Below are 57,671 nucleotides of genomic sequence, written 5' to 3' on the forward strand. Positions count from 1 at the left end.
CATCACCTGGGGCAGCCGCCCTGCTCATGGTCTCATCGACCGAACTCTGACCATCCTCGCCGTGAAGACCTCTTCAGGTGCTCTCGGTGTGCGTGACGCCAAGGATCAGGACCTGCGGGCAACGGTGCGGTCGCTGCAACGGCTCCTGACCGAGGCGCGGCCGGGATGGTTCAGCTGACGGGTGAGACGAGCCACCACTGTCGCGACACGCGTATCCGCCTCTGCGGCCGTACGAGCACACCTCTCGTTGCCCAGCCACCGAAGACTCGCTCGGCGATGGCTGCCGCGCCGGCGCTGACAGCGCTCGTCAAGGATGCCCCCCCCGTGGCGCTCGCCGCAGCCGCCGAGCGCCACGGTGGGCCTGGGAGCTTGCGGGACGAGTCACGGCGTAGGCGGGGCCGCCATTGTAATCGGCTGGCCACTTTTGCTCGTTGCTCTTGGGAAGAGCACTGTGACAGCATTCGATACGTGTTCGATAACGGGGATGACATAACAGAGCGACCTGCCCAGCGTTCAAAGATCGCCGACTTGGCCGACTGGCCTGCGAAACAGGCGCCGTCCGCACCGCGAGAGGTACCAGACCCAGCCCGTGCCGCGACGCCGGACGATGGTCTGGCGGCAGCGCGGCGTGAGTTTGCTGTGTTGCTGGGTGAGTTCCGGCGAACGGCGGTGCTGGTGCCGCTGGATGATGCCGGGGATCTGTGGTCGGCGGAGCAGAACGGCGTGCGCTGGATTTGTGCGTTCTCAGATGAGGAGGCATTGGCCCGTTTCGCGCTTGCTCGCGGTGAGGCCGGGCCGGAGTGGACATATCAGACCGTGCTGGGCGCCAGGTTGCTCGACGTGATGGTGCCGTTGCTGCCGGGGCCGGCTGGGGTGGCGCTGGATGCGGGCAGTACGGACGGAATGTTGTTCCCGCCGGTGGCGGGCATCGTGCCGGACGCGGTTGCGGTTGATCTCGGGGGGACGCAGTGAGCGGGGAGAACGCGGATCTTCAGGTGCCGCCCGAGGCGTTGGCGGAGATCGCGAAGGGGATCGATCTGGCGCATGCGGAGCTGAAGGAGCTCGGCATGATCGGCCAGGCATCGACGGGCCGGGGGTTCTCGGATCTTGCACTGTCGGGGCTGGAGTTGGGCCACGGCGGGCTGACGTCGGAGTTCGAGACGTTCTGCTACCGCTGGGAGTGGGGCGTGCGGGCCCTGACGCAGAAGGGGAACGGCTTCGCTCTCGGGGTGGGCTTGTCGGCGGGTTCATATGCGGAGCAGGAGCAGTACGTCAAGGACTCGATCAAAATCGGCGTGAACTCCCTGAACGGGAATCCTCATGCGTCCGAGGACGAGGTCAAGGGCATGAGCTGGGACACGATCAGCACTCAGTCCGCCTACGACAACCAGGACTACAGCCGCGAGTCGTGGGACGCGGCCCACGCCGAGGTCAAGCAGACGTGGAAGGACACCGCCTACGACGTGGAGGACGCCGCGCTCGACTCGATGGAGCGCAACGGGCTGATGGACCCGGAGGTGCGGGACGCTGCGGATGAGCGGCTGCGGGAGCAGCTGGATCCGTCGCAGGAGACGATCGATCAGGCTGAGCAGCCGCGGTGGGGGGAGAGTCGCTGATGGTGGACTGGGGGAAGTGGGGCGACGCCCTCTACGACGGTGCGGGCAATGTCGTCGACAAGGGCAAGGAGGTTGTCGGCGAGGGCATCGACAAGGGAACCGACATTGTCGGCTCGGGTCTGGAGAAGGTCGGTGCCGATGAGTGGGCGGATGCGGTCGAGGACTGGGGCGATGAGACCGCGTCCTCGCTGGGTGCGGCGGTCGGGGAGCAGCAGCTCGGTCAGACCGAGGAAGCGAACGAGCTGATCCATGGCAGGCCGGAGAAGATCAGTGCGGCGGTGAAGAATCTCCGGGATTTCCAGAAGGCGTTCGATCTCGTCGGCAGCGGGATGAAGAAGCTCGACTCCGGTCACTGGAAGGGTGAGGCCGCCGACGCGTTCCGGGCCAAGTTCCAGACGCTGCCCACCGACTGGTTGCGGGCGGCGGACGCGTTCGAGGACGCGGCCAAAGCTCTGGAGACCTTCGCGGGGGTGGTCACCAGCGCGCAGGGCAAGGCGGGTGAGGCGATCGCCCTCTACAAGGAGGGCAAGCAGGACTACGAAACTGCGGCGGCCGCTTTCAAGGAGAAGGCGGAGGCGTACAACGCGGTCCGTAACACCGACCATCCCCTCCCGCATCCGGGGAAGTTCACCGACCCGGGCACAGCCAAGCGCCAGCATGCCCAGGAGATGCTGCAGCACGCCCGGCGGGCACGCAACGACGCTGCCGAAGCCGCCAAGGGGGCGATCACGGCTGCGATGGCGCACGCTCCGAAGGAGCCCACCGGCCTGGACCGGGCCAAGCAGGAACTCATCGACTACGGGGTCGGCCAGGGCATGGAGCTGGCGCACTTCGGCGGTGGCGTGATCAAGGGCACCGCGGGGCTGGTGAACTTCGTCCGTTCGGTCAATCCCCAGGACCCATACAACCTGACGCACCCGGCCGAGTACTACAAGGGCGTCAACATGACGCTCGCCGGCCTCGTCTCCACCGCCGCCAACCCTGACCGCGCGCTCAAGAGCGCCTGGGACGCCGCCAAGGGAGACCCCTCCGAATTTTTCGGCCGACTCGTCCCCGAACTCTTCGGCACCAAGGGCGGCGGCCTGATCAAGGGCGGCCTACGGGCCGGGATGAAGGACCTCGCAGAACGCCGCAAGAGCCCGAACCGCCGAGACCACGAGAAGAACCCCGACTCCAACGGGCAGCAATGCAGCAAGGTCAAATGCGCCAACGACCCGATCGACGTCGCCACCGGGCGCATGCTGCTCCCGCAGACGGACATTGTGCTGCCGGGATCACTGCCCCTGGTCTTCGAGCGGGTCTTCGACTCCTCGCACCGCGCCGGCCGCTGGTTCGGCACCAGCTGGTCGAGCACCGTCGACCAGCGCCTGGAGATCGACGCGGAAGGCGTGGTCTTCGCCTGCAACGAGGGCAGTCTGCTCGCCTACCCGCACCCGGCGCCCCCGTCATGCCTACCCACGGCCGACGCTGGCCTCTGGACCGGGTGGCAGACGGTTATACCATCACCGACCCTGAAACCGGCCAGGTCAGGCACTTCGTCGACCAGCCCACCGGAGACCTGGCGCTCCTGGCCCAGATCGACGACCGCAACGGCCGATGGATCGCCTTCGAGCACGACGAGGCAGGTGCACCGACATCGATCGTGCACCACGGCGGCTACCACCTTAAACTCACCACACACGAAGGCAGGGTCACCGCCCTGCACATGGCAGGCGCCGCCCCCGACGGCACCGACCAGGAGATCCTCCGCTACGGGTACACCGACGGCCACCTCACCACCGTCACCAACTCTTCAGGCAAGCCCCTGCGTTTCGACTGCGACGAGCTGGGCCGCATCACCGCGTGGACGGACACCAATGGCAGCCGGTACGTGTACGTCTACGACGAGCATGACCGCTGCATCTACCAGACCGGCACCGACGGTCATCTGGAGGCCACCTTCACCTGGGACGACACCGATCCTGAGACCGGCCTGCGCATGACGTCCATGACAGATGGACGGGGCCACACGACCCGGTACGTGATCAACGAACGCGCCCAGGTCGTCGCCGAGATAAACGCCTTGGGAGCAGTCACCCGCTTCGAGCACGATCGCTTCCATCGGCTTGTGTCGGTCACAGACCCTCTCGGGCGCGTCACCCGCTCCGTATATGACGAGCATGGCCATTTGACCTCGGTGGTCCGCCCGGACGGGCGAGAGATGACTGCCGAGTTCAACGCCCTGGGTTTGATGGTGCGGGGCAAGGGCGTGGGCGGGAGGGTCACCCGGCAGACCTACGACGAGCGCGGCAACCGTACGTCGGTCATCGATGCCTCGGGCGCCTCGACGACCTACACGTACGACGAGGCGGGGAACCCGGTTGCCGTGACCGACGCACTCGGTCATCGCACAGCAGTGCGGTGCGATGCGGCCGGTCTGCCTGTTGAGATCACTGACCCTCTGGGTGCCATTACACGCTACGAGCGCGATGCCTACGGCCGCCCGGCGTCACTGGCCAACGCACTGGGGGCTGTAACTCGGTTCACCTGGTCCACGGAGGGAAGACTCGCTCGCCGTATCGGTGCCGACGGCAGCGAAGAGTCTTGGACGTACGACGGTGAAGGTAACTGCACGAGCCACACCGATGCCACGGGTGCCGTTTCCACCTTCGAGTACACCCACTTCGACCTCTTGAAAGCCCGCACCGGGCCGGACGGAGTGCGCTACGCATTCTCCTACGACGTTGCGCTCCGCCTCACACAGGTCCTCAATCCGGACGGAAGGTCCTGGGACTACGGCTACGACGCGGCAGGTGGTCTGATCTCGGAGACTGATTTCGACGACCGCGCACTCGCCTACGAACGCGATGCGGCAGGCCTTCTCATCGCCCGTACCGACGCCCTCGGGCAGATCATTCGCTTTCGACGGGACGACGTTGGCCGCACCATCTGCAAGGACGTCGCAGGGGCGCTCACCACCTTCGAATACGACGTCTTCGACCAGTTGGCCCGAGCGACCGGTCCGGACGGGTCCCTCAGCCGGCTCCGTGATCGGCACGGGCGGCTCACATCGGAGACCGTCAATGGCCGCACCATGTCATACGAGTACGACTCCCTCGGTCGGCGAATCGGCCGCCGCACACCAAACGGGGTGACCAGTGCCTGGTCCTACGATGCCGCAGGACGACGCGTCTCCCTCACCACTTCCGGCCGCACTCTTGCCTTCGAACACGACGCAACAGGTCAGGAGACAACCCGTCACATCGGCGACAGTCTCACTCTGGCCTACCAATACGACCCACTGGGACGCCTCACCACTCAGCACATCACCGGTCCGGGATCCCGCAGCATTCAACGCCGTGACTTCACCTACCGCGCGGATGGCCACCTCATAGGCCTCGCTGACCAACTGTCCGGCCATAAAAAGTTTGACCTCGACCAGGTTGGTCGCGTCACCGCCGTCCACGCCAAAAACTGGACCGAGCACTACAGCTACGACGCACTCGGAAACCAGACTGAGGCCTTCTGGCCGTCGTCACAGTCGAGCGAAGAAGCCGTCGGCACTCGTGTCTACACCGGCACAGCGATCACTCATGCCGGCACCATTCGCTACGAACACGATCAACTCGGCCGCATTACCCTCCGCCAGAAATCCCGCATCTCTAAAAAGCCGGAGACATGGCACTATGAATGGGATGCCGAGAATAGGCTCATCGCTGCGACAACTCCCGACGGAAGTCGATGGAAGTACTCGTACGACCCCCTGGGCCGCCGCACCGCGAAAGAACAACTGGACCCCGACGGAAACGCGGTAGAAGAGATCTCGTTCACCTGGGATGGAAACACCCTGTGTGAACAGACCACCACCGCCAAACGCCTACCTCGACAGGTCGTCCTGACCTGGGATTACGACGGATTTCGACCGCTGACGCAAACGGAAAGGGTTTACTCAGCGGCCGCACCTCAGGATGTGATCGATGAGCGTTTCTTCGCCATTGTCACAGATATTGTCGGAACTCCGACAGAACTTGTCGACGAGTCGGGCGCTCTCTCTTGGCGCACACGCAGCACACTATGGGGCATAACCGCCTGGTCCACAGACAGCACGACCTACACCCCGCTCCGCTTTCCCGGTCAGTACTTCGACCTTGAAACCGGCCTGCACTACAACTACTTCCGCGTCTACGATCCCGAAACGGCCAGGTACCTCACCACCGACCCCCTGGGGCTCGCGCCAGCACCCAACCCGTCAACCTACGTATCTGATCCGCGCACCTCCTCTGACCCTCTCGGCCTCTCACCCTGTCCACCGAAGGGTGAGGCGAGCAACCCATTCAAGAAGAGAGGGGACGCAGAGAAAGCAGCGTTCGAAGCTGCAGGGGTGCCCTATGGTGAGACACCCATCGCCGAATGGACGGTCACTGGAGACAAGAATCTGAAGCATGTTCCCGGGTATACATACGCGAAAGATGAAAGCCATTGGGGTAATTTCCGACAATTTGAAACACCGCAAGGGTCTCGCGTCGTCGTTGAACACATTTCCGATCCAGCTGGTACACATTTCCACGCAGGAAAACCAAAAATCGACGATACTCGCAGCCTGGTGAATTTCGGCTGGGACAACAGCAGAGTACAGCGCCCCGACGGAAAGTTCGGATACCCACAGGACATGGAGCGGTATGCAAAGATAAATAAGCCCGGAGGCGATCATCACTTCTTCTATGAAGAAAACTAGACAGCTCACCATCTGAAAAAAGTAGGAATAGAAATGCCTGAAGAAATCACCCGGGATTGGCGAGAAATTCTCCATGCCTGCTCCTTGACTGTATTGGAAGGGAAGCCCCCAGTTTCGGCCCCCATGCCCGTCACAGCCATTCATTACGTGACCGGGGTAGAGGTGGAGCCAAGCAGCAGCATCGAAATGGAAGGACCGGCTGCACTCGATGAGGTTGACCGCCGTTGGCAGACCGAGACTTCCGATCGACTTACCAATACAGAAGTCGGAGAATTTTTCATTTTGCCGCCAGGAGGTGGGGGCGCCACCATCGGATGGGTTCGAGTGAGAGGCGCCACGAATATTCCTCTTCCATCCCGTATCGCAGCAGTAACCGGGTCGCCAGAATTTCTGAGCCTGTCAGCGGACGGAAACTACCTGTGCGCGGTGACCGAGGAAGACGACGAATACTGGATCGTCGTTCGCCAACTGGCGGATTAAGCTCTTGTCCTGCGGCCTGGCTATCGACGCGCCGACCGGGACGCACTGCGGCGGGAGAAGGCCGGGCTGGAGGAGCGGCTGGCCGAGGCCGAGGAGGATCTTACGGCGGCTCGATCCAGCCTGCGGCGCATGATTCGGACGGAGAACGCCTGACCGTCCCCAGCCTCCACCGATCCGGTTTGGCTGGTTGCCGCAATGCTGGCCGTCACCACGCGCCCAGCCAGGGCAAGCAAGGCGGTCTGACCAGGGCTGACGCCCGCGTCATCCTCACTCTGGCCCCGACCCCGCCCCAAGGCCGCGAAGCTCACCCTCACCCAGTTGCGGAGCGCCCTCAAACGCAGTGGCCGCCTCCGCGGCTGCGACGCGGAAGCCGAGCGGCTGCGGGCCGTCTTCCGCGCCGAGTACGCCCACCAGCTCCCCTGCGTCCAGAATGCCTTCGGCCACCAGCTCCTGGCCCTGCTCAAGCAGCTGGACGCCACCTGCCAGGCCGCGGACGATCTCGCGGAGGCGGCCACAGCCGCCTTTCACCAGCACGCCAACAGCGAGATCCTGCTCAGCTTCCCCGGCCTGGGGCCCATACTCGGTGCCCGTGTGCTCGCAGAGCTGGGCGACGACCGGGCACGGTTCGCCGACGCCCGGGCGCTGAAGTCGTACGCCGGATCCGCACCCATCACCCGGGCCTCCGGCAAGAAGCGCTTCGTCGGCCGCCGGTTCGTCAAGAACAACCGCCTGATTAACGCCGGCTTCCTCTGGGCCTTCGCCGCCCTCACCGCCTCACCGGGAGCGAACGCGCACTACCGACGCCGACGCGAGCACGGAGACTGGCATGCCGCCGCACAACGGCACCTGCTGAACCGCTTCCTCGGACAGCTCCACCACTGTCTCAAGACTCAGCAGCCTTTCGACGAACAGCAGGCCTTCGCACCGCTCCTTCCAGCGCCTGCATGACCCGCCAACCCGACCAACTTCCTCGACGAAAACAACGGCACTTCGACAGAGCCACGCTGTCGAGCGCGAACTCAATCAGACGGCGTGACCGGAGCCCGCAGCCCGAGCCACTGATCAGCGTCCCAGGCCCGGAACCTCTCCGCTTCGGTGAACCCCAGCTTTGTCGCGAGGCGCATCGAACGGACGTTGGCGGTCTGGGTGGCGAGCACGACCGGCTCACCCGGAAGGACGTCTTCGAGCCAGCCCAGTGCCGCCGCGCACGCCTCGGCCGCATACCCGAATCCCCACGCCTGCGGCAGGAACAGGTAGCCGAGATCGACTTTCCCCACGGCAGTGGGGCAAAGGTGCTCCGTTGCTCTCCTGAGCAGGATCTGGCCTATCATCGCCCCTTCGAGATCGACGACGAAACTCCCGGACTGCCGCCCGGGCACCTCGGGCATCTCGCCCTCAAGCTCGTCACGCGGGCGGGGGCCGCCGAGGTAGGTGTGCACCTCCGGCGAGGCGTGCAGCTCGATGAACGCCGCACGGTCCCTGGCCTCGGGCTCACGCAGCACGAGCCTCTCGGTCTTGATCGGTGCAGGCGGCCACGCAACGGGTCCGAGATCATTCATGTTGGCCAGCCAATCAGCGGCCTCGGTAGCGATCAAGACTCGTGACCCCTCTTGACTTCTTATCCCCCTGAGATGTCTTTGAGGGCCCTGACGTGCGAGCCGTCGATCGCAGCGTCGTCCATCTCCAGCAGGCCCTCTTTACGCAGTTCCGCCAGGAGAACCTCATGCAGGCGGGACCACACTCCGGCCTCGGTCCAGTCCCGCAGACGCCGCCAGGCCGTCACCCCACTGCAGCCCACCAGCTCCGCGGGAACGTCCCGCCAGCTCACACCCTTGCGCAGCACGTACACGATGCCCCGCAGAGCAGCACGGTCATCAGTCGGCAACCGCCCGGGATACCGATGCCGTCAAGGTGGTCGAACCGGCAGCAGCGGGGCTATGCGTTCCCACAGGTCATCAGGCACAAGCTCAGCAGACACCCGCCAGATCCTGCCGACCCAGCATCCAACTGCCAAGCCACCACACCGATCTCATTCTGAAACGATCAGTAACGAGCTGGTGCGTTACTGCGTTGGACACATGGGTGCCTGACCGGGGGGTTTGTGTCAGTCGCTGGTGTTGCGGTCGGAGACGAGGCCGGCGATGGCCCGGTAGGTGGCGGGCAGGTTCTCTCGACGGTGGGTCCAGCGGACCAGTTGCTTCCAGCGTTTATGGTCGGCGAGGGCGTGCTCGACGGTGATGCGCTTTGAGGAGTGCCGGTGTCGGGCTCGTAGGCGGGCTTCGAGGACCTCGGGTGGGCTGATCTTGTTTCCCTTCCTGGGCGGTGTCACCGCTTGGCCGGGATGGTCGCGACGGAGTCCAAGGTAGCCGTCGTCCAGGAGGACTTCCACGTCGCGAAAGTGCTGGAAACAGGTACCGATGCCTTCGTTGCGTGCGGCGGTCGCGTCATGCATCCGCCCTGGTCGCAGGGCATCGGTCCAGAGCGTGCGGCCCTGATGGTCGGCGACGACGGTGGCCTTCATCGTGTTCTGCTTCTTTTTGCCCGAGATGAAAGCACGGCGTCCGCCGCGGCTGGCCGGTGGTCGGCGGACTTGAACCTCGGTGGCGTCCAGCCGCAGCTCGATGCCTTCGGCCTGGGCGTATGCGACACATCCGCCAGGGTCCGCAGCCGCAGGCCGGGCCGGTCTGGGACCGCGCATCCGCGCTCGGCCAGCAGCCCTCGTATCTCGCCGATCGCACGGGTAATGGTGGAGCGGTCAACGCCGAACAACAGCCCCAACGCCGCATGCGGCAAATCGTGCCGCATGTGAATCAGCGTGGCCAAGAGCCGTTCGACGAACACCAGCCGATGCCGGGCACCGGCTCCTGCCTCGCGCTTCCTGGCCCCGCCGCGAGCTTCGTGACGACGCCCCTCGACCACGGCGTGCCACGGGCCGGCCAACTCCTCTACCAGAAACTCGAGATGCCCCCGGGAGACCCCCGTGAACACCTGATGAGCGAGAACCGTCCGACTGACCATGATCGCCACAGTCGGATCATGCCATCCACCAGCAAGAACACCTCACCCGCAATCACGCACCAGCTCGTAAGGGCTGTCCCGCTTTCCTATAGCGAGCTCTACTGGGCAGCTTGGTAGGATTCGTGCGTTGGGTGGCTGGCGGATCTGCAGGCCCTTGGACTTCAGAGAGGGCCAAATGGCAGTGAATTTCGCGTACCAAAACGTGGGTATTCCGGATCTGTACCGCCGTGGCCTCCGTCCTGAAACGGCGCCTCTCGAGGTGCTGCTCGTGGACATCGAAGCCGACTTGGTCATCCGGGATGGCAGCCGGGTGGTGATGGCGGAGGGGCTGTTTCCGGTGGCTGAACTGGCGCGCGACCTCGTGGGTTGGCTGGGCCAGCTGGACGGCGACCGCGATGACTTCGAGTTCGACTCGATGTCTTACGCCGACGTGGGCGAGGTGCGGATCGTAGGGTCTGTCGAGGGATGGCGGGTCGGCTCTGTCTCCGAGCCAGGCTCGTGGACCTCGCCAGTTGGCTGGGATGTGCTCGTGTCGGAGATCGCGCAGTTCGTGACGGCAGTCCGCAAGGACGTGGTGGCGCTTGGCGTCGAGCCCGGCCTGATCCCCGATCTTTGACGCAAGCCCGGTAGGGCTCCGGCTAGTGGATGATCCTGCCATGTTGGGTGTGATCACTGCGTCGGAGCCGTCATGGATAGTGCCGTTCACGGAAATGAGCCCGCGCTGCTTCAGCAAGCTGGTATCCGCGTTGCGGCGTGAGGGTGCCGACGAAGTGCGGCGGGGACACCCCTGGAGTCTGCAGCTGTCGGATCGCATTCTGCTGGTAGCGACCTACTGGCGTACGAATCTGACCATGCGGCAGCTCGCTCCGCTCTTCGGCGTCTCCAAGTCCGCAGCCGGCCGCATCATCGACCATCTCGGCCCGCTGCTGGCCCTGCGGCCCCGACGCCGCTTCGCCAAGGACACCGTCCTGATCGTCGACGGCACCCTCGTGCCCACACGCGATCACACAGTTGCTGAGCAGTCGAAGAACTACCGGTACTCCACCAACCATCAGGTCGTCATCGATGCCGACAGCCGCCTGGTCGTCGTGGTCGGCCAGCCTTTGCCAGGCAACCGCAACGACTGCAAGGTGTGGGCGGAGTCCGGGCCAAAGCCGCTGTCGGCAACACCACTCAAAAAAGATCGGGGGCCGCAAGCGCCATATCGGCGTCGCCGCCCTCGGCCTCCTTCTCGCGGGCTGGGGCACCGCGCCCAACGTCTCCGACAGCGTCGGCGGGCTCCACCTGCTCTCGCGCATCGCCAAAGCCCACCCCAGAAGCACCAAGGGCTCCTCGGTCGAGGGTAGCGCGTGACGTGGTCCCACCGGGTCGGGCGAGGATCTCGGCGGCGACTGTGTGTTACTGAGGTTTTCGTGTTGTCGTCGGGTGGTGACGGTTCATGATCCCTGCGGTATGCCGATGGGGTGAGGTATTCGGAGGGTGGGGGCCTGACTGCTGAGCGTCGGGCGTTTCGTGAGGAGATCCGGCTTCAGGCCGGGCAGCGGTTCGCGGCGGGTGAGAAAACCTCGGTGATCGCGAAGGACTTGCGAGTGAGCGTGCGGTCGGTGGAACGCTGGCGCCGTGCCTGGCGCGAGGGCGGCATGGAGGGCCTGCGTTCCGCGGGTCCGGCGAACTCACCGATCATCACCGATGCCCAGTTCGCCGTGCTGGAGGAGGAACTCGGCAAAGGCCCGTCGGCGCACGGTTTCGAAGACGAACGCTGGACCCTGGTCCGGGTCCAGGTGGTGATCCGCCGTCGGCTGCGGGTGTGCCTGTCGGTGGCGACGGTGTGGCGGCTGCTGAAATGGCACGGTTGGTCCTGGCAGGCGCCCGCACGCAGAGCACTGGAGCGTGACGAGCACGCGGTGGAGTTGTGGAAGAGGGAGGTGTGGCCCCGGGTAAAAGGCTCGCGGCGGCCTCTGGGGCCTGGATCGTCTTCGAGGACGAGGCCGGCTTCTCGATGACGCCGCCCCGTGCCCGCACCTGGGGCCGGCGCGGACACACCCCCGTCATCCGCGTGCGTGGCAGGTCCCGCCGCCGGACCTCGGTCGCCGCGCTGTGTTGCTACAAGGCCGGCGAGAAGAGCCGTCTCATCCACCGGCCCCGCACGCACCTCCTGCTCAAGGGCGCCCGCAAGAGCTTCTCCTGGCAGGACTATCGCAACCTCCTGGTGCGGGCACACATCCAGCTCGATGGACCGATCGTGGTCGTCTGGGACAACCTCAAAACCCACCTGGCCGCGGGGCTGAAGCGGTACGAGGCCGAACACGACTGGCTTACCACCGTCCGGCTTCCGCCGTACGCACCCGACCTGAATCCCGTCGAGACTGTCTGGTCACTCGTGCGCAGAGCAATTGACCAACACCGCCTTCACCACACCCGACGACCTCGACCGCAAGCTCCGCAGCGAGCTACGCAGGATCCAACTCCGGCCCCGCCTCATCGACGCCTGTCTCACCGCCACAAAACTGGCCATCAACCCACCGACCCCACCTTGAAAAGCTCAGTACCGATGGCCCGCTCGGAGGTCAGCAGGCGAAATGCGCGCTCTTTTCGTGTGCAGGACCAACCCCGAAATCCGCACTTCAGTGAGCTCCATCCACGGCACCGCCCATGCCGGAACGGGCGCGGAGGTCCGGGCCGGGCCGCTCAGCACCACCGGCGGCATTCCCAGCAAACGCCCCTCCACCTGCCGGGCGACCAGCTCCACCGGGCCGCCCAGTACCATCCGGGACGCCCGCACACTAGTGGACGCTCCAGCGGTCTCACCAGGTAAGCGCAGGAGCGCCCCCTCCACCCAGACCCGCTCAGCACGGCAGTGCACCACCGCCTCGCCCCGATTGAACGCTCCCTCGATGCGCAGCCCCTCAAGCACCAGACGCCGGGCCACAAGCGATGCCCCCTCGCGCCCTGTGCTGCGCACCCTGGTCGGCCGCACTTTCAGCACGGCGCTCAGACAACGCAGCAAGCGACGGGAGGCGTCGATCGCACGCCCATCCGCCAAACCACCCTGCCGGACCTCTTCGTCGCAGACAGGACCCAGTACGGCATCTCGGGCGACCCGATCAGGGCTGGAAGCCGTAGGCTCCCTCTTCACCCCTGCGGAACTGTCCCCGGCAGCAATGCCCGTCCAGCACGGCGCCAAGGCCATGACCGCCCCAGCGGCCAAGGCCTGTTGCAGCGTCATCCGGCCGTGCCCGGGCGGGGGCGACGGGCCACGGCAAGGGAGCCAGCCGTCAGCCCCAGCAGCAGGCCCACACCCAAGCCGCCGAACGTAGCGGTGAACCATGACAGCAACGACACGGTCATGATCCACACACCGGTCGTGCGGCTGTGCTGCGGCCGCCGCAGCAACCGGATGGCCAGGGTGGCCCATCCTGCGGCAGTCAGTACCGGCAATACCCCCCAGGTCTGCTGCAGAGCCAGGAACGGCAGGTGCACCAGTGGCACCACCACGACGGTGGCAGCGGCCGCGAGGGCCAGCACCGCTGGGGTCCATGGCCGCGCCTGGCCAGAACCAGGGCGCCGATGGCCGGTCAGAAGCATTCGTCCCGCCCGACACGAACCGACAAGTGCATTCCGGTCAGCTGGAACATCCCGGCGGTCATCGAACTCGTCTGCTGCCGCAAGTTTCGAATGACCAGACCGGAGGCCTGTTGGCTGTACGTGCCGGCCGGCCCCCCGGCGCTCGGTACCCGACTGTCCGCAGCATCCCGCCCCAGCTCCAGATCACTGAACGTGATCTCCCCTCGCATCCGTTCGAGGTCAATCACCAGGTCGTCGATGCGCACAGGACTTTCCTCACCGGCTTCGACGCGCAGTGTCACCGCGCCCAACGGAGTGGGCGTGACCACGGACTGACACAGATCCCGCAAGGAAGCCGAACGGATCGCAGTGACAGCCACCGGTCGGCCCTTGCCCGCCCGGTCTGTGTCCATCGACGCGTACTGCACGAACCCCTCGCCCTCCAGCCGGCTCGCAGACACCTTGAACGCGGTACCGGACACCGCGAACGACACCGGCACACCGGCAGCCGCGCCTGCCCACGCCAAAGACATCGCGCAGACCACTCCGAGCGTCATGCAGCCTGCGAACCCGGTCCAGCTGTAGGCCCCCCGGGGAGCAGATGACCGAGAACGGCGGTGACGCGAGTGCACAAGGGCCCCTTTCGAGAGAACACAACCGACATTCGCTGAGACAAGGACCTCCGGGCCCCGCAACGGCCGCGTCGGAACCTGCCTCGACACGGTAGGCCCACAGTCACTGCGGCCTCACCGTGCTCCTGGACTGAGGTACCCGCCCACCTGCGCCCCTCCAGCCGTCCTGGCCCCTACCAGGGTCGAGACCAGCGGGTCACCCATCACCCACTCGTACACCGGGTGTAGTCGTGGCACCGATCGTCCAGGTCCTCGCAGCACCGTCCGAGCTCGGGTGTGTGCCGCGGTTCTCCGGCCGGTCAATGGTGGCTCGGCCAGCTGACTATCCGTAGGTGACCGGCTGGGCCGGAGCGGGCGACCGCAGGGAGTGTCAGGCGTGATCGTCCAGTCCGTCAGGCCGAATACAGTACGGCCCTCTGTCGGGCCCGCATCGAGGGGCGGCCCTCTACCAGCCGACCTTCACCACGTTGTAAGCCTGCTTGCAGTCGGCGTTGGTGGCCTGGTCCGCCAGCTTCTGCATGGATGTGGCCCAGACCTGCTTGGCGACCTTCTCCAGCTCCCGGGTCTCGGCGGGGATGTTGGGTGCGTACTTCTTGATGGTCGCGAGGGCGGACCGGGCGAACTTGTTGCACACCGGTCCGGCGGCGTTCCGGTAGCGGGTGTCCAGGTCGCCGGCCACGGCCTTGCCGTTCGTGGTGGCCCAGTTGTTCCAGGCCGAGCATGCCGACTCCGTGAACGCGGCCTGATCCGCTTCGTTCAGGTTGAGAACCTCGACCAGCACAGTGTTCTGGACCTTTTCCGGCACCGTGAAGTCCACGACCGGGAACTTGTCGAGCGTTTCGAGGAGCGCCGTCTGACAGGCGGGCGGCAGCTCGGCCGCCTGCGCGGAGGCGGGCATGGTCAGTGCGGAGGCGGACATGATTGCTGCGGAGAGAGCAACGCGCTGGACGATACGCGAGGAGATCATGGCGGGGGGCGCTCCTTAGGGGAAGGGCGATGTCTGGCCAGGCAGGAAAGGCTGGCCCGGCTACAGAACGATCAGGAACCCTCGGGGTCACGGCCGACGCGGAGGAGGAGCGAAAATGCTCATGCCGTTGCCTCCTTCTCCGGCCGGGCCTTCGGCAGCACCGCTCGAGTCGGTCAGGAAGCTCTGGTCAGAGCGAGGACGACGTTGTGGCCGCCGAAGCCGAAGGAATGGCTGACGGCAACTCGGATGTCCTGCTGACGTGGTCGTTCGGTGACACAGTCGATGTCGAACTCCAGTGCCGGAGCGTGCAGGTTAGCGATCGGTGGCACTGTGCGGTGCTCGACGGCTAGCACGGTCAGCGCCGCCTCGACGGCTCCTGCCGCGCCCAGGCTGTGGCCGAGCACACCCTTGGGCGCAGTGACGCTGGGGCGGTGGGCCAGCAGGCGGGTGATCAGCGCCGCCTCCCCGGCGTCGTTGAGCGAGGTGGAAGTGCCGTGCGCGTTGACGTGGTTGACCTCGTGTGTGGCCAGCCCCGCCTGTGCCAGCGCGGTGCGCAGGGCTGACTCGGCGCCGTTGGCTCCTGGGTCCGGAGCGGTGGGGTGGTGGGCGTCCGAGGTGCTGCCGCAGCCGACCAGCCGGGCGCGGGAGCGGGCGCCGCGGGCTGCGGCGTGCTCCTCGCGTTCCAGAACGAGGATGCCTGCGCCCTCCCCCAGGACGAAACCGTCCCGGTCGGCGGCGAAGGGCCGGGATGCCTCAGTGACCGCGTCGGTACGAGAGGACAGAGCGCCCAGGCGCCAGAAACCGGTGGTCACCAGGCGGCTGATCGCCGCTTCTGTGCCTCCGGCCACCGCGATGTCGCACTGGCCGGAGGCAAGAAGGTCGCGGGCCACGGCGATGGCGGTGGCGCCGGAGGCGCAGGCGGTGGCCGGGGCGAGGCTGGGGCCGTGGGCCTTGAGGTCGATGGAGACCTCGCCGGCCGCCATGTTCAGGAGGACCTGGGGGATGGTGAGCGCCGAGACCATGTCGGCGCCCATTTCCGCCAGGCGCCTGGCCTGTTCTTCGTGCACCGCGCTTGCTCCGAGTCCGCAACCGATGACGACTGCGACCCGGTCGGCGTTCCAGGTGCTGGGATCGAGGCCGGCGTCATGTACCGCCTCGCGGGCGGCCAGTACCGCGAGTTTCGTGTTCCTCGGCATCCGCCATGCGGCGCGTCCGATGCGTTGGTCCAGAGCGTCGGACGCGTCACGCACACGGCAGGAGAAGTCCACGGGCAGGCCGGTGAGCGCGGGGTCGGGGGTCGCGGTGCTCACGCCGTGACAGACCGCGCTCCAGGTGGATTCGACGTCTCCTCCGGCCGGGGTGATCAGGCCGAGACCGGTGACGGCGACGGGTGCTGTCATGAAGGCGCCACAGTCCTCGGGCCGGCCGCGCGCAGCGCGTCGAGGTGGATGACGACCTCGGCCACGGTCCTGCCGGGGGCGGTGTACTCGCTGCTGATCTTGACCGCGAGGCGTTCGTGCAGGATGAGCACCATCTCTGCCCGGGCCAAGGAGTCCAGGCCCAGTTGCTCCAGCGTGGCCTGCGGGTCAATGTCCTCATCCGGGACGCGGAAGGAGCTGATCAGGACGGAACGGACGGTGTCGTAGGTTTCGGGCACGGTGTGTCCTTGCAGTCGTCGGAGGTGGACAGGGCGGTCCGGGTGAGTTCCGCGATGCCGGCCTCAAATCCGATCGGCGGTTCGAAGGACAGATCGCGGCGCGCTGCGGTGAGGTCGAAGTAGTGCGGTTGCAACAGTTCCGCCACCAGGAAGCGGCTCAGTGCCAGAGTGCGCGAGCTGCGGACCATGCTCAGGTATGTGTCGCTGACAGCAGCCGCGGCTGTCGCCAGATGTGGAGGGACGGAGCACCAGGGGGCGTTGATGCCTGCGGCCCGCAGGAAGTGGTGGGCGATCTCGCGTAAGGGGCGTGGGTCGTCCTGGCTGATGAAGTAGGCACGGCCGCCGGCCCCGGGTGACCGCTGCAGGTGGTCCAGGGCGAGGAGGTGGGCGTGGGCGGCGGTGCGGAGATGGGTGGTGTCGACGAGATTGCTGCCGTCGCCGGGCATCAGCAGGCGGCCGGCCCGTACGGCGCGGGCGAGGGCGGGGGCGAAGTGGGGGTCGCCCGGGCCCCAGATGATGTGCGGACGCAGTGAGACCGTGGCCAGTTGCGGACTGTGGGCCGCGAGGACCAGGGCTTCGGCCGTGGCTTTGGCCTGCGGATAGGCGGCCAAGTGACCGGGAGGGAGAGGGAGGTCCTCGGAGACGCCCTCCAGGCCACCGGGCCGGAAGGCGACACTGGCGGTCGAGGTGTGGACGAGTGTGCTCACCTGGTGGGCACGGCACTGCGCGATGACGTTGCGGGTGCCGACGACGTTGGTGGCCCGGTAGAGCCGCATCGGGCCGCTGACCCCGGCCAGAGCGGCGTTGTGAATGACGGCGTCACACCCGGCGACCGCGCGGGAGACGGCGCTCGCATCGGCGAGATCACCCAGGTGCTGGGGGACTCCCAGATGTTCCAGAGCAGCGCTGGGGCGGCGGTTGAGGGAGGACGTGGCGATGCCACGTGCTGTCAGCTGGCGGCAGATCTCCAGCCCCAGAAATCCGCTTCCTCCGGTGACCAGCACCTTCATAGCGTCCTCCCGCGCAGGCGCTTGGCGGCCCAGCCGGCCAGCTGTGAACGGTCGATCTTGGAGTTGTGCCGGGGATCGGTGGGGAATCCGGGATGCAGGAGCATGACGTCGATGCGGTGCCCTTCCGGATGACCTTCCAGGGCGGTGCGTACGGCTGCCAGGGCTGCGGCACGGGAAGTCGAGGGCAGGGGCTCCACACACAGGACGGGCACTTGGCATACGGCTGTGCCGACGCCGACCAGAGCGGTGCGGCGAATGCCGGGAGCGGTGTCGGCCGCGGTCTCGATGTCCTCGGTGGTCATGGTGAAGCCGGTACCGGTGACCAGGTGGGCCTTTCTGCCGACGAACCACAGTCGGCCCTGCTCGTCGAGCCGGCCGAGATCTCCGGTGCGGTGCAGTACGCCCTCACTGATGACGCTTTTCGTGGCGGCGTCCGCGTCAGGACGGGCGTGGTAGGCGGGGCTGACGGTGGGGCCGCAGACCGCGATCTCGCCGAGTCCGGTGTGATCCGCGTCCAGGATTCGGGGATGGTTGCCGGGCAGTGGCTGGCCCAGACACGTACCGGCCTGCCCGGCGGGCGGCTGGATGTGTGCGGTCCGTAGGTCGTGGTCGTCGATCGCGGAGACGGGCAGGCATTCGGTGGCGCCGTAGACGCTGAGGATCTCGGCGGCGTCCGGCACGGCCTTACGCAGCGCTTCGGCGAGGTGGAGGCGTAGTGGGGCCCCGAAGGACAGGATCTGCCGGACCGAGGGCAGGGCGATGCCGTGGCGGACGCAGTGACCGGCGATCAGGGTGAGCACGGCGGGTGAGGCGATGATCTTGGTGACTCGGTGCCGCAGGATCGGCTCGACGAGTTCCTTCGGCGAAGTCCGTGCGGGGGACAGGTGGTTCACGGCCGGGGTGAGCGTCGTCAGGCCCAGGAGCGGGCCGAGCATTGTGACCGGAAGGAACCCGGCGAGAAGTACGTCTTCGGGCCGGGGATCCAGCAGCGTGGTCAGCGCGTCGAGCTGTCCCGCCAGGGTGGCGTAGCGGTATTCCGCGCCCTTGGGGCGTCCGGTGGAACCGGACGTGAAGGCGATGATGGCCAGCTCGTCACCGTCAGGGTCCTGCGGTTGCAGCGCCGGGAGACTGCCGTCTGGGGCCCTGGTCGCCAGGCGTCGGCCAGGAGCGAGCATGAGCCGGCCGGTGACCAGGGGGATGCGGACGTGGGGGCGGCCCCACCCCAGGACCTGCCGCCCGAGCTGAGCCAGCGGTTCGCCGATGAAGACGTCTGGTGCGATGTCCTGCAGACAGCGGCGCACCTCGGAGCGTGGCTCGATCAGTACGGGTACGGCACCGAGGGAGCACAGGGCGTAGACGACGGTGGTGAGGTCGTACGCGTCGCGAGTCATCACCACGGCCTTGTGGCCGGGCCGGACACCGGCCTGGTGCAGGGCTTGGACGAGACTGTGGCACGCCTTCACCAGGTGGCCGCGGCTGGTCGTCCGGGAGGTCCCCTTGTGGCAGCGGATGAGCGCGGGGGCGTCGGGCTGGTCGGCCAGGCGGGCGATGACGCCTGGAGCGGTCACGGTCATCGGGTTCCTTGCAGAAAGTCACGGATGCGGTCACCGAGTTCGTCTGCGGCGTCTTCCATCACGAAATGTCCGGCCTCGGGGAACCGATGGACAGCTGCGTGGGGACAGCGCCGGGCCCACTCCTCCAGCAGCGCGGGGGTGAACACCGGATCGCGCATGCCCCAGCCGATGAGCATGGGCAGTGCGGTCGGACCGGGGTCGTTGCCGGCAGGTTCGAGCAGCTGCCATACGGGATCGGTGTTGTCACGCGGGATGGCGCGGACGGCGTCGGTGACCGCTCGTCGCTCGGCACGCCGGGCGACGGGCCGGAGGTAGGCGCGGCGCTCCGCCGGACGCAGTGGCTGGTGCACTCCTGCGTGCACAGCGGTGCGCGCGAAGCCGTTGGTGAGGTGCACGACGTCGGCCACCAGTGGATGGTCGCGGATCCAGCGCAGGTAGAAGGGCAGCCGGAAGTTGCTGGGCCAGGGGAAGGCCACGGTGTTGCACATGACCAGACGGGCCACGACCCCGGGGTGCCGCGCAGCCCAGGCGGTGCCGAGCGGACCGCCCCAGTCGTGCAGTACGAGCGTCCAGCCCCGCTCGGGCACCCCCTCGTCCTGTACCAGGTGCTGGTAGAGGAGGTCCAGGTGTTTCAGCTGGACCTCGTAGGGGTCGGAGACGCCGGCGGGCGGCCTCAAATGCCGGGATAGACCGAAGCCGGGCATATCCGGCGCCAGGCAACGGGCGTGCGGGGAGAGCCGGTCGACCAGTTTGCGCCACGCGTAGCTCCATGACGGATTGCCGTGCAGGAACAGTGCCGGCTCCCCGGAGCCGAGGTCGAGGTAATGCTGTCCGGTGGCCGGCACGCGCCGCCAGTGCTGGGGCGCGGGGTAGCCCGGCATCAGCCGTTCCAGCTCCGCTTCGCGCTCCGTCGCGGTGAGTGCCGGGGCGCGGCCGGTCTGTGTGCTCACCATCGGACGAGGGCCAGACCGAAACTGAAGCCGCTGGCCACACCGAGCATCGCGACGATGTCCCCGTCCTCGACGCGGTCGGCCTCCCGCGCCTTGACCAGCTGCAGAGGGAGCGAGGCCGCCGCGCAGTTGCCGTGCTCGGCCACCGCGGGCATGCACAGGGTCTCGGGCAGGGAGAACGCGTCGAGCATCTGACGGTACTGCGGCATGGCGATCTGGTGGAAGGCGACGAAGGCCCCGGCGCGTGCTGCGGCGAGTTCGTCGTCGGCGACGGCCAGGGTCTCGGGAAGTACATCGAGCAATGCCCGGCCGAGATCCCCGTTCAGACGCAGTGTGGTGTGGTCGTCGTCGACGGAGCGCTGGTGCATGGTGCCTCCGCCTGACACGGTGCAGGCTTCCCAGGCGGCGGAGTTGCTGACGAATCGCATCGCGATGATGCCGGGGCTGCCCTCATCTGCGGGCCCGGCGGTGAGCACCATCGCGGCACCGGCATCGGACGCGGTGTAGCCGGGCAGGGCTCTGAGCAGTGCCTGCCGGTCGGGGACGTTCCAGCGTGTCACCAGGGAGCCGGTCTCTCCGCAGACGATGAGGACGGTGCGGTAGCGGCCGGTCTCGATGAACGAGGCGGCCGTCTCCATGGCGTTGAGGACGCTGTTGCAGGCGTTCTTCACGTCGAAGACCGGGCAGGTGGCGCCCATCTTGGCGGCCACCAGATGTGACGTGGCGGGCTCGATCAGGTCTGCGGCGGTAGCGGCGAACAACAGCAGCTCGATGTCGCCGATCCGTAGGCCCGCCTCGTCGAGTGCGTTACGGGCGGCGGCTACGGCAAGGTCCGAGGCGTTCTCGCCGTCCCCTCGCACATGGACGCCGCGCACTCCGGTGAGATCTTCGAGTAGGCCAGGTGGCGGTGCGTAGGTACCGCTCTTCGCGATCTTCTCTCGGATCTCGTCCATGGTTCGGTAGCGGGTCGGCAAGTGGGCAGCGACGGCTGCGATGCGGGCACGGGCGAGTTCGGGCACCGGGTAACCGTAACGGTGGCGTTTCGCCTGGCGGACCGAATTATGTCCTGCTGAGTTTCCTTCACTCTAACGAGTGAGCGGTATTGGCTTTTGGATTCCGTTCTGTCATTCAATTCGGCCGAAGCCTGTAATTCGGCGTGAAAAGGCGGAGACGTGGCAGAGCAGCGGCGTGAACGGTCCGTGGCGGTAGTGGGCGTGGGTTGCCGGCTTCCCGGAGGAATCAACGACCTGGACGGATTGTGGTCCGTGCTGCGTGACGGGCAGGACATGGTCGGTGAGATGCCCGCCGACCGGCTGCCCAGGGACAGGATGGTCGACCCGGGGGCCGTACGTCCTGGCCGCAGTTACACCGCGGCGGGAGGGTTCCTCCCGGACGTGGCCTCGTTCGACGCCGCCTATTTCGGGATTTCGCCCGCCGAGGCGCGGCACATCGACCCGCAGCAGCGGCTCCTGCTGGAGATGGCCGCGGAAGCACTGGACGACGCCGCCATTCCCGTCGAATCGCTGGCAGGGTCGGATACCTGCGTCTACGTGGGGGTGTCCGACCCCGCCTACGGCACGACGCTCACCCTGCTGCAGGATCACAAGAGCCCGCACACCATGCCCGGTGCCACGCTGTCCATCACGGCCAACCGGATGTCGTACGCCTTCGACCTGCGCGGTCCCAGCATGGCGATCGATACCGCTTGCTCCTCCGCGCTGGTCGCGGTGGACCGTGCCTGCCGCACCCTGCACGAGGGTTCCAGCCGTGTCGCCCTGGTCGGCGGCATCAACGTGCTGAGCAGCCCCTACTCTTTCGCCGGATTCTCCTACGCGGGCATGCTGTCGCGACGCGGACGCTGCTCGGCCTTCTCCGCGAACGCCGACGGATTCGTCCGCGCGGAAGGCGGTGCGGTGCTCGTCCTCAAGTGTCTCGAGGATGCCCTGGCCGACGGCGACCGCGTCCACGCCGTGCTCGCGGCCACCGGCAATAACACCGACGGCCGCAGCACCGGCATGATCGTGCCCAGCGCCGAGGGCCAGGAGGCGCTGCTGCACGCGGTCTACGCGGAGGCCGGGATCAGTGCGGACGACTTGGTGTACTTCGAGGCCCACGGCACGGGCACCCAGGTCGGGGACCCGGCGGAAGCCGAGGCCATCGGCCGGGCGCTGGCCCGCCACCGGCGTAGCGGGCCCCTGCCGTTCGGGTCGGTGAAGAGCAACCTGGGCCATCTGGAACCAGCCTCCGGGATGGCGGGCCTGCTCAAGGCAATCCTGGTGCTGCGCCACCGGATCGCGCCCGCGTCCTTGCACGCCCTTCCGCTCAACCCCGCGATCGACTTCGACGGTCTCGGGCTGTCCTTGACGGTCGAGCCCGTCCGGCTGCCCTCGGGACAAGCGGCGGCCGTGGGCGTGAACGCCTTCGGCTTCGGCGGAGCGAACGCCCACGCCGTCCTGACTCCGCCCCCATGCGCCCCCCAGCCCGGGCCGGAGCGGACTCCGGACCACCGCCCGATTCCGCTGGTCGTCTCCGCCCGCTCTCCCAAGGCGCTGAAGCAACTGGCCGGCGGGGTGGCTGAGCGCCTGAGAGCCGCCCAGCCCGAGGATTTCTACGACCTGGCCTATACAAGCACGGTGCGGCGCGGTGCCCACCCGCACCGCGCGGCGGTCATGGCCGCCGACCCGCAGGACGCCGCCCGGCAGCTGGACCGGCTGGTGGCCGGGGAGCCCGCCCGCGGAGCGATCGTACGAAAGAACGCGCAAGGCGGTACCGCCTTCGTGTTCTCAGGCAACGCCTCGCAGTGGCCTGGCATGGCCGCGGACCTACTGGAGCACGAGCCGGTCTTCCGCGCGGCCGTCGAGGACGCCGACGCGGCCCTCGCCCCGCACCTGGGCTGGTCGGTGGCCAAGGAGCTGGCGTACCCCTCCCCGCGTACCTGGCAGCGTACCGAGATCTCCCAGCCCGCCCTGTTCGCCGTACAGGTCGGCCTGACCGCGCTGCTGGCTTCGCACGGGGTGCGGCCGCGGGCGGTCGCGGGGCACAGCGTCGGTGAAGTCGCCGCCGCCTACTCCGCCGGAATCCTGACCCTGCAGCAGGCGGCACAAGTCCTCGCCGAACGCAGCCGCACCCAGGCCACCACAGCTGGCAGGGGCCGCATGGCCGCCGTCGGACTGGGCGAGCAACAGGCCCGCGAGGAACTGCTGCGCTACGACGGCGCGCTGGAGATCGCGGGGATCAACAGTGACCGTGCCGTGACCGTCGCCGGTTCAGCCGACGCACTCCTGGCATGGGGCAGGGACCTGGCCGACCGGGGCATCTTCTTCCGTGAGCTGGACCTGGACTACGCCTTCCACAGCCGGGCCATGGACCCCATCGAGGAACCCCTGTGCACCGCCCTCCAAGGACTGACCCCCGGCCAGGCCCGGATTCCGTTCATCTCCACCGTCACCGGCACACCGCTGAGCGGGCCCGAGCTGGACGCACGCTACTGGTGGCGTAACGTCCGGGAACCGGTCCGTTTCGCGGAGGCCGTCACCCATCTCGTGTCTGAGGGCGTCGGCAGCGTGGTCGAGATCGGTCCGCACCCGGTCCTACGGCCCTACCTGCGCCACACCGACCTCTCCTACAGCGCGACCCTGCACCGGGACGGGGACGGCCTGCGCGAGACCGCGGGCACGGTCGCCGCGCTGCTCGCCGCCGACCCGGCCACGGACTGGCAGCTCCACTTCCCCCGCCCCGGCCGGGTGGCTGAGCTGCCCGCCTACCCGTGGCAGCACGAGCGGTACTGGCACGGCACCGCGCATGACCGCATTGCTCATACCAGCGGCTCCGGTACCCTCGACCACCCGCTGGTGGGCGAACGGATGCCCGCCCCGCACCCCGTATGGCATGGCACCGTCGAGCCACAGCTGGTGCCCTGGCTGGGTGACCACAAGATCGGGCACGACGTACTCATGCCCGCCGCCGCTTATGTGGAGATGGCCCTGAGCGCCGGCTTCCGCGCCATGGAGCGGCCGGTCGAAGTACGGCATCTGGAGATCAGCCGCCCGCTGGCCCTGCCCTGGCCGGACCCGACGCCGATCGCCCTGCAAACCTCCGTCACTCCCGATGACGGCGCCCTGACCATCAGCGTCCGCGAGGAACACGGCGGCGAGTGCCGGCCCGCTGTACGAGCCCAGGTCCGCACCCTGCTCGGCACAGCCCCGCCTCCGCTCGACGTCGACGCCCTTCGAGCCCGCTGTCACAAAGGCCTCGACAGTGCGGCGTTCTACCGGGCATGCCACCGCATCGGACTGAACTGCGGGCCGGCCTTCCAGCTCATCGAGCACTTGGACGTCGGTGAAGGGGAGGTACTGCTCTCCTACCGGCTCCGGCACCCCGCCGACGCCTACACCGCCCACCCGGTACTTCTCGACGCACCGCTGCAGGCCACCGTCGCCCTGTCCGAACTCACTGCGGAAACCGCTGGCTTCCTGCCGTCGGTGTTCGGGTCCGTGCGCGTGTGGCGCACCCCGGCGACCGCCGGGATCGTGCATCTGCGCCGCCGCAGCCGAAGTGCCAACGAGATCTGCTGGGACATCACCTACGCCGACGCGGACGGCACGGTCACCGTCGAGATCGACGGCTGCCGTACCCGCCGCGGCGCCATGACGGAACACACCCCCTTGGCGGTCCAGCGCACCGTTCTGCGAGCCGCCCCGCGCACAGGCACGCCCGCACTTCCGTCTCCGCTTCCCGTTCCTGCCGAGGTGGCGCACGCGGCCGAGCCCCGTATCACCGCCGCACGCGCCGCCCTGGACGACAGCGGCCACCACCGGTTCGTCGCCGCCGCCGAACGGACCGGAGCCCACTGTTGGGCCCGGACGCTGCACGGCCTTCTCGCCGACCCGGCCGCCCCGTTCGCGATGCGCGATCTGGTGAGCGGAGGGCTTCAGCCCCAACACCGCCGGCTGGTCCGGCTGATGCTTCCCCTGCTCGTCGAGCACGGCCTCGCCCGGACGGTCGGAGAAACCTGGCAGCTGACCGAAGCCGAATTCCGCCCGGAGACCCTGCTGCGCGACCTCGTGGAGGACCATCCCGCGTTCGGGTCCGACACACTGCTCCTCAACCGGCATCTGCGCCACCTGGCCGACCTGGTGCGCGGCAGCGCCGACGCACACGACCTCCTGCCACCAGGAGACAGCGCGTACGACCAACTCCGCGAGACCAGTCCGGCGCACCGCTTCACTCACCGCGCCGTGCAGGCCCTTCTCGGCGACATCGTCGCCCGGTGGCCCGCCGACCGGCCGCTGCGCGTCCTGGAAATCGGCGCGACCACCAGTGCTCTGACGGCAGCCGCGCTGCCCGTGCTGCCGGCCGATCGGACCCGCTACACCTGCACAGCCGCCAACGCCGCCGGTCTCACCCGCGCCGAACACCGTTTCGCCAGCCATGATTTCGTCGACTACCGCGTCCTGGACCTGGACACCGACCCGAGCGACCAAGGCCTGCACCGAGCCGAATTCGACCTCGTCCTGGCCGGCGACGCCGTGCACGCCACCCATGATCTGGCTGCCACTCTGCGGCGTCTGCACACCCTGCTGGCTCCCGGCGGCCACCTGCTGGCTACCGAGCAGCACCACGCGCAACTGCAGGCCTTGCTGTTCGGCACGGTGGAGGACTTCTGGGAGCGGGGCGATCATTCCCTGCGCCCCGTCTCCCGCATCCTCACCCGTGAACAGTGGGCACCGCTGCTACGCCGTTGCGGCTTCCCCGACCCGGTGCAGACCGGGCCCGAGGACTGTTCCGTCATCCTCGCCGCAGCTGCCCACAGCCCTGCCGCCGAGACCGAGGAACCGGCCTCGGCACCGGCTCCCGCTGCCTTCTGGGTCATCGCCGTCGAGGACGACACCGAAAGGCAGACCGCACAGGCCCTGGCCGATCTTCTAGGCGAGGCCACCGTCGTCACCGCGTCCGAGGACGTCGGCGTCTGGGCCGGGGCGCTGACCACCGACCGCGAGCCCCACGTCGTCCTGCTGCTCGCCGAACCCGGACCGCGGCAGACCGTCGTCACGGTGACCACCCGTCGCGCCGCCTTCCTGCGCGCTCTGGCCGCAGCCTGCGACAGCCTCCACGGCCGAACGAGCCCCAAGCTGTGGCTCGTCACCCGCCCGACGGGCTTGTTCCCGAATCCCGAGCAGCCCACGCATCCGGACGACGCGGCCGTCTGGGCCACCTGCCGCACCCTCGCCAACGAGCGACCAGATCTGCGCGTGCGACGTCTTTCCTGGCAGCGCAGCGGTGCGACGGCCGCCGACGCACACCGCCTCGCGGGAGAACTCCTTGCAACCGACAACGAGGAGAGCGCTCAGGAGGACGAGATCGTCCTGACCGCGCACGGCCGTTTCGTGCCCCGGCACGTCCAGCATCCGGAGAGCGAGCCCCCCGCCGCACCTGCCGACACGCCGTTCATCCTGGAAGCCCGCGACCCGAGCCTGCGCCGACGGCTGATCTGGCGGCAGACCGACCTCCCCGAACCCGGGCCGGGAGAGGTGGCCCTCGACATGCGGGCCGTGGCCCTGAACTACCGCGACCCCATGCGGGCCAACGGCCTGCTGCCGCCCGAAGCGGTGGAGAACAGCCCCCTCAGCCGAGGACTGGGAACGGACGGCGCCGGCATCGTACGCGCCGTGGGGCCAGGCGTGCAGGACCTGAAGCCGGGCGACAGGGTCTGCGGCCTCGTGCCCGCGGCCCTCGCCTCCCACGCGACGACCGTCGCTGCCGCCCTCGTCCGCATTCCCGAGGGGATGAGCTTCGCGGAGGCGTCAACCTTCCCCGTAGCGTTCCTGACCGTCCACCACACCCTGGTCACCCAGGCCTGCCTCGGCCGCGGGGAGACCGTACTCGTCCACGGGGGAGCCGGAGCCGTGGGCCTGGCCGTCCTGCAGTGCGCCCGCAACCAAGGCGCCCGGGTCATCGCGACCGCCGGTACGGAGACCAAGCGCGACCTGCTCCGCACACTCGGTGCCGAACACGTCCTCGACTCCCGCAGCCTGGACTTCGTCCCCCAGGTACGGGAACTGACCGGCGGCCAGGGCGTCGACGTCGTGGTGAACTCCCTCAGCGGCGAAGCCATCGCCCACAACCTCGACCTGCTGCGCCCCAATGGGCGGTTCATCGAACTCGGCAAGAGGGACATCTACCTCAACAATCCGATGACGCTGCGCCCCTTCCACCGCAGCCTCACCTTCAGCGCCTTCAACCTCGATGCCGTCATGGAGTCCCCGGCCCTACGCTCCCGTCTCATCTCGGTCTTCGACGAACAGATCAGCCGCGGTTCCTACCGGCCGCTGCCCCACACGGCCTACCCCGCCGCCCGTATCGAGGAGGCCTTCCACCTCCTGCAGCACTCCCGGCACACCGGCAAGGTCGTCATCACCTTCGACCCCCTGGACGAGCCCGTCCTCGTCGAACCCGCGCCCGGCACCCTCACCCTCGACCACGACGGCACCTACCTGATCACCGGTGGGCTGAGCGGTCTCGGTGCCGCCACGGCCCACTGGCTGGCCGACCACGGGGCCCGGCATCTGGCCCTGCTCTCACGCCGCGGAGCTGACACTCCCGAGGCACCCGCCCTGCTCCGGCGACTCACCGAACGCGGGGTTCATGCCACGGCCTACGCCGCCGACGTCACCGACGTCACCGCAGTGCGCGGGGTCATCGAGACGGTGGACGCCACAGGACATCAGTTGCGCGGCCTCGTGCACGCGGCCATGCACATGGACGACGCGCCGCTGTCCGAGCTCACCGACGACCGTTTCGCCGCTGTGCTGGCGCCTAAGGCGGCCGGCGCGGCACTCCTGGACCGGCTCACCGCAGACCATGACCTGGACCTTTTCGTCACCTACTCCTCCGTATCCGCCACCATCGGCAACGCGGGCCAGGCAGCCTACGCGGCTGCCAACGCATACCTTGAAGCACGCGCACGGGCCCGGCTCAGCGCCGGTAAGGCGGGTACGGCATTGGCCTGGGGCCCCCTCAGCGAAACCGGGTACGTCGCCCGCAGCGGCATGGAGGCGGCCATGGCCGAACGGGGCCTTGAGCTCCTCGCCCCCGCAGAGGCCCTGACGATCGCCGGCCACCTCGTGGCCGCCGGTGCCGACGTCGCCGGAGCGGGACGCTACCGCTGGGGAACCGCACGTCACCTGCTGCCAGCTCTGGCCACCCCACGGTTCGCCCGCCTGGTGCCGTCCTCCTCCCTCGCCTCCCCGGACGACCGCAACGAGCTCCTGGGGACGTTGGCAGCCCTGCCGGCGGACGAGGCGGTGCAAAAGATCACCGAAGCGCTCGGCCATCTCCTCGCCGGAGTCCTGCAAACCGATCAGGCCGACCTGGACCCCGCCCGGCCCGTCACCGACTTCGGACTCGACTCCCTGCTCGGCATGCAGTTCCTCGTCGGCGCCCGTGATCAGTTCGCCATCCGCCTCGGGCCGGCCGACTTGGCCACCGGACGGACCCTGAGTCACTTCGCCCGATTGGTCCACCAGCGTCTCAACCTCCCCGGGCCCGAGTCCTAGGCGGAACGTGGGCTCGACGTCTTTCCTCGATCTCCGGGGGCGCAGAAGCGCTCCGCTGGACGGCAGCACGAGCCGCCGTCCAGCGGGCCCGCTCGTACCGTCAGAAGCCTCCGCCCGGAGCCAAGGGCGGGCCGGCACTACAGCGTGCTGCCGGAGCCGTACCGCGCGAAGTCTGGTGTGGCCCGGGGGCCTCGCGCCACGCCGATGCCGACCAAGAGCAGAGCGCGCCTGCGGCGGGAGCGGTGTGGGGAACGCCTAACCGATCCCCGCTCGAGCGGGATCGAGGGGGATGTGACCGGATGGAAACGGGTGGCTATGTCCGGTGTTTCGGCATCGCCGCAGGTGAGAGGCGTCACTCTTAAGGGTCCGGATCCCACCCGGCTCCACAACGAACACGAGGAGTCCGGCGATGCATGACCTCAACGCGCTGCGGGAGCTGGAGGCCAAGGTGCCCGCACTCACCGAGGGGGCCCGCGCCACCGGCCGCGCCCGGCTGGCGGCAGCCGTGGCGAAGGAAGGGCGACGGACCGGTCTGCTGCGGGCCGTGGTGCCACCGGCCGGTCTGCCGCAAGCCGTTATGCCGTCCAGGCGCCTTGTGCTGCGTGCCGGGTTCGCCACGGTGGCCACAGCGGCGGTGGCCGGGACGGTCGTCCTCGAAGAAGGCGGGGACGGCGGGGGGACGGCTGTGGAACGGGCGCGGACGCACCACGGATGACCACGCTGTCCGCGGCCCAGGTGTTGCACAGGGCGGCGGAGAGGACGCGTGCCGAAGGTGCCTCCCAGCCGGTCCCGCGCGACGACAGGTACATGTACGCGGAGGAGCTCGTCACGGAAACCCTCTTGAAGGGCGGGAGGCTTGAGGAGGAGCACGAACAGGATCTAAATCTCCGTGGACGGCTCCCGCCCCTCCCGGTTCGTCTACGGCGAGCGCGTCGTCCACCAGCCGCCGCTGACCAGGAGCCATTTGCGGTGGCCGCCCACCGACTCCGCCGTGCTCGGGAGGGACGAGCCGCGGCTACGACGCAGGCAAAAAATCAATGGCCGCAAGCGGCACCTCGTGGTCGACACCCGCGGCCTGCCGCTGATGGTGATGGTTACCCCAGCCGACCTGCACCACTCCGCCGCCGCCAAGGAAGTCCTCTTCCGCCTGCGGCTGATGCACCCCGAGATCACCCTCCTCTGGGCCGACCGAGCCTACGCGGGAAAGCTCGTGACCTGGGCAAAAAGGCACATGAACCTCACGATCAAGACCGTCAGCCGCCCCAAGGACACCTCCGGCTTCGTCGTGCGCCCCGACGCTGGGTCGTTGAACGAAGCCTGGCCTGGATGATGAACGCCAGTCGGCACGCCCGGGACTACGAACGGCTCATCCAGCACTCCGAGACCCTGATCACCTGGGCCGCGATCACGCTCATGACCAGGCGGCTCGTCCGAACCGGTCGGGCGAAGTAGCAAGAGGCGGACCCGCCGATCCGTCAGCCCGTCTCCCGGCGAGAGAAGAAGCGACGCCGCAGACGGTCACCGACTTCGCCGACGACAAACACCAGCACCGCGCTCGCCGCACAGCCCGCGAGACTCGTCGGCTCGTCGAGCAGCATCCCCAAGCCCAAGAAGGCAGCGGTAAGAGCCGCACACCACGCAACCCACAAGCTGACCACAGACCACCAGCGCCGTCTCTTCACGCGATCAAGATACGTCCCCTATCAGGGCGGGCCCAGCGTCAGAAACAGCTACTCGCCTTCAACGACGTCACCGTCGAGATCCGATCCCCGAGCTCTCAAGAACCGTCTCAGAGCCCCAGACGTGTGAGCCGACGCTGCCGCAGCCGCTCTCCAGCCGCTGTCAGAGCGAAGAGGAGCCACACAACCAGTCCGGCCAGCGCTGCTACCACCGGGCCGTCAGATTCGTCCTCAGGCGACACCATCAGGAAGAAGAACGCAAAGGGCACAGCCATGCAGAGGCCGGCGCCGACCGGGTGCCGGGCCACCCACTTCTGAATCCGAGTCGGGCGCCTCTGTCCACCAAGCGCCCGGTCCACGCCCCAAAACGCACTACCCAGAGACCGCCACCGGGTCGACACGGCTGAAGGATACGACAGCCAGTCGGGCAGGCCGATAGCAGGCCCAGGCCCAAGCTGGCTGAGAAATGGCTACTCAGCCTTCCCGAGGTGCGCCTGGGCCAGCTGTCCGGGCGCCTGAATCCTTGCGTGCCGAGAGCAGGAACAGGACCGCAGCGGCGGCGGAACCCCAAGCCGACGCTGCTGACGGCCATGACCGTCTCGAACGAAGCGTCGGCGATTCGGGGGATGCTGTTGACTAGCATGAGGGCGTAGATGCACAAAACGCCGTAGGCGCGAAGCCGCATCCCGGCTTGTCGCTTGCGCATCCACGGCGGCTCCACCCCGCCAGCATCGCCACAGGCATCGGCAGCATGAGCGCCGTGGACACTGCCAGCGCTATCCAGTGGTATAGCGGATTGCCGTTCATTCCGACCCCTTCATAGGCGATCACCAGCCTACGGAGGATTGGCGAGGCCCGTCCGTGCCGAACACCGCGAGCTTCCAGCGGACCAATCCGGTCAGAGCAGCAGTTGCGAAACAACTACTACCCGTGGGCCGACTCCATCCAGCCCGAAATCATCTCCCGCGTCGTCGACATCGCCAAGATCATCGCCCTCGTCTTGTCCAAGGAGCCGGAACACGCAGCCGCAAGGTGACGGCACGACGCTGACACCAGTGCCAAGCTGACCCACATGGCCCCGCGGCTCCGAGACCGCAGGACCGGGAGGCTCCGCCTCCCCGCGGGAAAGGCGGGGCCTCCTCTCACCACCCCCGCACAAAGCACCGCTGCAGCCAGCTGGCACGCGTCCGGCAGAGCACCAGCAGCGTGCCCACACCTCGGTGTGACTCAACGGATCCGGACCACGGTCAGGATGCCGTGACGGCCGGATCCAGCGAGGACTTCCACCACAAGGTCGGTCTGGAAAGCAAAGTGCCGGTCGAAATCAAAGCGGCTGATTCGAATGCCGACGGCCCGGCGTGTGCTGACCTCCACGTCATCCTCAACGCGTGTGCAGGGCGCATCGACGTCTTGGCTTAGCTGTATCGACCCGCAGGGTTGTTCACTCGGCTGATCGAAGGCTGCCTCCGAGTGCGGTGTGGCAGTGGTGACGGTTCTAGGTGTGGAGGAAGTCTGCCAGGGCCGCTGTCCGCTCGTCGTTGGAGGTATAGGGCCGGCGGTAGGCCCATTCGTCTGCGAGGGTGCGGTTGAAGCGTTCGACCTTGCCGTTGGTACTGGACCCGGTAGGGGCGGGTGAGTTTGCCGGTCGCGCCGATATTGGTGAGGCCTGTTTCCTGGCCAGGCCCTTGCTGTAGGCCCATGCGTTGTCCGTCAGGACGTGCAGATGTGTTTGGACGTGCGATTTGGTGCCCAGGTGCCCCCGCATCTGCGTGTCGAGATTTGCCTCTATCTGCCTGTGGGTGCGGGTGAGCGTTCTGGGGGCGGCAGCGGGGATGACGGGGCGGTCGTCGGTGCCGTGGGCTCGGTCGTGTGCTTGGCGGCCGGCGGCGATGCCGAGGATCCGCTGGAGTGTGGCGAGTCGGGTGTCGGCGATGTCGCCGACGGTGTTGATGCCGTAGCGGGTGAGCGTGCGGGCGGTGGCCGACCCGATGCCTGGGAGTGCGCAGGCGCGTCGGGGGCGTAGGAAGGCGGCGACTTCGAAGGGGGTGTGGCCGACGCTCTGGACGCTGTCAGCCCTTACTGCGTACTGCGGGGCTCGAGCATGCGGTTCAAGAGATTGCTGGTGGCTCGCTGGACATGGGGGCTGACGTAGTCGGAATCGTTGAGGGCGAGTGGCCAGTGGAATGTGCCGGCAACGAAAACGAGGGTGCCTTGGTAGTTCTCGCAAAGGCTGGTGTTCTGCATGGCTCGGGCCCGGTTGCGGCTGTCGACGTAGGGGGATGAGGCGAGGAGTGTCTGCTTGGTGTCGGCGGGCTGCGGCATCGAGGGGTTGAAACCGTCTGCTTCGACGGCGACCAGGTCCGGGATTTCGTCGCTGTCCCGCAGTCCTGTGCCGGACCAGAACCAGTGCTTGCTCTCGCTGACCACGAGGGGGGCAGGCTTTGCAAGGATGCCGTTGTACTGGACGCCCATCAGTCGCTGTTCGGCCTTGTGGTGCTTCTTGCCGAGGTGGCGCCATCGCACGGTCGGACCGGCGTCGCTGGGCTCTGGGTCCGGGGCTTCCTTGTAGCAGGTCACCACGCGGGAGGGACGGTCCTCGGCGCCTGTCTCGAGCCGTATGTGGAAGTAGATGTTGTTGGAGGCGAGGAACGCCAGGTGGGTTCCAGCGGCTACCGCTTCCTCGGCGCAGTCGCGCATCTCTTTGGACCAGTATTCGTCGTGTCCGGAGAAGACGATCGCGGTGTAGTGTGCCGGATTGATGCGCCCCTCGTGCAGGTCGAGGCTGGTCGCGTAGGTGATGTCGTAGCCGGAACTCTCCGCCCACCGTGCCGTACTCATGTCCATGTCGAACCAGCGGGGCAGGCCGAGCTGCATGTAAGGCCGGTCGAAGGAGACCTTGAACGCACGTTCCGGGTTGCCGCCTATCTTTCCGTCGGCGGTGTATCCCTTGTAGAGGTTCTTCCCCGTGCGGCCGTCGAGCGGCCACATGTTGTACGCCTGGTACGTGGTGAAGGGGAGGATCATCAGGACATCTGAGCGGCGGGCGGTCTCACGCACGACGAACGGCGTGTAGCTGCGGTAGCCGTCCTGGGAGGTGAAGACGGCCAAGAATAGGCCGGAGATCCACGTCTTTGGTATGTCCAGTGTCCAGGTGACCGGCCAGTCGCAGGATATGAGCCCGGTCTCGGGCTGCGGCTCCGGCTTCTTCTGCGGCTTTACCTTCACCGGCTCGCTGGTCAGGAGGTGCCGGGCACCGACGGCGTCGTAGTGGCCGATGCGATAGACCGTTATGGTGCATTGTTGTGCGATGTGGGACGAGATGTGGAAATCGATGGGTTCGCCATGGGTGACCGAGGTCGCTGATGCGTAGCCTTGGATTTGGGCAAGATCATCGGTCACGCCCTTGAGGCCGTCACGCCCCAGCGGCCACTGGTCCGAACCGATCGCCTTGTTCTCCCGGACGATTAGGTTGTTGCCGGTTCGTGCTGCCGGACGCGTGGGCAGGACTTCGTCTTGTCCGCGCAGTTGATAGCCGGCGAAGCCGACGGCGCTGAGACTGAGGGCACCTAGAGCCGTACGACGAGACACCTTTGACACAGGAATGCTCCGCAGCCTGGACGCCAGGCCTCACGCCTCTCGCGTCATTCGAGGTGTGACGGGTGGGCACGCAGCTTCTTGTGCGCTTCCTGTCAACAGTTGTTCATCATATGTATGTAATGCCCATGCTGAGTCGACCACACAATGTGTTATAGGACACATGCCAGGTCTCGCTGGCGGAGAAGCTCCGGGCCCTGTGTGCGATGGGCCCGGTTGGTGGCCCTCCGCAGAGGGCCACCAACCGTTCAGTCAGCTTCCGTATCGCTCAATCACGTAGGAGCGTGGATAGCTGTACCCGGAGGTGACGCCCCAACTGCTCACCGGCCTGGCGAACTTGCGGCCCGCGATCGCCGACCATGTCCATGCCTTGATGTTGCCATCGTCGTAGCCGTAGAGAGCCCCGAAGTCGTCGATGCCGTCCCCGTTGTAGTCGCCGATGACGATCGACATGTGATTGCGCCACATGTTGTCCGGGGGCGTGGTCCACGCTTCTCCTATGGAGCTGAACGTGCCGGTGGCGCTGCTCGGGAGGACGTAGATGCTGTCGTGCCCGTCGGTGTAGTCGTACCAGAAGGCGATGTCGTCTCTGCCGTTTCCGTCGAAGTCTCCTGCGTGGACTGATGTCTGGTCCCAGGTGCCCCAGGTCGTGCTGGCCCAGGAGCCGACGGGGTCACTGAAGCCCCCAGTAGGTGTGGCGGCAAACACCCAGATCTTGTTGCTGCCGTCGGTGTATCCGTGGAAGACGGCCAGGTCGTCCCGGCCGTCGCCGTTGAAGTCACCGGTGACAGGCTTGTCCCTGGACCTGGACCAGCCTCCGGCGGGGCGGGTCATCGATGGGAACGGAGCGTTGAAGCCGCCTTGAACATTCGAGGTGAATGTCCAGAGGGTATCGCTGCCGTCCGCGTAGTCGTACCAGGCCGCGATGTCGTCTCGGCCGTCGCCGTTGAAGTCGCCGCTGCTGACGGTCATGCGCTGGAAGCTCCAGTTGCCGGCTGCGACCTTCCAGGAGGGAAGGGGTGCGGCGAACTTGCCGGTCACGGTTCCGAGCCAGGTCCACAAGGCGACTCGGCCGTCTTCGTAGCCGTATACGGCCGCGACGTCGCCGATTCCGTCGCCGTTGTAGTCGCCGGTGGTGCGCTTCATCAGACTCGTCTTCCACCCCGCCGGATCGTTCCACCCTGTGAGGGGGTTCTTGAACGTGCCGTCGGAGTTCGTCAGGAAGGTGTGAATGGTGTCCGACTCGTCGGCGTGGTCGTACCAGTCGGCCATGTCGCTGCGGCCGTCACGGTTGTAGTCGTGCCGTTGCGCGGTACCGGTGCTCCACAGTGTCTGGTTCTTGGCGTTGTGGATGACCAGGTTTCCGCGGTCTTGGAGCAGGGTGTAGCCCTCGCCGGTGAGGCCGGGAACTTCAGGCTTCCAGAGGATGGTGCTGCCGTCGGCTGAGTAGACGGCGAGGTTGCCGTTGGTGAGGACGCGGGCGGTGGCTCCGGTGTTGCCGGCGGTGCCGCTGGACCAGAGGATCTTGGCGGCGTTGGAGGTGATGACGAGGTTTCCGTCGGCCTGCATGAGCAGTTTGGCTGCGTTTGAGCTGACAGATTGGCCGCTGGTGAGGACGGTTCCGGCGGGGATTTGGCGTCCGCCGTTCACGCCGTCGATGGGAAACTGGGAGCCGAGCCCGGTGTAGTTGGTGCCGGTCTTGATTCCAGGCCAGCCGACGAGGGTGTTGTCCTTCTTGCGTGCCCAGATGTCGGGGATGCCGCCGCCGTCTGCACTGCTGTCGCCGTTGCCGTCTCCGTCAAGGTCTCCGGAGGAGCCGATGGTGGGGTAGAGGGTTTGCGGCATGGTGCCCGTGGCGATCTTCACGCGGCTGGAAGCGGTGCCCCAAGAGGCTGTGTCGAGGGCCCCGTTGGTGTCGGCCTTGCCGTAGGAGCGGTAGAGGTCGCCTGTGGCATTGGCGCGTAGGAGCAGGTCTGGCAGGGCGTCGCCGTTGAGGTCGCCAGGAACGATGAGGGTGTATTTGTCCCAGTCGGTTTCGCCTACGAGGATCGGGTGAGGGCGCACCTTGTCGAGCTGGCTGGAGCGGTTGCCGTAGTAGACCCATAGGTAGCGGCCTTGCTTGACTAGGACGTCAGAGTAAGTGTCGTTGTTGAGGTCTGCGGCGGTGGCTATCTGCTCTGCGTTGTGCCAGTGGTCGTCGCCGGTCCATCCGTCCTCTCCCTTGCACCTGCCAGAGGGGCGGGGTACAGGGCAGGAAACGGCGAGTTGGGTGTAATTATCTCTGTCAATGACTCCTTGACCGTTGTTGGGATAGAGGCGCAGTTTGTTCTTGCTGTCGTTTTCGTTGTATTCAAGGGCGATGAGGTCGTTGTACCCGTCCTGTCCCCAGTCTCCGTTGAAGGCGACCTGCTGTGCAGGGAAGGCGCCGCCTCCGTTGGTGGCAGCGGAGAACTTGCGGTTTCCGCGGCCTGCGTAGGTGAGCAGAGTGCCGTTGGTGTCGGTGTTCCAGATGTCTTTGAAGCCGTCACCGTTGAGGTCGCCGGGCTTGTCTCGTTGCTGGGCGCGTGTGGCGTAGTAGAGGTAGGTAGCGGTGTCGGATCGGTTGCCTGCCGCGTCGACGCTGTACGCGTAGACCATGTGGGGTCCGTAGGACGGGGGGACGACCAGACCGGTGGCCGCGCTGGCGGGTGTTTCGTGGACTTCAGGGTCGCTGTCGGTCCACCAGTAGTAGGTGGTGACGTCCGCTACTCCGTTGGCCGCGAACGTGAAGGTGCCCTCGGATCGGGCGGGGCCGGTCTGTGCGGGCCATCCTGCGTCACCGTTGGGGTAGATGTTGCCTTGCGAGGCGATGACGGGTGGCTTGCTGGGACGGACGCGGTCCAGGCTGAATTTACAGGTGGTGCTCCATCCTGAGTAGGAGCCGTCGGAGTCTTTGGCGCGCACCTTCCAGGTGTAGTTGCCGGTGGGTGTGCTGGGAGAGGGCAGTACGACCGTGGCGACGCGTCCCTTGAGTGCGGGGATCGTGGTGTCGACGACCGGTGTGGTTGTGCCGGTTTTGAATGCCTGGAACTGTGCGGTGAGGTTCCCGCCGTCGGGGTCGTCGATCTTGGCGTGCAGGCTGACGGTGGTGTTGCCGATGATGCCCCCGGCCGTGCAGCTGGTTCGGGGATTGGTGCCCAGGCCGGTGGGTGTTTTGGGCGGCTTGTTGTACTTGATTTCCAGGGTGGCGGTTTTCGGGTCGAACCGCTTCCAGCCGAAGGTCTCTGCCTCGTCGCCGGCGTACAGGCCGAGGGTGACGCTGGCGTCATTGCCGGCGGCCGCTGTGCGGACTGCGCTGGTGGCGTTGAACTCCAGATTGCCTGCCGGGCAGTCGGGGCCCCAGCCCTTGGAGTCGTTGACGACGTCCAGCGCGGAGCCGATCTTGCCTGGCTGGTGGGCCCAGGTGGTCTTCTTGGAGATGTCGCCGACCAGGAAAAGTTCGACGGGCTCGGACTGGCAGGACCAGGACCAGGTGTTGCGGATGCGGAAGGTGGCGCTCTTGATCTGGGCTCCGGTCACGTCGCTGGTGTCGAGCTGGAAGAAGGAGCGTGAGATGCGGTCAGAGCCGCCCGTCTCCTCCTCATAGCCGACCCGCACGTCTCCCTTGGCGTCCCAGTACGAATTGCCGGGGTACGCCTTGTAGACGCGTGTCCAGTGCTGCCACTCGCCCCATGCCCAGCTCGGGTCGATATAGACGGGGTATGTGGTCTCGGCGGCGGTGAGCAGGTCCTGGTCAGGGGTGATGGTCAAGGTGTCGCCGCTGATGGAAGTTTCCATCTGTGCGTCCTCGGCTCCGGCGCCGGGCTCGAACGCATCCCCTGAACCCGGATGGGGTGCGGCTGACGCGAGCCTTTGTGGGGCGCCGGCAGGGAGCTGACCGGCCAGGGTGCTTGAGTCCCACATGAGAGGTGCGGGGCTGGTGAAGACTGTCTGCCCGGCGGGGTCGGTGGCGACGAGGGTGCCGGTGTCGGCGTCCTCGGCCACACTGAGGCCGACGGTGTTCATCGCGAACCGCAGTTCGGCCAGTTGGGGGTTCTGCGCGGCGGCGGCTGTCTTGACGACGAGGAGTTGGGAGAAGCCCTCGACGTCGGCCTTCAGCTGCAGGTCGACGCTGGGAAGTATTTCGGGATAGGTAGCGATATTGGAGCTCAGTGAGGGCTTGGGCAGGGCTGTGGGCCAGGTGAGGGACAGAGTTCGGCCGTCCTTGACGCCCGTCAGCATCGGCCCGCTTCCCCCGCCGGAGAACTTCACCGCGACTGAAGACGCCTTGGGGACCACTGACCCGTCTGCGGCGAACTGCAGTGTCGGGTCGGCTGCTACCCACGCGCCGTTACGCCACAGCCGGACAGCCGTACCGTGACGCTTCACCGAGAACGAGCCGTCCGGCTGTGCCCAGGTGTCGCTCGCCTCGGTTCGCGCCGACATCAACTCCACAGGTTGCCCGGAGGATTTCGCGTCCTGAAGCGCTTTGTCCTCTTCACTCATGGACCCGTCAGCCACAGGGTCGGCCGACACCGCAGTCACTCCCCCGGCAGCCTGCGCAGTGCCGGGGGATATCCCGGAGACCAGGATCCCTCCTGCGGCGACGATGCACAGCAGCCGGGATCTCCACCCCCCTGGCGAAGCCCCGCACCAATGCGATATGGACACGATCCCACTCCCCTTTTCTCAGCGTCCAGATTCCGCCCAGACTCTATAGGCGAGCGCTTCTTTATTTCACCGGACGACCCCGGCAAGCAGGGACGCAATTACTGATAGAAGTGTGAATACGGGGTGAAGGCGGACAGTCCCGATCTCTCCGAGCGGGCATCGATGCCCCGTTGACCTGGAACTTTTGCTACCGACTCGGGGTCACAGGTACTCCATAGTCCCTTATCAGCCATTCAGTACATCTGGCGCATTCACAGGGCATCGAAGTGATTCCCCATTCCCGCCGATGACTGACTCCTGTTATTGTTCGGCGATATTTTCTCAGGGCTTGTTGCGCGAGGGGTGGGGGCGTGAGCCGGATCGGCACGCGTGGATGGACGGGGGCCTTGGCTCTCGCGGTGATCGTCGGGCTACTGCCAGCGACTGCTGTGGCAGCTACGGTGGATGGTGCCAAGGGGCCGGGCCTCCCGGAACTGAAGCAGCCACCGGCTGTAGCGGTGAAGGAAATGGCCCCCGGAGGAACGAAGCCCCGGGGTAAGCGGGCACCGGCCACATGGACGGCACCGAAGGTCACGTGGCCTGCCCCAGGCAGTGCCACGGTCGACCTCAAGCCGAGTAGCACCGGCACCGCCCCCAAGCGCGCAGGAACACTACCGGTCGCCGTTCGTCCTGCGCCGTCCAAGACGGGCAAGGGGGTGCCACGTTCCGCCAAGGTCAAGATCCGTGTCCTGGACAAGGGTGCGGCGCGCAAGGCAGGCGTGGACGGCATTCTGCTTACCGTCGGGGCCGCTGAGACGGTCGCCGCTGGCGCAGCGCAGGTTCAGGTCGACTATGGATCCTTCCGCGGGGCTTACGGTGGCGACTGGGCGGCCCGCCTGCGGCTGGTCCAGCTGCCCGCATGCGCGGTGACGACGCCGGACAAACCGGCCTGCCAAATCGGTACGCCTCTGGCCACGACGAACAACACCGAGGCGGGCACGCTCACCGCGACCGTGCCCGTACCTGGGACCGCAGCGGCGTCCTCCGGGGTAAGCCGCACCTCCCCTGTCACCGTGCTGGCGGCCGCCGCAGATGACTCCGGGCCAACTGGCAACTACAAGGCGACAGCCCTGCAGCCGTCCGGCTCGTGGAGTGCCGGCGGATCGACCGGTGCGTTCAGCTGGTCCTACCCCATCGGCGTCCCCGCTGTGCCCACCGGGCTTCAGCCCAGCGTCTCACTGGACTACAGCTCCCAGTCGGTCGACGGCCGCACCGCAGCATCGAACAACCAGCCGAGCTGGATCGGCGACGGCTGGAGCTGGGAGCCCGGCTACATCGAGCGCCGCTACAAGCCCTGCAACGACGACAAGGAAGGCGGAACCAACACCACGAAGGTCGGCGACCTGTGCTGGTTCAACAACAACGCCACCATGTCCCTGGGAGGCAAGAGCACCGAGCTGGTCTACGACGGCGCAAAGGGGTGGCACCCGGCCACCGACTCGGGCGAAAAGGTAGAGAAGCTGACCGGCGCCTCCAACCCGGACAAAGGTACGGCCGGCGTGGACGGCGCGGGCGAGCACTGGAAGATCACGACAGCAGACGGCACCCAGTACTTCTTCGGGCTGAACCACCTCCCCGGCTGGAGCAACAAAGGCACCACAAGCAGCACTGACGACGACCCGGTCACCAACTCGGTCCTGACAGCCCCGGTCTTCGGGAACCAGAGCGGCGAACCGTGCTACAACGCATCCTTCGCTTCGGCCTCGTGCCAGCAGGCCTGGCGGTGGCAGCTCGACTACGTCGTCGACCCCCGCGACAACGCGATGGCGTACTACTGGAAGACAGAGGCGAACAACTACGGTCTCAACGTCTCCGAGACAACCGGTAAGGCCACGGTCACCTCGTACGACCGCGGCGGGTACCTCGATCACATCGACTACGGTCTGCGGGCCAACAGCGTCTACACGGCCAAGGCAATGGGCCAGGTCACGTTCGACGTCCTCGAACGCTGCCTCTCCAGCTGCGGCACCTTCGACGAGACAAACGCCAAGAAGTGGCCCGACGTCCCCTTTGACCAGTACTGCAAGAACGGGGCAACCGAGTGCAAAAGCCAGTACTCGCCCACGTTCTGGTCCCGCAAGCGCCTGAGCGGCATCACCACCAAGATCCTTACCGGCGGTGCCTACAAGGACGTCGACACGTGGGCGCTCGAGCAGACGTTCCCACCGTCCGGTGATGGGGTCTCCACCCCGATGTGGCTGGACTCCATCAAACGCACCGGCAAAGCCGGCGGTACAGCACCGCTGCCTGCCGTGACCTTCCGCGGTGTTCAAAAGCCCAACCGCGTCGACAAGCTCGGTGACGGACTCGCCCCGTTCGTCCGTCTGCGCATGTCCCAGATCAACACGGAAACCGGCGGCACGATCGGGATCGACTACCTCGATCCAGAGTGCACCACCAGCAGCCTGCCGCCCACCGACGCCTCGAACACCACCCTCTGCTACCCGGTCAAGTGGGCCTACGAGGGCGAGACCGCCAAACTGGACTGGTTCAACTCCTACGCCGTCAAGCGCGTCACCGAAGGCGACAACCTCGTCGAGTCCCCCGACACCGTCACCGAGTACGCCTACATCGGGGGTGCCGACTGGGCCAAGAGCACCGACGAATTCACCAAGGCCGACGACCGCACCTACTCCGTAGCGCGCGGCTTCTACCGTGTGCAGGTACGCAAGGGCGCGGCCCTGGACCCGAAGACTCTGAGCGAGTCCCGGTACTTCCGGGGCATCGACGGCGCCGACGTCAAGGACTCCATCGGAGCCTCGGTCACCGACCGGGAACAGTTCGCCGGCATGCTGCGGGAAAACGCCACGTACAACGGAGACGGTGGAGCCCTGGTCAGCGCCACCTCCTACACTCCCTGGCGATCCGCTACGACAGCGGTCCGTACCCGCAGCGGCCTGCCGGACCTCGAGGCCTACCTCACCGGCACCCAAGCGGAAGAAACACGCACGACGGTCACCGGCGGTGTCCGCACCACCAAGGTCACCCGCCACTTCGACGCGTACGGCAAGGTCGACTGGACCAGCTCACTCGGGGACGTCGCCACGGAAGGTGACGAGCAGTGCGTCACCACTACGTTCGCCCGCAACACGGCGAAATGGATGCTGGAGAACGTCTCCCGAGCGGAGACCGTCGCAGTGACCTGCGGCAAGCCGGTGACGCGCCCCGACGACGTCATCGATGACGTCCGCACCCACTACGACGGTGGAGCCTTCGGAGCAGCACCGACGCGAGGGCTGATCACCAAGGTCGAGCGCATCAATGGGTCGGGGGTCGGCTACAGCACCGCCGGCTCCACCCCCAGCACCTGTGGCACCGCCAAGAATGAACTCTGCTACGACATCTACGGCCGTGCCCTCGCGGCCGCTGATGCCAACAACAAGATCACAAAGACGGCGTACAGCCCCGCCACCGGCGAGGCCCCGACGAGCATCGTCGCCACCAACCCGCTGGGCCACTCCGAAACCACCAGCCTCGACCCGCTGCGCGGGCAGCCCGTCACGGTCAAGGACGCCAACGACAAGGTGACCACGACCGCGTACGACGCCCTCGGGCGGCTGACCAAGGTCTGGATCCCCACCCGCTCCGCCCAGACCTACCCGAACGCCCCGAGCTACACCTTCGACTACCTCGTGCGAAACGACGGCCCGCTCGTCGTCACCACGAAAACGCTGGACCACAACTCCGAATACCGCACCGGATACGCCTTCTACGACGGCATGCTGCGGCCCCGCCAAACTCAGGAGACCTCCCCGGACAAGGCCGGTCGCCTTGTCACGGAAACCTTCTACAACACCCGAGGCGAAGCGGTACGCAGCTCCGGCCGGTACTTCGCCACTGGGGCCGCGGAACCGGTGCTGGTCACTGGCCAGGAAACCAAGTACCCGGCCTCCACGGAAACGGTGTTCGACGGAGCCGGCCGGCCCACCACGGTCATCGCCAAGAAATTCGGCGACGAAACCAAGCGGACCACCAGCACCTACACCGGTGACACCACCACGGTGATCCCCCCGAAGGGCGGGACCGCGACGACGACCGCTGTCGACGCTCTGGGGCGCACCACCGAGCTCAAGCAGTACACCAACGCGGCACGCACGTCCTCGCAGTCCATCACCTACGCCTACGACCAGCACGGGCGCCTCAAGGAGGTGACCGACCCCTCCGGAGCCGAGTGGACCTACACCTACGACACCCGAGGTCGGCAGATCTCCACCGATGACCCCGACAGAGGCCCGACCACCACGGCCTTCGACGTCAGCGACCGGCCCACCGACGTCACCGACGCCCGCGGAATCACCCTCCACACCGACTACGACGCCCTGAACCGCAAAACTGCCCTCAAGAAGGGCAGCACCACGCTCGCCTCCTGGGCCTACGACACCGTGGCCAAGGGCCTGCCCTCCTCCGCCACCCGCTACAACGGGGCAAACGCGTACGTCAACGAGATCACCGAGTACAACGACCTCGGCCAGCCCGTCGGAACCGCCGTCACCGTCCCCAACAGCGAAGGCGCCCTAGCAGGCACCTACGAGTGGTTCAACTTCTACGACGACAACACCGGCCTCCTCATGGAGACCGAGCACCCCGAGATCGGCGGCCTGCCCGCCGAGACGGTCTCCAACGCGTACGACACCAGTGGACTGCTCGACTCCGTGTACGCGGGCGATGACCCACTCATCGCTGACAGCACCTATGACCACTACGGGCAAAACACCCGCCAGGAGCATGGCGAGTTCGGCCGACAGCTCTTTGTCACCAACGTGTTCGACGACCACACCGGAAACCTCACCCACAGCTACACCGACCGCGAGGTCGCACCCCAGCGGATCGAAGACACCGGCTACACCTACGACCCGGCCAACAACCTCCTGGCTATCGCCACCGCATACGGCCAGGACGCCACCCGCACCACCGACACCCAGTGCTTCACCCTTGACGCGCTGCGACGCGTCACCGAAGCCTGGACCAACACCGGCGCCCAGTGCGCCGGGACCCCCTCAGCATCAGTTGTGGGAGGTCAGGACGCCTACTGGACCAGTTACACCTACGACGCTGTCGGCAACCGCAAGACCGAGACGCAGCACAAAACCGCATCCGGGCCGGCCGCCGACACCATTCGCACGTACACCGCCCCCGCAGCCGGCACGCACCAGCTTCCGGCCGTCACCCAGACCGGGACCAACGCCCAGACAGAGATCTACACCTACGACGAAGCGGGCAACACCAAGGGACGTAAGTTCGGCAACGACTCCGCCGAGGTTCTGGCCTGGGACGACGAGAACCACCTGAAAGCCCTCACCAAGGTCACTGACACCACCAGCTACCTCTACGATGCCGACGGCCAACGCCTGACACGCAAAGACACCACCGGTACCACCCTCTACCTCCCCGGCGGAAACGAACTCCACCTCGACAAGGCAGGCAAGGTCACCGGCACCCGCTACTACAGCCCCACCGGCAGAACCCTCGCCACGCGGACCGGAGGCAAGCTCACCTTCACTCTGACCGACCACCACAACACCACCACCACCCAGATCACCGCCGACTCGACCCAAGCTGTCACCCGCCGTAAGACCACCATTTTCGGGGCACCCCGCGGCACCCAGCCCACCAACTGGATCGGCGACAAAGCATTCGTCGGCGGCACCAACGACCAGGACACCGGCCTCACCCACCTCGGGGCACGCGAATACGACCCGCGTACTGGTCTGTTCATCAGCGTCGACCCCCTCATGGACCTGACTGACTCCCAGCAGATCCACGGATACACCTACGCCAACAACAACCCCACCACCCTCACCGACCCCACAGGAACCCGACCCGACGGCGCATGCGGCGGCTCAAGCAGCCAATGCAACGGAAAAACAGAGACTTTCACAAAAACAAAAAACGGCGGCTGGGAGTGGGACGGTGGTGATCCCGTAGACACCACCCCGACCGCCAACGACGTTGCATCACTGAGCAATCTTGAGAACTCGGCACTCTACGACATCACACAGCAGGTACACAAAAAATACGGCGGCAAATCCGACGTAACCAGATGGATGGAAGCCTTCTGGGCCAGATACAGCGCAAGATCCAGCCAATACTACTCACAGGAATCAAACGCAATCACCGCCTATGGCGATGCCATGGCCGTATGCAACAACCTCGGATGCTCGAACGACCTCAGAAATTATTTCTGGGACTCCATGCTGACCGGCGTAGCCACGGAGTACGGCATATCTGACGGCGGCGGCATGGGCGGCGCCCCAGCCCTGGCCAGATCCATGAAGGTCGGGAAGACGACCAGTGGACGCCCTTCTAGCGGATCTTCATCCTGCAAGTGCTTCCTAGCCGGCACCGATGTACTCCTGGCGGACGGCACCTCAAAGGATATTGAGGACGTAAGCGTTGGCGACGAAGTTCTCACCGCCGACCCGGAGACCGGCAAGTCAGCCAAACGAAAAGTCACGCGCCTCATCGTCACCGAGGACGACAAACATTTCAACGAACTGACAATCTCCACCCTTGACGGCGAAACAAAGCTGACCGCCACCCACGAACACCCATTCTGGTCGCCCAGCGAAGAACGATGGATCGCCGCCAGCAACCTCACACCCGGCTCGACCCTCCTCACCAATGACCAGACCACGGTCACCGTGGAAGCGAACCGATCCTTCTCGCACCATGCCCGCACCTACAACCTGACCGTGGACGACTTCCACACGTACTATGTACTGGCGGGGGCCACTCCTGTATTGGTGCATAACGCGGGAGAATGCCCAGTCGACGGGCTACCTCACGGTGCCCTAGGTGAGGCTGCGACGCACCAGAGACTCCAAAACGGCGGCTACACGAACATCACAAGTGAGGTTAGATTCAAGAACAGCAAAGGCGATGTATTCCGTGCTGATTTCGTGGCGCAGGACGCTTCTGGCAATTGGGCCGCGATTGAGGTGAAGACCGGCAGGGGAGCATCCCTAACCAATAATCAGCGGCTGGGATACGCAGAACTTGGCAACGGTGGAGCGGTGTTGAACACAGGCAGGGTTCCCGGCCTTACGAAGGGGTCGACAGTCACGATGAAGGTGGAAGTCGATTTGTGGAGCTGCCCGCTGTGTAATCCGTAGCGGAATTTTAAGTGCGTGCATGATAGGAAAACTGAGGGGCGTTCAATGGGCTCAAAGGCAGCCGTGGTCATGTTTGTTGAGGTGAATCCGCGAGAGGTGTTTCAGGGTGACGCGAGAATTGATCACCCCAAGTCCAAACTTCTCGCTGAGGAAATCCTCGGAACCGTGGCGGAAGAGATGGAGCCACTAGCGCTTGACCTCGCCGTTTGGCCCAGCGCGGGGATCGTTTGCGCAGCATCCTTCCCTGGCCTTGAAGTTGTCTGCTCTCGCGAACTCGCACAATCTCAACCCAGCCATTTGACCGAAGCGATCTCTCGCTTGGCGGATGGAAGGGACGCCTATGGCGTGTTCATGCATAGCACAGAAGACTGGACGGCATTCGCCGTTTGGTCAGGTGGTGAGCTAGTTCGGGCAATGAGTGTGAGCCCAGACACCGGGATTATTGAGGAGGTGGGTGAACGCCTACCCTTCGAAGCCCCTTTCTGGGGCGGCGAGCGCCCACTCCGTCACGTATTGAACTATGCGCTACCTTTCCATCCGCTGGAGCTAGGGAATGAGGCGCTGAAGGCATTCTTTGGCTTCATTCTCGAAGGGCGCGAAGATGCCTCTTGCTTCGACCCCGAAGAGGTCGAAATTCCCGCGTTTCAGGCCGCAAGGCAGATGTGAGTCCGCTTGAGAGGCATTGCGCTGTTCCGCAGAAATAAGCATTCTTCAGTCTGCGCTAACTGAACGCCTCAGCAAAGGTGAGAAGCCCCGCCGGGATAGGTCCCGGCGGGGCTTCTGCGTATTTGACGGCAACAGTGACGGCAACGTCAGCGGACAGCTGCTGCGGCAGGCGGGTCGTCGGGGTGGTCGTTGGTCGGGCTGAGGGCGTTGCCCAGGGTGTCGATGGCTTGGCGCTGGAGACGGAGTCTTACGTGGGCGTAGACGCCGGCGGTGACGCCGATGTGGGCGTGGCCGAGGAGTTCTTTGATCACGACGAGGTCGACGCCTTGCTCCAGGAGCAGGGTCGCTGTCGAGTGCCGCAGGTCGTGGAAGCGGATGCGGCGGAGCCCTGCCCGGTCGAGGAGTGGGCCGAAGCGGCGGGTCATGTTGGCCGGGTCGATCGGCCCGCCGGTCGGTGTAACGAAGACGAGACCGCTGTCCTTCCAGCCCATTCCGGCCGTCTTGCGTTCTACTTGCTGACGTTCCCGGTGACTCTTCAGCGAGTGGACACACTCGGTCGGCAGGGCGATGCGGCGTTCGGAGGCGCGGGTCTTGGTGTGCAGGACGGTCAGGCCGCCGGTGCGGGTGCGCTGGAGGGAGCGGTGGATGGTGGCGGTGCCGCTGTCGAGGTCGAGGTCTTCCCAGTGGAGGCCGAGGAGTTCGCCTTTGCGGAGTCCGGTGCGCAGGGCGAGTTCGTACAGGGCATGGAGCCGGTCGTCGTTGGCCTTCCGGAGGAACTGCCGCCTCGGCTGCGGTGAGGGGCTGGAAGCGTCTGGGGCGGGGTGCGGTGGTCTTGACGTTCCGGGCGACATTCCGTGGCAGCTCGTCCTCGCGGACCGCGTGTTCCAGGGCAGACTTGAGGACGGAGCGCACGTACATCACGGTCAGCGGCGACAGCCGCCTTTCACAGCATTGGCCGATGGCGCAGCAGGACCGCCGAACGGAGTCCCGTTCCTGAGTGCAGCACTGGCAGGCGGTGCGGAGCCCATCGAGGAAGGTGCGCACGTCGCGGGCCGGGCGAGCTTCTTGGCGCCGAGGCCGGGCTTGAGGTGGAGGCGGCGTAGCGGGTGTAGGTGTTCTCCCGGAGGTGGTGAACGGCGACACAGGCCAGCCAGTACGTGAGATAGGAGCTCACGGTGCTGTCGGCCGTCGCGACAGGGAGGCCGCGATTGCTGGCGGCGATCTTCTCGGTCAGCTTGGTCAGCGCGTCTTTACGGGTAGTGCCGTAGACACGGACGCGCTTGCGGGTGTTGCCGGGGGCCAGTACGTATCCGGCGGCTTCCCAACGTCCGTCCTTGCGCTGGTAGACGGTTCCGTCGCCGTTCGCGCGAGTGCGGGGCGGGAGCGGCGGGAAAAAGCGGGGCGGGGTGGTGTCATCAGGCGGCTTCCTGTGCGAGGCGGGTGCGGATGAAGTCGGTCAGCGCCTGGGTGGGGATACGGCGGGCACGGCCGAGAGTGATCGAAGCGAGCTGTCCGGAGCGGAGCAGGTCGTAGACGGCCGAGCGGCCGAGCTGGAGGCGGGCCATTACCTGGGGCACCGTGAGCAGATCCAGCGCCGGTGCCGCCTCCGCGTGGAGGACGGCGAGCGGGGCGAGGCCATCAACAGCCCCCTTCGGCTGCGAACTGCCGTTCCCGTTCCTTGCGATGCCAGACGTCGGCCGCGAGGAGTGCCGCGCCGGGGCTGTAGCCCGAGCCGAGGTAGCCCCAGTGACCGACGACGAGCGTGGTCGTCGGGTCGGACTCGGGCAGGCCGGCGTGGGCGCGGGCCTGTTCTGTGCGCCAGGCGCGGCGGGCGTCGCGCAGCGCGCCCAAAGTGGTGTAGTAGCGGCGGGACTTGGTGGAGAAGTGGCCCCGGAAGCCGAGCATGTGCGCCCACTTCCAGAGCTTGAGCTCGGCGAACTCCGGCAGCCTTCCCAGCTCCCAGCAGGTGCGGATCATCTGTCGGACGTGGCGGGCGACGGCGAGGCGGGGCAGTGGCCGGGCCTGTCCGGTGCCGTCGCAGGCGGTGCACGGGAGCGGGGTTCCGTGGGGCAGGAGGGTGGCGCCGCGTCCCTGGCAGGGGCGGCAGAACTGGGCACGGTCGAGGGAGCCGGAGGCGTCGGCGGACTTGGTGGCGTACTTTGCCACGTAGGCGGCGACGACCTGGTCGGTGAGTTCGGCGGCGGTACCGAAGGCGGCGATCTCGCGCACGTCGAGCTGAGTGCCCCAGGTGAGTTCGCGCTCCCCGATCGCGTCCGAGGCGAGGGCCACTCGGACCCGGAGGGCTGCGGCCCGGATGGCGTCGGTGAGCACGGCGACGGTGGCAGACGGGGGCCGGGGGCGTGGTGCTGCCGTCGGGGCCGTCGAGCCGGATGACGGAGTGGAAGTGGACCAGGCCGCGCTTCTGGTATTCGGCGACCTTGGCGAAGGAGATCCGCAGCATGGTTCGGGCGGCCTTCTGCGTTAGGCCGAGCCGGGCTGCGATCTCGCGGCGCAGGTAAATCGTGAAGCGGGCCCACAAGGCTCCGGCGTGGGCGTTGAACAGGACCGCGCCCGTGTAGTCGTACGTCGCCGGGTTCAGCGGCGTGCCCAGGAGGGCGTCCGTGGGGTCGTGGCGCAGGTGGCAGCGGCAGGGCCGGATGTCGCCGCTGGGGGTGGTGGGGCGGTTGTGGACGGGGCCGAAGGAGGGGGCGGTGAGGGTGGCGAAGACGCGGGGGTGGGTGCGGACAGTGTCGGGGACGGTATTGCCGCCGGAGAGGCCGGCGCGGATGAGGTGGTAGGTGTCGGCGGCGTAGAGGCGGGAGCAGGCCGGGCAGCGGGAGGCGCGGCGGTTGCCGCACGCCGTGAACAGGCTGCCCGTCGGCTCGTCTGACGTGTCGTAGGTACGCAACACCTCGCCGGTCGTGGTGTCGACAGTGGTGGTCTGTCCGGTCAGGCGGGCGGGTTCGGTGCAGCCGCCGAGGTGTTCGATCTGCTGCTGTGTGCGGTCGAAGTCGGGGTGGTTGACGAGGTGGAGCAGGTCCCGTACGGCGGGGCTTGCCACGTGGTGCAGGTCCAGGGTGACCATTTGGGGCGGGTCCCTTCTGCTCGGGTGGGGCCCCGAGCAGCAACCAGCCGGATCTGTGGGCGTGTTGGTGCTTGCTCGGGGCATGACGAACCGGGCCCAGGGGCGGGCGTGGGTTCAGCGAGGGGGATGTGGCCGGTGGGGGCCGGGGCTCAGAGCTGAGCGAGTGCGGTGGTGGCCACCGGGAGGGCAATGCCCATGCGTGTGCCCAGGTGGGCGGCGGTGATCGGTGTTCCGTGCTCGGCCCGGTGGGTGTCCGCGATGCGCCAGGCCGCGTCCAGCAGGGCGGCCGGAAGGGCCGGGCTGGAATGCGACGTTGATACGTCCCTGGTGCTACCGCGCCTCCCCTGGAGTGGCGGTCCAGGTCCGGTTCAGTGCTTCGCCGCTCCAGAGCCTGGCCGCCGCGTGGGGTGGTTCTTCAGCCCGGTCTCGGTGCCCGGGTTGTCACCCGGTGTGGGCTGTATGCCCTCGAAGGCGGGCACGTCCGTTGCGGTCATGTCCTGGCGGAGCCGTACGTACCGGACGTGGTGGCGCCAGACGCCCGCGTCCTGGGCGGTGTCCCCGCTGATCTCCGCGACGCACAGGGGCTCGACCAGCACCGGGTCGAGAAGGTCTCGGCTCCCCCAGCGGGCGGAGAATCGCACGCCGGTCCATGGGTGGTGGGTGTCGGCCGCGGCGAGCTGGGCGGCTGCGGCCGGCTTCAGCGAGGCCGTCTTTCCGACCAGCCGCAGACGCCCGCTCATGTCGAAGCGGCGCAGGAGGAGGACCTGAGGGCGACGGAGGGAGCCGGTGATCCCGCCGATGACCGCTTCTGCCGTGGCGCGTCGCCGGACCTTGTACCAGGGCCCCCGGACGCCCGGGCGGTACCGCCCGGCCCGGCTCTTGACGACTACGCCCTCCACACCCGGAACGTCAGTCCATTCGGTCAGCCACTCCTGTGCAACGGCGAGGTCGGTGGTTGACGGGCACAGCGTCCACGGCGGCGTCAGCCGATGGTCGGCGAACAGCGCCTCCAGGGCCTCCCGGCGTCGCCACAAGGGCTCGTCCAGCAGCTCTCGGCCGTCGACCTGGAGGACGTCGAAGGCGATGAAGTGCGCGGGCAGCGCCGCCGCCAGAACCCTGGCCTGGCGGACAGCGGTCGCGCGGCGCTGCAGGGCGGTGAAGCTGAGCTGGCCCTCTTCGAGTACGGCCAGCTCGCCGTCGAGGACCAGACCGCGGGGCAGCCGGCCGGCCGCGGCGACCAGATCGGGGAAGCGCGCCTGGTACATCGCTCCGCGGCGCGTCTGCAGCACCACCGGCTGTCCGTCCTCGACCGGGGTGAACAGCAGGCACCTGAATCCATCGAACTTGGGGTCGATGAGCATGCCCCCTGGCATCGCTCCGGGGAGTGGGATGGTCTCGCGTGCCTGGGCAAGCATGGGCTCCACGGGAGGGTGCAGCACCATGCAGGTCTCCTTACCGTGACCGGTCAGGCCTGGTCAGGTGTCCGGGTGGGCGTCCGTTTTCAGGGCCCACGCGCTGCCCGTGCAGCCTGCCGGGAACGGCGGGAAGCGGTGGCCCTTCACGTCGGAGCTCCAGTGGTGGCCCACGCCGCAGTCACACTCATAAATCCAGGGCGCCCGCCGCTTCGACCGGGCACGCCTGCCGCCTGGCCGTCTTCCGCTGGACTACGCGCTACAACACCCGCCGCCGGCACTCGGCAAACGGACAGCAGACACCGATCGCCTACGAACAGCAGTCAGCTACCCTGGCACTCGCCGCATATCGACACGAACATGTATCCGCCCTCCGGGGGCAGGGCCGCGCCGGTGCGTGACGGCAACGAGGCGGCGGCCTTGTCCGTCGTGGCGCCCAGCACGGGTTTTGCGGATGCAGGCTACGGTCCGGTCGTGCCGGCGACTGCACGCGCGATCTCTCGCAGGCCGGAAGAGGACGGCCGCCGGGCTGCGGGTACGGGGTACGTCTGACACCGGTCGGCCATCGGGAACGGCGCATGGTCAGGCTATGCGCCTCTTGCAGCGTGTTGGCACTTCGGTCCGCGGTGTTGCTGCTCGTGCGTCATGGGCTTTCTTTTTTCGGGTGCGTGGCAGCGGTGCGCAGCCGGTCGAGCCGGGTGACGACCGGGCCTGCTGTGACTCCATGCAGTACCACCGAGGCGAGCACGGTGAACGTCACGACTGCCCACAGCTCCCGTGCCGGCACCGGGAAGTCGTGCTGTCCCAGACCGTAGGCGAGGTAGTACAGCGAACCGATGCCCCGGATGCCGTAGCCTGCGACAACCCAACGCTGTTTGGCGCGTATAGGGCTTCCGATGAGCCCGGCCCACCCGGACAACGGCCGGATCACCAGCAGGAGCATCAGCCCGGTGGCGGCGCCTTGCCAGGTCAGAGAGGCAAGTCCGCCCAGTGCGATGAATGCGCCCAGCAGAAAGAGCAGTACTGCGGTGAGCAGGCGCTCAATCTGTTCCACGAAGTCGTGAAGGATGTTGTGGAAGCCGTTGGCACGTTCGGCGGCCCGGATTGCACATGCTGCGGTGAACACGGCGAGAAAGCCGTAGCCCCCCAGCAGTTCGGTCACCCCGTAGGCCAGGAAGGTGGCGCCCAGCGCGACGAAGCCTTCCCGATGTTCGGACATGCGCAACACCGGCGAGCGGGCTCGGAAGAACAGCCAGCCCAGCAGCCGGCCGACGAGCAAGCCACCCAGCACGCCCACAGTGCACTTGAAAGCGACGTCCTCCACCGCCCATGTGCCGACCCAGGTGGCCGACCAGCCGCTTCCCGCCGCAGCGGCCAGCGCGATCGCCGCGTACGTCAGAGGAAAGGCGAGCCCGTCGTTGAGACCTGCCTCGCTGGTGAGAGCGAAGCGCACCTCATCCTCGTCGTCCTCATCCTCGGTGGGCTCACCCACCCGCACCTCCGAGGCGAGCACCGGATCAGTCGGAGCGAGGACGGCAGCCAGCAGCAGGGCGGCGGCAGGCGGCCAGTCCAGCAGCCACCACGCGACAAGGGCAGTGGCAACGACGGTCAACACCATCGTGATGCCCAGCAGACGCCAGGTCGTCCCCCACCTACGCCAGCCGACGGGCCGGTTGAGCGCCAGCCCGGCGCCCATCAGCGAGATGATCACTCCAGCCTCGGTGATGTGTTCAGTCAGCTGCCGGTCTTCGACCGGATCGATCACAGGCAGCGGCAAGGGCAGCAGGTACACGCCTACGCCGGCCACCAAGAACAAGAGAGGCATCGAGAGCGGCCGGCCGGCCACCACCCGGGGAAGCACTGCCGCGAGCAGTGCTCCGGCTCCCAACCATGCGAACACTGCATCGCCAATTGTCACTGCGCTATGCCCGTCCTTCCGCCGCATCACCGGTGGTCCCGCGCTCATACCGCACAGAGCCGTGGTCAACTGTCTCCGAGAATCACATGCCTGCATGAAACCGGCGCGATCTTGATCTCAGCTCGCGTACCCACTATTCAGCGACGCAGCCCGCACCATCCGCAGCTCAGCACAACGGAACACCTGAGAAGCCGGGGCCGTGCCGAGAAGTTTGCTCGACGAGGCCTGCGACACCGCCGACCCCGTCCACCTCGTCCGTGTCTGCAGCGTTTCCATATCGACGGCGATGTAGTGTGCACACCGCTCACCCGCACCGGGCAAGCGTCCTCCCCCGCTGACGGGAGGCTCATGAGCCTCCCGTGCCGAGGAGACACTCAGTTTCCCCGAACGCAAGGTCGTCCAGCTAATGGCCGCCGGCCTCCTGGACGAGGCCATTTCCCGGCAGGTGGGGCTCTCGGTCCGCACCACCCGCCGGACCATCGGCAAGCTGGCCCAGCGCCTGGGCGCGAACAGCAGGTTCCAGGCGGGCGTCCTGGCCGTCCGGAACGGTTGGATCGACGCATGACGTCCCGTATCGCGGGCACCACCCCTTCCAGACGGCAGCAGTCCACGCGGGTTGTTCCCGCCCGATACGGTTTGTCGCCTCTCGGCCCTTCCTGACCCGACCTGCGAGGATGACGGCATGTTGCAGGTCTGCCTCAACGGCCCGCGCGGCCGCGCCGAATCACCCGCTCTTCCGGTCACCCCCGGCCAACTGGCGGAGGCGGCCCGTGCCGCCGTCGCCGCCGGGGCCGAGAACATCCATCTGCATCCCAAGAACGGCGAGGGCCGGGACACGCTGGAGGCGGCCGCCGTCGGCGCCGCCGTCAGCGCTGTGCGGACCGCCGTCCCGGGCATCCCCGTCGGCGTCACCACCGGCTCCTGGGCCAGCTCCGACCCGGGGGAACGCGTCGCGCAGATCACCGCGTGGACCGTGCTGCCCGACCACGCCTCCGTCAACTGGCACGAGGACGGCGCCCGCGAGGTCGCCGAGGTGCTGCTGGAACGCGGGGTCGGCATCGAGGCCGGCATCTTCTCCGACACGGGGGCGGCGCGCGCGTTCATGGACTGGCCGGACGCCCCGCGTGTGCTGCGTGTCCTGGCCGAGGTCACCGAGACCGGGGCGCGGGAGGCGGTTGAGGTCGCGGACCGCCTGCTGACCGAGCTGGCCCCGGCGGCCGCGCCGCTGCTGTTGCACGGCCAGGATGGCTCCGCCTGGCCGGTGCTGCGGCTCGCGGCGACCCGCGGCCTGGATACCCGGATCGGCTTCGAGGACGTCCTGCACCTCCCTGACGGCACCCCTGCGCCGGACAACGCGGCCCTGGTCCGCGAGGCCCGCACCCTCTTCGCCCACCCGGGCCTCGGCCCGGCGCGGGCCGGGTAGTGTCCCCGGGATGGGCCAGGGCAGGGTGCGCGAGGCGTTCCGCCGGGAGCACGAGGCGCTCACCGCCGCGCTGGCGCTGTGCGGAATCCAGGTAGCCGGCATGTCGCCGTCGGATTACTGGTGGCTGCCGGAGCGGGAGAATGCCTGTGGCGCCCACCGGGATATGGCGGGTGTCATCGATGGCCGCTGGCCGCAGGCGATGAGGGGCGAGGACACGCGGGTCAGCGTGGCCCGGCGGCTATCAGTCCAGTTCGGAGTCGACTCTCGTGTGAGCATGCGGCTCATCAGGTCGATCATCGCGAGGCGGATCATGGCTTCGGAGCGGTGCGGGTGGGTTTCGTAGTCGCGGGCGAGGCAGCGGTGATTCATGAGCCAGCCGAACGTCCGCTCGATGACCCAGCGCCGCTTGCAGCCAATAGCAGGCCACCACGATCGAGGACCGTCCTGGGCGCGGTTGCACTTCGGTGAGAAAGCTCAATCTTCACTGCAAGAGGTCAGCAGGCTCCAGATCAGATCGCGAGGCGCGGAGGAGTCTTCCGCCTGAGTTGCCCCTTTCCCGACGCGTTCCACCGTGATCCTCTGGCACTGTACGTACCCCTCGCCGGTCCGGGACCTCAGCAGGACGACGATGTACTCCTTCTGCCATTTAGGATCCAGGCCGGTCTTCGTGTAAACGCTCAGGAACTCCTCCTCGCTCACCGGATGGATCTCGAGTGCCTCGTACCGCGAGACCAGTTGCATGGCGTCGACGCCTTCGAAGAGGAGATCCAGCCCGTCTTCCTCCGGACTGCCCGGAACGGCGCGGAGCAGTAGCTGCGAGTGACCGACCCCGTACCGCCAAGTCCTGAAGGTGCGGTCTGACCTGTAGAGGGGGGCAGGGCTGTTCTCACTTGGATGGATTATCGAATTTTTTGGCATTTTTGTACCAGGTGAGTCTGTTCGTCGCATCAGAAGACTCCTTGATCATGTGCAGTTTCCCAGTCGGTAAGACCCTCGAAATCCTTCGCCGGATCGACGGACTCACCCCGTGCAGTGGCTTCGAGAGGATCGTCGATACCGTCCAGGTTGAAGGATATCCGCGTCGTGTTGTCTGCCTTGAGGAACTCCCTCGGGGGCGGTAGACGGGTTCGGAAACACCAGCAGCGCAAAAGCCTGCTCTGCTGGTGTTGCGTAACCTCTCCGGTGCTCAGCCGCAGAGCGAGCCTGGATCGGGGCGCCGTCGTCGCCCCTCAGGGGTGAAGGTGAAGACCTCATCGAAGAGTGCGTCTGCGAAGCGGACAGCAAGCAGAACCGGTTCGTCGAGCTCGGGCCGTGTGGGCTGTACAGAGGGTTGGTCCCTCCGCACAGGATGGACGGAGGGCCGACCTCGGAGAGGACGTCTGCCCACGAGCGGCCCGTCTGCGCCTACGGGTGCACGCTTGCCCGCAGGGCGTAATCCTCGTCGGCCGAGAAGGCGATCGGGCCGGAGCCAGCCGCGGCGGTGCGCGAACTCGGCGTAGACCGAGGCGACGCGGTTCTGGCCAGCGCCGTTCTTCCGGGCCTGCTCCATCGCGGCCCGCAGCGCAACCCGGGCCAGGTCGACCCCGGAAACCTCGCCCTCGCTCATGCCTGCTCCCAGGTGGTGTGGCAGAGGTCCAGGTGCCCGAGGTCGGCCAGGCGCTGCACCTGGACGACGAACGTCCGGGTGAACAGGCGCTGCGCCGACGGCTCGCCGTATCGGTCGATGTGGTCGTGGACGAGCTGGTGGTCGACGGCGGCGCGGTTGCGCCAGTCCAGGACCTGCTCGCGGGTGAGCTCCTCGAGGACCAGCTCCTGGTCGTCGTCGGCGTCGGCGAACTCCTACTCCGCAGCGGGGACGACGGCGGCGGGCGGGCGCGGGCATCGCGACCGGAGCCACCGACATGGCCGGGACGTCGTTGGCCGGCCGCGTGGCCGCGGCTTCGGCGCGGTGGGCCTTGGTGGCGGCCTGGCGGGCGCGGACCTGCTCCCACTCGCGCTTGCGGGCCAAGCCCTGGGCGGTCACCCGCTCGTGCAGCTGCCGGTCGGTGGCCGCGCGGCGCTCCGTCTCGGACGCGCCGGGCATCGCGGCGTCCACGGCGGCCGCGACCGCGTGGCGCTGGGCGCAGCGGTCGGCCTGCCGGTCCTCGCAGCGAGGGCAGTCCTGGCCGGAGTCGAGCAGCATCCATCGACCATGCCGGCTTCTGCGTCCAACGGGCCGTGCTACCCGCCCTCGCGGTGCTCCACCTCGACACCGCTCCCGCCGGGCAGGTATCCCTCCTGGCCTTTGCAGCGTCGCTTCCGGCCCTGGCGATCGCCCTTCCGGTCGGAGTGCCGACTACGAGCGGTGCCTGGCCGGTCGGCCGCCAGCCGAAAGATAGTTCTTCGCCCCGTGACCGGGTAGCCATTCACTCTAACGGGGCAATGCACGGGGGATCGCGGGATAGTACCTTAAGGAGATATCGGGGTTACATATGGCTGGATTTCAGTCATATTTCTGATCACGTGCCTGGCGCGGCATCGCCCAGTACCAGCAGCAGCAGCCTGAAAGAGGCCGACGAGGCCGCTTCCAATGTCCACTCCAAGGGCACGACCGGCTGAGGGGCCACGCAGCTGGATGACGATCGACGTCATATCAGCCACGACACGGCGGACAGCCGTCCCACGCTCTCCTCTCACTCCCCGATTCGAGGCCGGTCTTCAGACCCCCGGATCCCTCAACGCGCCCGCCCTTTCGACTTCCACTCGTTTCGGCCCCCGGGCGACGTCTGCCCTCGCGCTCGAACTGCTAGACGCAGAAGACGCGCACCATCACTTCACCCACAACAGGAGTTGCTCCATGAGCACATGCGGCTGCGGCCAGCCACCGATCACCATCGGCGACTGTCCGCCCCCCAAACCAGGCTGCCCGCCCACTCCGTGTACCTGCTCCAAGCGGTCCGAGCACTGCGAGACGACCCCACTGCGGGACTCCGCTCCCTACCGGGTCGCGGCGACCGCGAGGAGCACCGACCCGACGCCGTACTACACCATCGCGAACACCCATGAGGCTCTGGACCCCGTCGTCGCCCAGACCATCCTGAACAGCGGCACGGGCACGTTCCCGGCCGACGACGGGACGCACAACGGGCAGCACACCTGGCTCGCCGGAGTCGTGCACGTCGATCCCGCGTCACTGCGCGGCAACCCCACCAACGTCACGATCAGCGCCTCGGTCCGTGTGCACAACGATGGCCCGGCCGCGGCGTGCCGACTCTACGGACGCTTCGCACTCTGGAACGGCTCGACCCCGATCCGCACCGACCTCCTGGGCCCGCCCG

30 protein-coding genes and 15 pseudogenes (1 of these 45 running past the window's edge) are annotated in these 57,671 nt (G+C 67.1%); 20 read left to right on the forward strand and 25 right to left on the reverse strand.

Features of this window, described 5'->3' with window-relative positions; all coding sequences use genetic code 11:
- Positions 1 to 468 precede the first annotated feature (468 nt).
- The 6 genes and pseudogenes from ACHFIV_RS11865 to ACHFIV_RS11890 form a co-directional block, all read left to right on the forward strand.
- Positions 469 to 972, forward strand: coding sequence for an SseB family protein (locus ACHFIV_RS11865; RefSeq protein WP_398966703.1), 504 nt, complete (start codon positions 469 to 471; stop codon positions 970 to 972).
- Complete coding sequence (locus ACHFIV_RS11870) at positions 969 to 1,616, forward strand: hypothetical protein (RefSeq protein WP_398966706.1); 648 nt, start codon at positions 969 to 971, stop codon at positions 1,614 to 1,616. Before ACHFIV_RS11865 ends, ACHFIV_RS11870 begins: the two co-directional genes overlap by 4 nt.
- Positions 1,616 to 2,983 (forward strand): annotated as a pseudogene (locus ACHFIV_RS11875) (putative T7SS-secreted protein); the annotation flags it as partial. The gene ACHFIV_RS11870 and the pseudogene ACHFIV_RS11875, both read left to right, overlap by 1 nt.
- 338 nt (positions 2,984 to 3,321) lie before the next feature.
- Positions 3,322 to 6,330, forward strand: coding sequence for an RHS repeat-associated core domain-containing protein (locus tag ACHFIV_RS11880; protein WP_398966709.1), 3,009 nt, complete (start codon positions 3,322 to 3,324; stop codon positions 6,328 to 6,330).
- A 33-nt stretch (positions 6,331 to 6,363) separates the two neighbouring features.
- On the forward strand, positions 6,364 to 6,810 hold the full coding sequence (locus ACHFIV_RS11885) for a hypothetical protein (RefSeq protein WP_398966712.1): 447 nt from the start codon (positions 6,364 to 6,366) through the stop codon (positions 6,808 to 6,810).
- Positions 6,811 to 7,031: 221 nt separating this feature from the next.
- Positions 7,032 to 7,758, forward strand: a pseudogene (locus ACHFIV_RS11890) (transposase); the annotation flags it as partial.
- Positions 7,759 to 7,829: 71 nt separating this feature from the next.
- Here the strand turns inward: ACHFIV_RS11890 and ACHFIV_RS11895 are convergent.
- The 3 genes and pseudogenes from ACHFIV_RS11895 to ACHFIV_RS11905 form a co-directional block, all read right to left on the reverse strand.
- A complete protein-coding gene (locus ACHFIV_RS11895) occupies positions 7,830 to 8,369 on the reverse strand; it encodes a GNAT family N-acetyltransferase (protein WP_398968168.1) in 540 nt (179 codons plus the stop codon).
- A 77-nt stretch (positions 8,370 to 8,446) separates the two neighbouring features.
- Positions 8,447 to 8,788, reverse strand: a pseudogene (locus ACHFIV_RS11900) (transposase); the annotation flags it as partial.
- A 126-nt stretch (positions 8,789 to 8,914) separates the two neighbouring features.
- Positions 8,915 to 9,828 (reverse strand): annotated as a pseudogene (locus tag ACHFIV_RS11905) (transposase).
- 175 nt (positions 9,829 to 10,003) lie between these two features.
- Between ACHFIV_RS11905 and ACHFIV_RS11910 the strand changes: the two are divergent.
- The 4 genes and pseudogenes from ACHFIV_RS11910 to ACHFIV_RS33175 all read left to right on the forward strand — a co-directional run bounded on the left by ACHFIV_RS11910 (position 10,004) and on the right by ACHFIV_RS33175 (position 12,365).
- Complete coding sequence (locus ACHFIV_RS11910; RefSeq protein ID WP_398966714.1) at positions 10,004 to 10,444, forward strand: DUF7878 domain-containing protein; 441 nt, start codon at positions 10,004 to 10,006, stop codon at positions 10,442 to 10,444.
- Positions 10,445 to 10,484: 40 nt separating this feature from the next.
- Positions 10,485 to 10,999, forward strand: a pseudogene (locus tag ACHFIV_RS11915) (transposase family protein); the annotation flags it as partial.
- A gap of 5 nt (positions 11,000 to 11,004) precedes the next feature.
- A pseudogene (locus ACHFIV_RS11920) lies at positions 11,005 to 11,154 on the forward strand (IS5 family transposase); the annotation flags it as partial.
- Positions 11,155 to 11,291: 137 nt separating this feature from the next.
- A pseudogene (locus ACHFIV_RS33175) lies at positions 11,292 to 12,365 on the forward strand (IS630 family transposase).
- A 685-nt stretch (positions 12,366 to 13,050) separates the two neighbouring features.
- Here the strand turns inward: ACHFIV_RS33175 and ACHFIV_RS11935 are convergent.
- The 9 genes from ACHFIV_RS11935 to ACHFIV_RS11975 all read right to left on the reverse strand — a co-directional run bounded on the left by ACHFIV_RS11935 (position 13,051) and on the right by ACHFIV_RS11975 (position 21,201).
- The gene (locus ACHFIV_RS11935) at positions 13,051 to 13,413 is read right to left on the reverse strand and encodes a DUF6114 domain-containing protein (RefSeq protein WP_398966719.1); all 363 of its coding nucleotides are present in this window, start codon (positions 13,411 to 13,413) and stop codon (positions 13,051 to 13,053) included.
- On the reverse strand, positions 13,404 to 13,949 hold the full coding sequence (locus ACHFIV_RS11940; RefSeq protein WP_398966722.1) for a DUF6230 family protein: 546 nt from the start codon (positions 13,947 to 13,949) through the stop codon (positions 13,404 to 13,406). The genes ACHFIV_RS11935 and ACHFIV_RS11940 overlap by 10 nt, the downstream gene beginning before the upstream one ends.
- A 520-nt stretch (positions 13,950 to 14,469) precedes the next feature.
- A complete protein-coding gene (locus ACHFIV_RS11945) occupies positions 14,470 to 14,991 on the reverse strand; it encodes a hypothetical protein (RefSeq protein WP_322985319.1) in 522 nt (173 codons plus the stop codon).
- 173 nt (positions 14,992 to 15,164) lie between these two features.
- Positions 15,165 to 16,391, reverse strand: coding sequence for a beta-ketoacyl-[acyl-carrier-protein] synthase family protein (locus ACHFIV_RS11950; protein ID WP_398966726.1), 1,227 nt, complete (start codon positions 16,389 to 16,391; stop codon positions 15,165 to 15,167).
- Entirely contained in the window at positions 16,388 to 16,648 is a 261-nt protein-coding gene (locus tag ACHFIV_RS11955; protein WP_398966729.1) for an acyl carrier protein, read from the reverse strand. The genes ACHFIV_RS11950 and ACHFIV_RS11955 overlap by 4 nt, the downstream gene beginning before the upstream one ends.
- Positions 16,612 to 17,658 carry an NAD-dependent epimerase/dehydratase family protein gene (locus tag ACHFIV_RS11960; protein WP_398966732.1) on the reverse strand — a complete coding sequence of 349 codons (1,047 nt, stop codon included), beginning with the start codon at positions 17,656 to 17,658 and terminating at the stop codon, positions 16,612 to 16,614. The genes ACHFIV_RS11955 and ACHFIV_RS11960 overlap by 37 nt, the downstream gene beginning before the upstream one ends.
- Complete coding sequence (locus tag ACHFIV_RS11965; protein WP_398966735.1) at positions 17,655 to 19,232, reverse strand: AMP-binding protein; 1,578 nt, start codon at positions 19,230 to 19,232, stop codon at positions 17,655 to 17,657. The genes ACHFIV_RS11960 and ACHFIV_RS11965 overlap by 4 nt, the downstream gene beginning before the upstream one ends.
- On the reverse strand, positions 19,229 to 20,185 hold the full coding sequence (locus tag ACHFIV_RS11970) for an alpha/beta fold hydrolase (protein WP_398966738.1): 957 nt from the start codon (positions 20,183 to 20,185) through the stop codon (positions 19,229 to 19,231). Before ACHFIV_RS11970 ends, ACHFIV_RS11965 begins: the two co-directional genes overlap by 4 nt.
- Entirely contained in the window at positions 20,179 to 21,201 is a 1,023-nt protein-coding gene (locus ACHFIV_RS11975) for a 3-oxoacyl-ACP synthase III family protein (protein WP_398966741.1), read from the reverse strand. The genes ACHFIV_RS11970 and ACHFIV_RS11975 overlap by 7 nt, the downstream gene beginning before the upstream one ends.
- 195 nt (positions 21,202 to 21,396) lie before the next feature.
- On the opposite strand from ACHFIV_RS11975, the gene ACHFIV_RS11980 reads away from it, so the two are divergent.
- The 3 genes and pseudogenes from ACHFIV_RS11980 to ACHFIV_RS11990 all read left to right on the forward strand — a co-directional run.
- Positions 21,397 to 28,737, forward strand: a complete 7,341-nt coding sequence (locus ACHFIV_RS11980; RefSeq protein ID WP_398968171.1) for an SDR family NAD(P)-dependent oxidoreductase — start codon at positions 21,397 to 21,399, stop codon at positions 28,735 to 28,737.
- A gap of 409 nt (positions 28,738 to 29,146) precedes the next feature.
- Positions 29,147 to 29,452 carry a hypothetical protein gene (locus ACHFIV_RS11985; RefSeq protein WP_398966743.1) on the forward strand — a complete coding sequence of 102 codons (306 nt, stop codon included), beginning with the start codon at positions 29,147 to 29,149 and terminating at the stop codon, positions 29,450 to 29,452.
- A 283-nt stretch (positions 29,453 to 29,735) separates the two neighbouring features.
- Positions 29,736 to 30,177, forward strand: a pseudogene (locus ACHFIV_RS11990) (transposase); the annotation flags it as partial.
- Between the two features lie 35 nt (positions 30,178 to 30,212).
- Here ACHFIV_RS11990 and ACHFIV_RS11995 read toward each other — a convergent pair.
- Entirely contained in the window at positions 30,213 to 30,335 is a 123-nt protein-coding gene (locus ACHFIV_RS11995) for a hypothetical protein (RefSeq protein WP_398966746.1), read from the reverse strand.
- Positions 30,336 to 31,326: 991 nt separating this feature from the next.
- Between ACHFIV_RS11995 and ACHFIV_RS12000 the strand changes: the two genes are divergently transcribed.
- A complete protein-coding gene (locus ACHFIV_RS12000) occupies positions 31,327 to 31,452 on the forward strand; it encodes a hypothetical protein (protein ID WP_398966749.1) in 126 nt (41 codons plus the stop codon).
- Between the two features lie 191 nt (positions 31,453 to 31,643).
- Here ACHFIV_RS12000 and ACHFIV_RS12005 read toward each other — a convergent pair whose 3' ends face one another.
- From ACHFIV_RS12005 to ACHFIV_RS12025, 5 genes and pseudogenes are all read right to left on the reverse strand, one after another.
- A complete protein-coding gene (locus tag ACHFIV_RS12005; protein ID WP_398966751.1) occupies positions 31,644 to 31,790 on the reverse strand; it encodes a hypothetical protein in 147 nt (48 codons plus the stop codon).
- A 41-nt stretch (positions 31,791 to 31,831) separates the two neighbouring features.
- Positions 31,832 to 32,133 (reverse strand): annotated as a pseudogene (locus ACHFIV_RS12010) (integrase core domain-containing protein); the annotation flags it as partial.
- Between the two features lie 189 nt (positions 32,134 to 32,322).
- Positions 32,323 to 32,601: pseudogene (locus ACHFIV_RS12015) on the reverse strand (hypothetical protein); the annotation flags it as partial.
- Positions 32,493 to 34,004, reverse strand: coding sequence for a N,N-dimethylformamidase beta subunit family domain-containing protein (locus tag ACHFIV_RS12020; protein ID WP_398966754.1), 1,512 nt, complete (start codon positions 34,002 to 34,004; stop codon positions 32,493 to 32,495). The pseudogene ACHFIV_RS12015 and the gene ACHFIV_RS12020, both read right to left, overlap by 109 nt.
- Positions 34,005 to 34,262: 258 nt before the next feature.
- Entirely contained in the window at positions 34,263 to 38,534 is a 4,272-nt protein-coding gene (locus ACHFIV_RS12025; protein ID WP_398966757.1) for an FG-GAP-like repeat-containing protein, read from the reverse strand.
- Positions 38,535 to 39,049: 515 nt separating this feature from the next.
- On the opposite strand from ACHFIV_RS12025, the gene ACHFIV_RS12030 reads away from it, so the two are divergent.
- Together ACHFIV_RS12030 and ACHFIV_RS12035 are read left to right on the forward strand one after the other, a co-directional pair.
- Positions 39,050 to 45,850 (forward strand): polymorphic toxin-type HINT domain-containing protein, encoded by a 6,801-nt coding sequence (locus ACHFIV_RS12030; RefSeq protein ID WP_398966760.1) that lies wholly within the window; start codon positions 39,050 to 39,052, stop codon positions 45,848 to 45,850.
- 45 nt (positions 45,851 to 45,895) lie between these two features.
- The gene (locus tag ACHFIV_RS12035) at positions 45,896 to 46,516 is read left to right on the forward strand and encodes a DUF6928 family protein (protein WP_398966762.1); all 621 of its coding nucleotides are present in this window, start codon (positions 45,896 to 45,898) and stop codon (positions 46,514 to 46,516) included.
- Between the two features lie 146 nt (positions 46,517 to 46,662).
- Here ACHFIV_RS12035 and ACHFIV_RS12040 read toward each other — a convergent pair.
- The 4 genes and pseudogenes from ACHFIV_RS12040 to ACHFIV_RS12055 all read right to left on the reverse strand — a co-directional run.
- A pseudogene (locus tag ACHFIV_RS12040) lies at positions 46,663 to 47,903 on the reverse strand (tyrosine-type recombinase/integrase); the annotation flags it as partial.
- Between the two features lie 28 nt (positions 47,904 to 47,931).
- Complete coding sequence (locus tag ACHFIV_RS12045) at positions 47,932 to 48,081, reverse strand: helix-turn-helix domain-containing protein (RefSeq protein WP_398966765.1); 150 nt, start codon at positions 48,079 to 48,081, stop codon at positions 47,932 to 47,934.
- 73 nt (positions 48,082 to 48,154) lie between these two features.
- Positions 48,155 to 49,601, reverse strand: a pseudogene (locus ACHFIV_RS12050) (replication initiator).
- Between the two features lie 368 nt (positions 49,602 to 49,969).
- Complete coding sequence (locus ACHFIV_RS12055) at positions 49,970 to 51,043, reverse strand: ATP-dependent DNA ligase (protein ID WP_398966768.1); 1,074 nt, start codon at positions 51,041 to 51,043, stop codon at positions 49,970 to 49,972.
- A 182-nt stretch (positions 51,044 to 51,225) separates the two neighbouring features.
- Here ACHFIV_RS12055 and ACHFIV_RS12060 point away from each other — a divergent pair.
- Positions 51,226 to 51,414, forward strand: a pseudogene (locus ACHFIV_RS12060) (hypothetical protein); the annotation flags it as partial.
- A gap of 242 nt (positions 51,415 to 51,656) precedes the next feature.
- Here the strand turns inward: ACHFIV_RS12060 and ACHFIV_RS12065 are convergent.
- On the reverse strand, positions 51,657 to 52,931 hold the full coding sequence (locus ACHFIV_RS12065) for a cation:proton antiporter (RefSeq protein WP_398966770.1): 1,275 nt from the start codon (positions 52,929 to 52,931) through the stop codon (positions 51,657 to 51,659).
- 382 nt (positions 52,932 to 53,313) lie between these two features.
- Between ACHFIV_RS12065 and ACHFIV_RS12070 the strand changes: the two are divergent.
- Together ACHFIV_RS12070 and ACHFIV_RS12075 are read left to right on the forward strand one after the other, a co-directional pair.
- A pseudogene (locus ACHFIV_RS12070) lies at positions 53,314 to 53,496 on the forward strand (LuxR C-terminal-related transcriptional regulator); the annotation flags it as partial.
- Positions 53,497 to 53,613: 117 nt separating this feature from the next.
- Positions 53,614 to 54,354, forward strand: coding sequence for a 3-keto-5-aminohexanoate cleavage protein (locus tag ACHFIV_RS12075; protein WP_398966773.1), 741 nt, complete (start codon positions 53,614 to 53,616; stop codon positions 54,352 to 54,354).
- A 246-nt stretch (positions 54,355 to 54,600) separates the two neighbouring features.
- On the opposite strand, the pseudogene ACHFIV_RS12080 reads toward ACHFIV_RS12075, so the two are convergent.
- Positions 54,601 to 54,762 (reverse strand): annotated as a pseudogene (locus ACHFIV_RS12080) (transposase); the annotation flags it as partial.
- A 66-nt stretch (positions 54,763 to 54,828) separates the two neighbouring features.
- The gene (locus ACHFIV_RS12085) at positions 54,829 to 55,302 is read right to left on the reverse strand and encodes a hypothetical protein (protein ID WP_398966776.1); all 474 of its coding nucleotides are present in this window, start codon (positions 55,300 to 55,302) and stop codon (positions 54,829 to 54,831) included.
- 1,888 nt (positions 55,303 to 57,190) lie between these two features.
- Here ACHFIV_RS12085 and ACHFIV_RS12090 point away from each other — a divergent pair.
- On the forward strand, positions 57,191 to 57,671 hold the 5' portion of the coding sequence (locus tag ACHFIV_RS12090; protein WP_398966779.1) for a hypothetical protein. The gene runs 1,031 nt beyond the window's last position; 481 of the gene's 1,512 nt are visible here — the first part of the coding sequence; it begins with the start codon at positions 57,191 to 57,193; the stop codon falls past the right edge of the window.

Origin of the sequence: Streptomyces sp. ALB3, from assembly GCF_044385685.1 — a bacterium.
Taxonomy (GTDB): Bacteria; Actinomycetota; Actinomycetes; order Streptomycetales; family Streptomycetaceae; genus Streptomyces.

What these genes read in the sequence shown, in the direction of transcription:
- ACHFIV_RS11880 (WP_398966709.1), top strand. Translation starts at nt 3,322, where the DNA reads ATGGCAGGCGCCGCCCCCGACGGCACCGACCAGGAGATCCTCCGCTAC.
- ACHFIV_RS11885 (WP_398966712.1), top strand. Translation starts at nt 6,364, where the DNA reads ATGCCTGAAGAAATCACCCGGGATTGGCGAGAAATTCTCCATGCCTGC.
- ACHFIV_RS11895 (WP_398968168.1), bottom strand. Translation starts at nt 8,369, where the DNA reads ATGAATGATCTCGGACCCGTTGCGTGGCCGCCTGCACCGATCAAGACC.
- ACHFIV_RS11910 (WP_398966714.1), top strand. Translation starts at nt 10,004, where the DNA reads ATGGCAGTGAATTTCGCGTACCAAAACGTGGGTATTCCGGATCTGTAC.
- ACHFIV_RS11935 (WP_398966719.1), bottom strand. Translation starts at nt 13,413, where the DNA reads ATGCTTCTGACCGGCCATCGGCGCCCTGGTTCTGGCCAGGCGCGGCCA.
- ACHFIV_RS11940 (WP_398966722.1), bottom strand. Translation starts at nt 13,949, where the DNA reads ATGACGCTCGGAGTGGTCTGCGCGATGTCTTTGGCGTGGGCAGGCGCG.
- ACHFIV_RS11945 (WP_322985319.1), bottom strand. Translation starts at nt 14,991, where the DNA reads ATGATCTCCTCGCGTATCGTCCAGCGCGTTGCTCTCTCCGCAGCAATC.
- ACHFIV_RS11950 (WP_398966726.1), bottom strand. Translation starts at nt 16,391, where the DNA reads ATGACAGCACCCGTCGCCGTCACCGGTCTCGGCCTGATCACCCCGGCC.
- ACHFIV_RS11960 (WP_398966732.1), bottom strand. Translation starts at nt 17,658, where the DNA reads ATGAAGGTGCTGGTCACCGGAGGAAGCGGATTTCTGGGGCTGGAGATC.
- ACHFIV_RS11965 (WP_398966735.1), bottom strand. Translation starts at nt 19,232, where the DNA reads ATGACCGTGACCGCTCCAGGCGTCATCGCCCGCCTGGCCGACCAGCCC.
- ACHFIV_RS11970 (WP_398966738.1), bottom strand. Translation starts at nt 20,185, where the DNA reads ATGGTGAGCACACAGACCGGCCGCGCCCCGGCACTCACCGCGACGGAG.
- ACHFIV_RS11985 (WP_398966743.1), top strand. Translation starts at nt 29,147, where the DNA reads ATGCATGACCTCAACGCGCTGCGGGAGCTGGAGGCCAAGGTGCCCGCA.
- ACHFIV_RS11995 (WP_398966746.1), bottom strand. Translation starts at nt 30,335, where the DNA reads ATGCTGCTCGACGAGCCGACGAGTCTCGCGGGCTGTGCGGCGAGCGCG.
- ACHFIV_RS12025 (WP_398966757.1), bottom strand. Translation starts at nt 38,534, where the DNA reads ATGAGTGAAGAGGACAAAGCGCTTCAGGACGCGAAATCCTCCGGGCAA.
- ACHFIV_RS12035 (WP_398966762.1), top strand. Translation starts at nt 45,896, where the DNA reads ATGGGCTCAAAGGCAGCCGTGGTCATGTTTGTTGAGGTGAATCCGCGA.
- ACHFIV_RS12045 (WP_398966765.1), bottom strand. Translation starts at nt 48,081, where the DNA reads ATGGCCCGCCTCCAGCTCGGCCGCTCGGCCGTCTACGACCTGCTCCGC.
- ACHFIV_RS12055 (WP_398966768.1), bottom strand. Translation starts at nt 51,043, where the DNA reads ATGGTGCTGCACCCTCCCGTGGAGCCCATGCTTGCCCAGGCACGCGAG.
- ACHFIV_RS12075 (WP_398966773.1), top strand. Translation starts at nt 53,614, where the DNA reads ATGTTGCAGGTCTGCCTCAACGGCCCGCGCGGCCGCGCCGAATCACCC.
- ACHFIV_RS12085 (WP_398966776.1), bottom strand. Translation starts at nt 55,302, where the DNA reads ATGCGACGAACAGACTCACCTGGTACAAAAATGCCAAAAAATTCGATA.